Origin of the sequence: Stutzerimonas stutzeri (assembly GCF_018138085.1) — a bacterium.
Lineage (GTDB): Bacteria > Pseudomonadota > Gammaproteobacteria > Pseudomonadales > Pseudomonadaceae > Stutzerimonas > Stutzerimonas stutzeri_AI.
The window spans coordinates 561,734-619,063 of record NZ_CP073105.1; the positions used below are offsets into that span (position 1 = coordinate 561,734).

A 57,330-nucleotide genomic window follows, 5' to 3' on the forward strand; every position below is an offset into this window, starting at 1 on the left:
GCGGTCGTAGGCGCGGATCAGCTCGAAGGTCCATTCCGAGCCGGTGGAAATGGGCTGTCGTTTCATGCTGCGTACCTCAGCTAGCCATGCGCCGCTGGAAGAGTTCGCGGAACACCGGATAGATGTCCCCCGCGGTCACCAGCTGTTGCTGGGCGAACGAGTCACCGAAGGCTTCGGCCACCTGGTTGTATTCGTACCACAGCGCCTGGTGTTCGCGAGGGGTGATTTCAACGTAGGTGAAATACTGGACGAACGGCATGATCTGGTTGATCAGGATGTCCCGGCAGATCGGCGAGTCATCGTTCCAGTTGTCGCCGTCCGAAGCCTGCGCCGCATAGATGTTCCATTCATTGACCGGGTAACGCTCGGCCATGATCTCCTGCATCATCTTCAGCGCGCTGGAGACGATGGTGCCGCCGGTTTCCCGCGAGTAGAAGAACTCCTCTTCATCGACTTCCTTGGCGCTGGTGTGGTGACGGATGAACACCACGTCGATCTTGTCGTAGTTCCGCTTGAGGAATAGGTAGAGCAGGATGAAGAAACGCTTGGCGATGTCCTTGGTGGCCTGGGTCATCGAGCCGGACACGTCCATCAGGCAGAACATCACGGCCTTGGAGCTGGGGTTGGGATGCTTGACCAGCAGGTTGTACTTGAGGTCGAAGGTGTCGAGAAAAGGGACGCGGTGAATGCGTGCGCTGAGCCGCTCGATTTCCTCTTCGGCGGCCTGGATATCGGTGAAGTTGGCGGGCTCCTCGAGCTTCAGCCGTGCCAGTTCTGCCTTCACCTCGCGCAGCTTGGCGCGACTGCTGCCTGACAGTGCGATGCGGCGTGCATGGGCCGAGCGTAGCGTACGGACGATGTTGATGCGCGACGGGTTGCCTTCGTTGCTGATGCCGGCGCGGACGGTCTTGAAGGTGTCGGTGCCGGTCAGGTGGCGTTTGACCAGGTTGGGTAGCTCCAGATCCTCGAACATGAAGTCGAGAAATTCCTCCTGGGTGATCTGGAAGACGAAGTCGTCCATGCCTTCACCGCTATTGCTGGCCTTGCCGGATCCCTGGCCTCCGCCACCGCCCTGCGGCCGCGGAATACGCTCACCGGCGACGAACTCCTTGTTGCCCGGGTGGACGATTGTTTGCCTACCGCCGCGTCCGTGGTGCAGGATCGGCTCGTCGATATCGCGGCCAGGAATGCTGATCTGCTCGCCGTGCTCCATGTCGGTGATAGAGCGGCGGCCAACGGCTTCCTCCACAGCCTTCTTGATGTGTCCTCGGTAGCGTTGCAGGAATCGCTGGCGATTCACTGTGCTCTTGTTCTTGCCGTTCAGACGGCGGTCGATCACGTAACTCATACGAGCCCTCCGGGCTGAGGCTGGAGGCTGAAGGCTGGACGAGCGAGCCGCTTTCCCGTCCAGCCTACGGCCAATAGCCTTGAGCGGCTTTTGGGGTTACTGCGACTTACGTACCCGCAGATACCATTCCGAGAGCAGGCGTACCTGCTTCTCGGTGTAGCCGCGCTCGACCATGCGCACGACGAAATCGTTGTGCTTCTTCTGATCCTCCTTGCTGGCCTTGGCGTTGAAGCTGATGACCGGCAGCAGATCCTCGGTGTTGGAGAACATCTTCTTCTCGATCACCACGCGCAGCTTCTCGTAGCTGAGCCAGGACGGATTCTTGCCATTGTTGTTGGCGCGGGCCCGCAGCACGAAGTTGACGATCTCGTTGCGGAAATCCTTCGGGTTGCTGATGCCGGCCGGCTTCTCGATCTTTTCCAGTTCTTCGTTGAGCGCCGCGCGGTTGAGGATCTCGCCGGTTTCCGGGTCGCGGTACTCCTGATCCTGAATCCAGAAATCCGCATAGAGCACGTAGCGGTCGAAGATGTTCTGGCCGTACTCGCTGTAGGACTCGAGGTAGGCCGTCTGGATTTCCTTGCCGATGAAGTCGACGTAGCGCGGCGCCAGGTATTCCTTGATGAAGCGCAGGTAGCGCTCGCGCACCTCGGCAGGGAATTGCTCCTGCTCGATCTGCTGTTCCAGCACGTAGAGCAGGTGCACCGGGTTGGCGGCGATCTCGTGGGGGTCGAAGTTGAAGACCTTGGACAGGATCTTGAAGGCGAAGCGGGTCGAGAGCCCGTTCATGCCTTCGTCGACGCCGGCGGTGTCACGATATTCCTGGATCGACTTGGCCTTGGGGTCGGTGTCCTTGAGATTCTCGCCGTCGTAGACGCGCATCTTCGAGTAGATGTTGGAGTTCTCCGGCTCTTTCAGCCGGCTCAGCACCGAGAATTGCGCCAGCATCTTCAGCGTGTCGGGCGCGCAGTGCGCTTTGGACAGCGAGCTGTTGAACAGCAGCTTGTCGTAGATCTTGATCTCATCGGTAACGCGCAGGCAGTACGGCACCTTGACGATATAGATGCGGTCGATGAAGGCTTCGTTGTTCTTGTTGTTGCGGAAGGTGTGCCATTCCGATTCGTTGGAGTGAGCCAGCAGGATGCCGTTGTAGGGGATCGCGCCAAGGCCTTCGGTGCTGTTGTAGTTGCCTTCCTGGGTGGCGGTCAGCAGCGGATGCAGCACCTTGATCGGCGCCTTGAACATCTCGACGAATTCCATCATGCCCTGGTTGGCGCGGCACAGCGCACCCGAGTAGCTGTAGGCGTCGGCGTCGTTCTGCGGGAATTCCTCGAGCTTGCGAATATCGACCTTGCCCACCAGCGCCGAGATGTCCTGGTTGTTCTCGTCGCCTGGCTCGGTCTTGGCGATCGCGATCTGGTTGAGGATCGAGGGGTACAGCTTGACCACCCGGAACTGGCTGATATCGCCGCCGAACTCCTGCAGGCGCTTGGTGGCCCAGGGCGACATGATCGAATTCAGGTAGCGGCGCGGAATGCCGTAGTCCTCTTCGAGGATCTGCGCGTCCTCGGCCGGATTGAACAGACCCAGCGGCGACTCGAAAACGGGCGAGCCCTTGATCGCGTAGAAGGGGACTTTTTCCATGAGCTGCTTGAGCTTTTCAGCCAGGGACGACTTACCGCCGCCCACCGGGCCGAGGAGGTAGAGGATCTGCTTCTTCTCTTCCAGGCCCTGCGCTGCATGGCGGAAGTAGGACACGATCTGGTCGATGCAGTCCTCCATGCCGTGGAAGTCTTCGAAGGCGGGATAGCGACGGATCACCTTGTTGGAAAAGATCCGCGACAGCCGTGGATCGGTCGAGGTGTCGATCAGTTCGGGCTCACCGATTGCCATCAACAGGCGCTCGGCGGCAGTGGCGTAGGTGCCCCGGTCTTCCTTGCACAGGTCGAGGTACTCCTGAAGCGAGTACTCCTCCTGACGGGTTGCTTCGAATCGTTGCTGGAAATGGCTGAAAATGCTCATGACTTCACCTCGGACGATGCTCGGAGCCGGTGTTGTCATCAGGCATTCAGGTGCGGCCGACTTGTCGGCCCTGGAGTCCCCCCGAACACCTAATGGTCGAAAACCTGAGGCCCGGTAGCCGCTACACGGCTTTCATTTGTTTGGATGGCCTGAACTGAAGGATAGTTCGGATTCAGCAAATTCAAGGGAGCAGAGCCGCTTTTACCGCTGCGTTTCGTCGGATCGCAGGCGCAAGGCCGCGCCATTCGCGGCCTTCGGGGCTAGATATTTTTTACGCGGGATCGCCTTGCTCGACGTCCTGGGGAAAGGTCTGGCGCCACAGCTCGAAGCCGCCGTCGAGGCTGTAGACGTCGGAGAAGCCCTGGTTGATCAGGTAAGCCGCGGCGCTCTGGCTGGAATGCCCGTGATAGCAGGTGACGACGAGCGGATGATCGAGGTCGGCTGCGGCAATAAAATCCGGCAGCGAGTGATTGTCCAGATGTGTCGAACCCGCGATGTGGCCACTGGCGTAGCTCTGCGCATCGCGGATATCGACGAAGACTCCACCCGAATTGCGCAATGCCTGGGCCTGCTCGGGGGAAATGCGTTTGAAGTCAGTCATGGGGTGCCTCGCAGTCGCAGCGGTGCATCTCTCCGCTGTCGAGATTCATCAGGGTCATGGTGTTACCCCACACGCAACCGGTATCCAGTGCGTACACGTTGGGCTCGTCGCAATGGCCTTCCAGCGCCGCCCAGTGGCCGAAGATGATCTTGCAGCCGCGAGTCTTGCGATTGGGATGGCTGAACCAGGGCGCAAAGCCCGGTGGCGCCGAATCGAGCCCTTCCTTGGCTTGCAGGTCGAGCGTGCCGTCTGCCTTGCAGAAGCGCATGCGGGTGAGATAGTTGGTGATCAGGCGCAGGCGTGGCACGCCGTGCAATTCCTTGTCCCATTTGGCGGGTTGGTTGCCGTACATGCCGTCGAGAAAAGGCGTCAGCATGGCGTCATCGCTCAGCGCCTGCTCGACCTCTGCGGCGCGCCGCAGCGCCTTGGCCACTGTCCACTGCGGCGGGATGCCGGCATGGACCATGGTCGTCTCTCGTTCGCTGTCGTGATGGATCAGCTTCTGCAGACGCAGCCAGTCGATCAGCTCGGCCCGATCGGGCGCATCGAGGATGGGTTGAAGCGTGTCGGATTTCTTCAGACGTTCGATATTGTGCGCAACGGCCAGCAGGTGCAGGTCGTGGTTGCCCAGTACGGTGACCGCCGAGCTGCCCAGGTCACGCACGTAGCGCAGCGCCTCGAGCGATTGTGGGCCGCGGTTGACCAGGTCTCCGGCAAGCCACAGGCAGTCGCGGGAGGGACTGAAGTCGACTTGCTGCAGCAAGCACTGGAGAGGTTCGAGGCAACCTTGCAGGTCGCCGACGGCATAGGTAGTCAATGCAGCGCTCCGGGTACGGCCAGTCGGAAGGGCGCGATGATGGCGTCGAAACGGTGTCCGTCCTCGGCAAGCATCTGGTAGCTGCCCTGCATGGTCCCAACGCGGGAGGCCATCAGCGTGCCGCTGCTATAGACGTGGCGTTGGCCCGGCGCGATCACCGGTTGCTCGCCGACCACGCCGGCACCGCGAACTTCCTGCACCTGGCCGTCACCATCGGTAATGAGCCAGTGGCGGGACAACAGCTGGGCGGTGAGTTGGCCATTGTTTTCAATGGTTACTCTGTAGGCAAAGGCATAACGATTTTGTTCCGGTTGCGACTGGTCGGCCAGGTAGGTCGGGCTGACACTGACGTCGATCCGGTAGCGCAGGTCTTCGGGCATGGGGACTCCTGCTGGTCGCCCGCGCTCAGCCACGGGCGCAGCTGCGGGCGGAAAGTTGGTCTGACAATCTTACGAACGCAGCCAGGTCCAGCTGTTCCGGACGCAGGCTGCCATCGACCTGTGCGGCGGCGATGGCGTCGGCATCGAGCAGGCCCTTGAGCGTGTTGCGCAGCGTCTTGCGGCGCTGGTTGAAGGCCTGACGGACCACGGTCTCCAACTGGCGGTGATCGCGCGCCGGATGCGGCAGCACTTCATGGGGAACCAGGCGCACTATGGCCGACTCGACCTTGGGCGCTGGGTTGAACGCGCCTGGGCCGACGTTGAACAGGTGTTCGACGCGACAGTGGTACTGCACCATGATCGACAACCGGCCCCAGTCGCCGCCGCCAGGCTGTGCGGCGAGCCGCTCTACCACTTCCTTCTGCAGCATGAAATGCATGTCGCGGATCAGGGTGGCGTGCTCGAGCAGATGGAAGATCAGCGGGGTAGAGATGTTGTACGGCAGGTTGCCGACGATGCGCAGGCTGCGGGGCGTCTGACTCAGCTGGGCGAAATCGAACTTCAAGGCGTCGCCCTGGTTGAGCGCGAAGTTGTCCCGCTCGGCGAATTTCTGCTCAAGGATGGGGATGAGGTCCAGGTCGAGCTCGACTACGTCGAGGTGCGCGCCACTGTCGAGCAGCCCTTCGGTGAGCGCACCCTGACCCGGCCCGATCTCCACCATGCGCTCGCCCGGTTTGGCATGGATGGCACGCAGGATGCGATGAATCACGCCGGCATCGTGGAGGAAGTTCTGACCGAAACGCTTGCGCGCCCGGTGTTGGTACTCGGACATGGAGAGCTCCAGGGAGCAGCTTGAAGCCTGAAGCTTGAAGCTGGAAGCGAAAAAGGAGCGCATTTTAACAGGCTGGGCGAGAGGAAATACGACTACGGCGCTGGAGGCGGAAAAGGGCGCGGGGCGACCGTGTCGTTGGCACGAAAGCCAGTCGCCAAACTACTCCGGCTGCTGGCTGCTGGCTGCTGGCTGCTGGCTGCTGGCTTCCGGCTATCTAGCCATCTGGTACGCCGTTTCCAGCGCAACCTGCAGGCTGCCGGTGTCGACTTGGCCGGTGCCGGCGAGATCCAGCGCGGTGCCGTGATCGACGGAGGTGCGCACGATCGGCAAGCCCAGGGTCACGTTGACCGCCGCGCCGAAGCCTTTGTATTTCAGCACGGGGAGCCCCTGGTCGTGATACATCGCCAGCACCGCGTCACAGTTATCCAGGTGCTTGGGGGTGAACAGCGTATCGGCTGGCAACGGGCCGACGAGATCGATCCCTTCGTGCCGAAGCGCCTCGAGTGCCGGCTCGATGACCTCGATTTCCTCGCGGCCCAGGTGCCCGCCCTCGCCGGCATGGGGGTTGAGCCCGCAGACCAGGATGCGCGGTCGGGCAATGCCGAACTTGCTCACCAGATCGGTATGCAATATGCGCGTCACCCGCTGCAGCCGCTCGGCAGTGATGGCCGCGGCCACGTCCTTGAGCGGAAGGTGGGTGGTCACCAGGGCCACTCGCAGACCACGGGTGGCGAGCATCATCACCACCTGCTCGGTGCCGGTCAGCTCGGCAAGGAACTCGGTGTGTCCTGAGAAGGGGATGCCGGCCTCGTTGATCACGCCCTTGTGAACGGGGGCGGTGATCATCCCGGCGAAACTGCCATCCACGCAGCCGTTGCCGGCGCGTTGCAGGGTGGTGAGGACGTAGGGGGCGTTTGCCGCGGTGAGTTGGCCGCTCATGACGGGCGAGGCCAGTGGTGTGTCCCAGACATACAGGCTGCCGGCGGCCGCTGGCTGGTCCGGCCAACGGTCAGGGGTGACCTCGATCAGCGTGATGTCCAGCCCCAACTCGGCTGCGCGGGCGCGCATCAGCTCGATGCTGGCGATGGCGATCAGGGCGTGAGGCTGGCTGTCGCGCGCGAGCAACAGGCAGAGGTCGGGACCGATGCCGGCGGGCTCGCCGGGGGTCAGGGCGAAGCGTTTGGCGGTCATGTCGATCAGCCTTCCGGTCGATAAAAAAACGGGCCGGCCAAACTGGCAGGCCCGCGGGTAGCGTGCGCGATTGCGTCGGAATCAGATCTTGATCTCGACGTAGGCTTCGTCGCGAATCTGGCGCAGCCAGGTTTGCAGTTCTTCATCGTATTTACGGTTGCGTAGCAGCGTTTGCGCCTGCTGCTCACGTACCTCTTCGCTGGCGTCAGTGGCGCGGCGGCCGAGCACCTCGAGAATGTGCCAGCCATACGGAGTCTTGAACACTTCCGACAACTGGCCGTTGGGCGTGTTGGCCATGACCTCGCGGAATTCCGGTACCAGTGAGTTCGGATCGATCCAGTTGAGGTCGCCGCCATTGAGCGCCGAACCCGGGTCTTCGGAGAAGTTCTTCGCCAGCTCGGCGAAGCTTTCACCGGCGAGGATGCGGTCGCGCAGGCGCTGTACCAGGCGACGGCTTTCTTCGTCGCTGCGGATCTGGCTCGGCTTGATCAGGATGTGGCGAACGTGGACTTCTTCGCGTACCTGGTTGTCGCCGCCGCGCTTGTCCAGCACCTTGAGCAGGATGAAGCCTGGCGGCGTACGAACGGGCTGGGTGAAGTCCCCGACGTTCATGGTGCTGACTTCCGTGTCGAACGGTGGGGGCAGTTGCGCGGCCTTGCGCCAGCCCATGTCGCCGCCTTCCAGCGCGTTTTCGCTGGCCGAGCGCGATACCGCCAGCTTGGCGAAGTCCGCACCGTTCTGTAGCTGCTCGTAGGTGTCGCGGGCGATCTTCTCGGCCGCCTGGATGGCCGTCGAGTCGGCCGATTCGGGCACCGGGATCAGGATGTTGGCCAACCGATACTCTTCGGAAAGCTGCATCTTGCCGAGGTCGGAGGCGAGGAAATTCTCGACTTCCTGCTTCGATACCTGAATGCGCTCGCCAATGCGGCGCTGGCGCACGCGGCTGATGACCATCTCCCGGCGGATCTGCTCGCGCGCGGTATCCAGGCTCAGGCCGTCACGCTCGAGGGCGGCGCGGAATTGATCGAGGCTCATGTTGTTGCGCTGGGCAATGGTGGCCATCGCCTGGTTGAGTTCCTCGTCCGAGATGCGGATGCCCGAGCGCTCGCCGATCTGCAGTTGCAGGTTCTCGGTGATCAGGCGCTCCAGAACCTGCTGCTGCATCACGTCCCGTGGCGGCATTTCGGCACCGCGCTTTTCGATGGTCTGTTCGACCTCGCGAAGACGCTGGTCCAGCTGGCTTTGCATGATGACGTCGTTGTCGACGATGGCGACAATGCGATCCAAAGGCCGCACCTCGGCGGAGGCCGAGGCTACCAGGGTGGCGTTGCCTAACAGGAGCGCGCCCACCAGTAGCGGGCGCAGGTAATCAGAAAGCTTGATCTTCACGTTCACGGTAGCCTTGTATGCCTTCGTCGAGGAATGTCTCGGTGGTGCTGCCGAACACGCCGCCGAGTCCCTTGAGGACGATTTGCAGGAAGATGCCGTTGTCCGGCTCGTCATTCTGCGATGGGTTGAGACTGGTTTCGTCGTAGTCGATCCAGTAGCGATTGATCAGGCGCAGCTTCCAGCAGCAGTTGTCGTACTCGAAGCCGCCGAAGGCTTCCAGCGTACGGTTGCGGCTGTAGTCGTGCTGCCAGCGCGCAATCACGCTCCACTGCGGCAGAATCGGCCAGATGGTGGAGATGTCGTGCTGGTTGATCTTGTAGTAGTTCTTGATGTACTCCGGCGTACCTGGTGTGCCGTAGTCCCCGCCGTAGGTCCATAGACCGGTAGCCTGGTCGAATCGAACGGTATCGTTGCGATAGCGATAGCCGACATTGACGATCTTGTTCGGGTTGTCGGCCGGCTGGTAGTGCCACATGGCGCTGCCGGAGCGGGTGCTGTGGCTGTCCGGGTCCCAGTTGAAGGTGGAGGTAAAGCGCCAGTCCCGGTTGTAGCGGTACATGTACTCCAGCGCGTAGGGCGATACCGAAGAGGTCGCGTTGGCGCGCGTCCGGTAGTCGATGCCCCGAAGCTGGACCTTGCGGTCCTCGAAGTAGAATGCCTGGCCGATGCTCAGACGCTGGCGCTCGAACCCGTTCGGCTCGATCCAGCGATTGGTCACGCCGAGCGATATCTGATTGGCGTCACCAATGCGGTCCTTGCCGGAGAAGCGGTTTTCGCGCCACAGCGAGGAATAGCCGAACGAGCTTTCGCCAGTATCGAAGATTGGAATATCGTCCTGATCCTCTTCTGGCACGTAGAGATAGAACAGCCGTGGTTCGAGAGTCTGGCGATAATCCTTGCCGAACCACTGGGTGTCACGATCGAAATACAGGCCACTGTCGACGCTGAAGATCGGCACGCTGCGGTTTTGCGATTGGTCGAACGACTCATAGGCGGCCAGCGTCTGTCGGCCCCGGGCATCGAGGTCCAGATCGTACTGGGTGTAGGCGTACTTGAGCGACGGCTTGACGAAGCCCCAGGTCCAGTCGAGCGGCAGGCTGACGCCCGGCTCCAGATGCAGGCGCTCGCCTTCGGCACGGGCCAGGCCTCTCAGGCGGTCGTCGTACCAGCGATGCTCGGGCAGGCCGGTGTTGCCATCTTCATCCGTGAAGAATCCGTCACGCAGGCTGCGCTGGAAGTTGACGAACTCGGTGTTATAAGCAAAACGCAAGCCGCCCGGCTGGAAAGGCAACGCCCCGTTTAGGGTCAACTGCGGCAAGCGCTCGTAGGGCGTCACGTCAGTGACGGTTGCGCGCTCGTAGGCTTGCACGTTCAACCGGGCGGTGTAGCTGTCGCCGCGATAGGTCAGTGTGCCGCGCTGGTCGAGGTGATCCGGCTGGTCGATGCCCAGTTGGGTATCCAGATCCTGGAAGTAATAGGGGTCGCTGATGTCGGTGTAGTCGACTTCAGCCAGCCAGCGGCTGTCGAGGCCGGTACGGTGCTGCCAGCTGTACATCCAGCGCTGGTCTTCGTACTCGGATTGCAGCTTGCGATCGTCGTTGCTGTCGTCGAGGTAGGCGGCGCCGAACTGACCCTCGCTGCTACGCGTCAGGTAGCGGAACTCGCCTTCCATCAGCAGGCCGCGGTCGCTCATGTAGTTCGGGTACAGCGTGGCGTCGAAATTCGGCGCCAGGTTGAAATAGTAGGGTGTGACCAGCGATAGCCCGGTATCGCTCGACGAGCTGATGCTGGGGGCGAGGAAGCCTGACTGGCGACGGTCGTCGATCGGGAAGTGGATGTAGGGGGTGTAGAACACCGGCACACCCTTGACCCGCAGCGTCACGTTGGTCGCCGAGCCGAAGCCGGTCGCTGGGTTCAGGGTGACGTTGTTCCCCTGCAGGTACCAGTCGTTGTCGCCTGGCTCGCAGCGGGTGTAGGTCCCGTCCTTCAAGCGAATGATGGCGTCGTCGGTGCGCTTGGCATAGAGCGCACTGCCACGAACTTTGCCTTCGTGGACCACGTACTCGGCGTTCTCGACCTGGGCTTCACCGGTATCGAGGAAGAGCTCGGCGCGATCGCCGACCATCAGCGCGCCGCGGTCCCGCAGGCGCACATTGCCCTTCAGTTCGCCACGGTTCTCCAGCTGGTGCAGGCTGGCCTCGTCGGCCTCGGCCTGGATACTGCCCTGGCGCAGCACCACGTCACCGGCCAGCGTCGCGACTTCCTGCTGCTGTTCATAGCGTGTGGCTTTCGCCGACACATAGGTCGGCGCTTCGCTCATTGGCGTATTGTCGAACTGACCCGGGCGGCTCGGCTCGACATAGGTGCCGGCGCAGTACGGGCCGGTCTCGGCCAGCTGAGCATTGGTCAGCTGATCGCGCGGCACCCAGTCCAGATGGCTATAGTCGGCGCTACGCGATGCCAGCGCGCGACCCCTGCTTTCGTTAACCAGCTTGGTGGTGGCGGTTGGCGCCGCCTTGGCCTTGCTGGTGCGTGGCTGGGCAGCGCTGTCACTGGCAGCGCTACCGCGGTGCACGGGCCGGGGCGGCAGCTCGGGGCTGGCGGCGTCGGAGGCACAGCTCCAACCGCCGCCGGCACCGGGTTGGCAGGCGAATTGTTCGGCTGCGATCGCAACGGGCATCGCGACGGGCTGCAGTGCGAGCAGACCGCCGGTTACCAGTAGAGGGAATTTTTTACGAAAAGCGGGATGTTTGACTGCCATCTTGTTTTTTAGGTCCGTGCTTGCGGCGAGCCATCGGCCGGGCTGGGCCGCACGCCTCTCGATGGGCTGAAAAAGATGCTGGATAATAAAGCATGACCCGTCTATCGGCTAGCGCCGCGGAGAGCACTGATATGCCGCAACACGATCAACGCCTGCAGGACCTGAGTGCCTGGTTGGCGCCTCAATTGAGCGAGCTTTTTGCACGCCGTGGTTGGGGCAGCGTACCTGATGCACCACTGGTTCCGGCCAGCAGCGACGCCAGTTTCCGCCGCTACTTTCGCTGGGAAGCGCAGGGGCACAGCTTCATTCTGATGGACGCGCCACCGCCGCAGGAGAACTGCCGGCCGTTCGTCGCGGTGGCGTCGCTGCTGGCGAGCGCCGGCGTCAATGTGCCCGAGATCCTCGCTGAGGACCTGGACCGCGGCTTTTTGCTGCTGAACGATCTTGGGCGTCAGACCTACCTGGATGTGATCGACGAAACCAACGCCGATCGACTATTCGCCGATGCCATCCAGGCGCTACTGGCCTTTCAGAGGCGGCCTCTGCCGGCATCGCTGCCGAGCTATGACGAGGCATTGTTGCGTCGTGAGCTGCAATTGTTCCCCGAGTGGTATGTGCAGCGGCATCTGGGCCATCAGTTCAGCGCGGCCGAACTTCAGGTTTGGGAACGCACCTGCCGGCTGTTGATCGATTCGGCTCTGGAGCAACCGCGCGTGCTGGTGCATCGCGACTACATGCCGCGCAACCTGATGGTCAGCGAACCCAACCCGGGCGTACTGGACTTCCAGGATGCCGTCGTCGGCCCGGTGACCTACGACATTACCTCGCTGTTCAAGGACGCCTTTCTCAGTTGGCCCGAGGCACGGGTGCAAGGTTGGCTGCGTGGCTATTGGGACGCCGCGCACGCGGCGGCTATCCCTGTCCACGAAAGCTTTGACGAGTTCCAGCGCGCCAGCGACCTGATGGGCCTTCAGCGGCACCTGAAAGTCATCGGCATCTTCGCGCGTATCTGCCATCGTGACGGCAAACCCCGCTATCTGGCCGACGTGCCGCGGTTCTTCACCTACATCGAAACGGTGACGGCGCGCCGGCCCGAGCTGGCCGAGCTGAGTGCTCTGTTGCAAAGCCTTCCGCGCGAGCAGGTGCAGCCATGAAAGCGATGATTCTCGCTGCCGGTAAGGGCGAGCGCCTGCGCCCGCTGACCCTGCACACGCCCAAACCGCTGGTGCAGGTGGGTGGCGTGCCATTGATCGAATATCACGTGCGCGCATTGGCGCGTGCGGGCATCACTGAGCTGGTGGTCAATCATGCCTGGCTCGGTGAGCAGATCGAGGCGTACCTGGGGGCGGGCGATCGTTTCGGCGTCCATATCGACTACTCGGCCGAGGGCGAGCCGCTCGAGACGGGGGGCGGGATCTTCCGCGCGCTGCCACTGTTGGGCGATCAGCCTTTCATCGTGGTCAACGGCGATATCTGGACCGACTACGACTTCGCTTCGCTGACCCTGCCGCCAGCGTCGCTGGCGCACCTGGTCCTGGTGAACAATCCGCCCCATCACCCTGCGGGCGACTTCGTGCTGGCTGACGGCAAGGTCGTGGAAGGCAGCGCAGCGGCGACCTTTACCTACAGCGGCATCGCCGTGCTGCACCCGCGGCTGTTCCAGGGTTGCCCTGCCGGCGCCTTCAAGCTGGCACCGCTGTTACGCCAGGCCATGGCAGAAGGGGCGGTGAGCGGCGAGCACTACCGCGGGAACTGGGTCGATGTCGGCACCCACGAGCGGCTGGCCGAGGTCGAGGGCATCCTGGAGGCGCGTCGCTGAATGTTCTGGCCCATAACGCTATTGGGAGCGCTGATCGGCTGGTTGATCGCGAGCATCCCCGGGGCGCTGCTCGGCGCGCTGCTTGGTCAGGGCCTCGATCGGCGGCTCGGGCTGACGTTCTGGACCAGGCTGCGCGAGCGCATGAGCGGCGTAAAACCATCGCTACAAGGCGATGAGCTGTTGTTCTTCCTTCTTGGACGCCTGGCCAAGAGCAGCGGTCGTATCAGCGAAGCGCACATCCAGGCCGCACGCAGCGAGATGCAGCGCCGCCAACTCGCTCCAGATGCCCAGCGAGCGGCCATCGATGCCTTCTACCGCGGCAAGTCCAGTGGCGACGGCCTGCGTGATCCTCTCCAGCGCCTGCGTGGGCACCGTGAAGAAGCCAAGGCAGTGCTTCAGGCCTGCTGGCGGATGGCGCGCGCGCAGGGGCAGATCGATGCGCGCGAGCATGAATTGGTGATGCTCTGGGGTAAGTGGATGGGCTGGGATGCGGCTGCCATCGCTGCGCTGGATCCGCGCGGCGGACGCCGGCAGGGCGCGCCGAGCAACCTGGGTGGGGCTTACGAGCAGGCGTTGCGCTTGCTCGGGGTGCGTGCCGACAGCGATCCACAGGCGATCAAACGGGCCTACCGGCGGCTACTCAGCAAGCATCATCCAGACAAACAGGCCGGGGCGGGTGCGAACGCCGCTCAGGTGCGCGAGGCCACAGAGCGGACGCGCGAACTGCACAGCGCCTATAACCTGGTGCGCGAACGTCGAGGGTTTCGCTAGCACCGCTCGTTATGGCTTTTTCGCCAGCCAGCCACGAACGCGCCGCAGCAGCTGTTCTTCGTCGACCTGGCGATCTCCGGTCTGCGGTGGCAGTGCTACCTGGCCGTAGCTGGGGTGCCGGTTGCGTCGGCTGGCATTCAAACGATCCCGGGCAGCCGACAGGTTGCCAGGGCCTTCCTTGTAGTAGAAATCGCCGGTCGGCAGTTTGAGCGGCGCCACCAGCTGTGCGAGCGGCTCGTCCTGTCCGTCGGGTTGGCGCGGCTGGACCATGACCAGGCGCGTGACGCCCGGCGGCCCCTGTTGTTGCAGGAACTGCGCGCCCCAGTAGGCGCCGCTGCCGTGGCCGAGCAGCACGATGGCAGCCGGCTGCTTGCTGCGGGCGAAGGCCAGTGCCGCCTCGATGCGTTTGGCGACTCGCTCGGCCTGGGGGATCGGTGGGACGGGCGCTGTGGATGCGTCGGTGGCGTCGGGCTCGTCAGCCGGGTCGCCTGTCGTTTCAGGGGCTGCCGCGGTTGTTTCCGGTAGATAGCCAGCCTCGTTGGGGGTCGGCGCGTGCTCGGGTTGTGGGGTTTTGCTGTCGTCCTGCTCGGGCGCTGCAGGATCAGCGGCGGGTTCGGCGGGTTCGGCGGGTTCGGCCGTGACGGGCGCGGCGGGTACTCTGGCGTCCGGCAGGCTCAGGCTCAATGTGTGCCAGCCGTGATCGGGCAATCCACGCCGTAGCGGGCCGATGCCGCGCGGCCAATCCGCGCTTTCGCCCTCGCCGGGCAGCAGGATGACGACGCCTTTCGGATTTCCGTCATTGGCTGGCTGCCATAGCGCGACGAAGTCCTCGTCCGCGGCGTTCAGGTTCACGAATTCGCTGGCTGGCAACTGGCGTTTCAGTTCGGCGGCGATGGTGTCGCTGCGTGTGGCCGGCACCGGGTGTTCGGTTTGGACCGGTTCCGGCGCGGGCTCCGGCGTTGCGGGCTCGTCCGCCGCCAGGGCAGCATGCGTGGGCACTACCACGCAGAGCATGGCGAGATAGCTGAACAGTGGGCGATTACACAACATGGTCTTCCTCTCGGGCACCGACCTGGCCGTGACAACGCTGGCGCCGGCGGTGCAGATGCACTACAAAAGCGTTTCGGCCTGTCTGCCGATCTCGTGAGGCCTATGGTGTCATCTCTGCTGCGTGGCTGCCTGCTGCTGCTCCTGTTGGTTCATCTACCCGCGCATGCCTGGAACGTTCCGCTGAGCGATGCGCAACTGGCATGGCTGGGCGAGCACCGGCAATGGCGCGTCGGTGTGGTGATGACCTCGCCCTATGCCGAATATGACCAGCGCCAGCGACGGCTGTCCGGTTTCAACGTGCAGTTCATGGAGCGGCTCGCGGCCGGGCTCGGCGTCGAGCTGCAGTGGCATCGTTTCACCGATGACGCCGCGCTGGAAGAAGCCATGCGCGCCGATGAGATCGACCTCGCCCCGGGACTGCGCCAGACCCGCGAAGGGCTGCGCACCTGGCGATACAGCGATCCCTTTCTGCGCGTGCCGAGGCTGATCATCGGCGACGTCAACGGCCCGCGCGCGATCGATCTCGAACGCCTGGACAGCGACGACGTGATCGCCCTCGAAGGCCCCGGCCCGGTGGCCGACTACATGCACAGCAACTATCCGAGCCAGCCGGTGGTGGAGGTGCCCAGCCAATTCGAGGCACTGCGTCAGCTGGTCGAGGCACGGGTGCGCTTTGCCGTGGTCGACGAGCCGCTCTACGCTCGGCTGTCACAGCGCGCCGAATACGCCTCGCTGGATGTGGTCGGCGACCTTGGCAATCCGCAACTGCTGCGGATCGGCTCACGCCGCGACAGCCCGGTAATGAGTGCGGTGATTGACCAGGCTCTGCGCAGCTTCCCCGCGCAGCAGCTCGGCCAGCTCCAGGAACAGTGGTTGAAGTCGCGCAGCATCGATCAATCCCGACGCATCAGCCACTGGCGCAGCCTCAGCCTGTTGCTGGGCCTGTTGCTGCTGGCGACGATCACCGGGCTGGTCTGGCAGCGACGCCAGCAGGGGCTGCTCGAGGCGCGCCTGAAATCGGCACGACGGGACATCGAGCTGCGCGAGGCCGCCGAAGAGGCGCAGCGCCTCACCCAGTTCTGCCTCGACCACAGCACCGTCGGCATCCTCTGGCTGAATTGGGACAGCCACGTCCGCTACGCCAACCAGGCCGCCGAGGATCTGCTGGGGTATGCCTCGGACCAGCTGATCGATCAACCGTTGCAGGCACTGGACCCGGCCCTGGGCATGGATGACTGGCTGCAGCTCTGGCGAGATGCGCGCAGCGGTATCGACGATCACCAGGTACATGAACGCGACTGGCAGCGAGTCGATGGCAGCCGTTTTCCGGCGGCGATCACCCTGAGTTTCCTGCGCTTCGGCAGCAAGGAATACCTGGTGGTGTTCCTCGCCGATATCACCGAGCGGCGCCGTGCCAGCGCGGCGTTGCAGGAAAGCGAGGTACGGCTGAAGGCCATGGCCGGCAACGTGCCGGGGCTGGTGTTTCGCCTCGAGCGGCAGGCGCCTGGCGCGCCGGTGAGCATCGGCTACATCAGCGAAGCCAGCCAGAGGCTGGTCGGTTATTCGGCGGAGTTGCTGCTGCAACCGGGCCGCGGTATTCGCAGCCTGGTCCATCCCGATGATGAGCCGGGTTACTGGAGCAGCCAGCAGCAGGCGCTCGACAGCATGAGTGACTGGCACTGGCAGGGCCGCATCCTGACCCGTTCCGGCGAAATTCGCTGGGCCGATATCCGCGCCTCGGTCCGCGGGCAGTTGGCCGGGCGGCAGGTCTGGGACGGCATCGTCTGGGACATCACCGACAACAAGCGGATCGAGTTGGAGCTGGACGCCTCGCGTGCTCAACTGCGCAAGCTGGCGGCGCACGTCGAGACCGTGCGCGAGCAAGAAAAGGCGCACATCGCCCGCGAAGTGCACGATGAACTGGGCCAGATGTTGACGGTGCTGAAGCTGGAAATTTCCATGTGCGAGATCAGCTTCGCCGAGCTGGACCCGGGCCTGGCTGCGCGCCTGCAGAGCATGAAGCGGCTGATCGCTCAGCTGTTCCAGCAGGTCCGCGACGTGGCGACCGCCTTGCGTCCGCCGATCCTGGATGCCGGTATCGCGTCTGCCATCGACTGGCAGGCGCGGCGGTTCGAGGAGCGCACTGGCATCGCCTGCCTGGTCGAGGTACCCGAATGCCCACCGCAGCTGAGCAATGCCAAGGCCGTCGGCCTGTTTCGCATCCTCCAGGAAGCCTTGACCAACGTCATGCGCCACGCCAACGCCCAGACCGTGAGCCTGCGTCTGGAGCAGCGGGGGGGTGTGCTCAGCCTGAGCATCAGCGATGATGGCCAGGGCTTCGTCGTGCAGTCGGGGCGGCAGGGCTTGTCGTTTGGCCTGGTCGGCATGCAGGAGCGAGCGCAGATGCTCGGCGGTACGCTGGTGCTGGAGAGCCAGCCGGGTGAGGGCACCTTGATCCAGGTCTCCGTGCCGCTGGACGCACCGGCCCAGCAGACGCCACTGATCAGTACATTGGAGAGCTAGGCCATGATTCGGGTAATCGTCGCTGAAGACCACACCATCGTTCGTGAAGGCATCAAGCAACTGATCGGGCTGGCCAAGGACATGCAGGTGATCGGTGAGGCAGGCAACGGTCAGCAATTGCTCGACCAGTTGCGCCAGACCTCGTGCGATGTCGTCCTGCTGGACATCTCCATGCCCGGGGTCAGTGGCCTGGAAGCCATTCCACGGATCCGCGCGCTGAGCGATCCTCCGGCGATCCTGGTGTTGTCGATGCATGACGAGGCGCAGATGGCGGCGCGTGCGCTGAAGGTCGGTGCGGCTGGCTACGCCACCAAGGACAGCGATCCGGCGCTGTTGCTCACCGCGGTGCGCAAGGTGGCCGGGGGCGGGCGCTACATCGATCCCGAGCTGGCCGACCGGATGGTCTTCGAGGTTGGCCTGACCGACTCCCGCCCGCCCCATGCGCTATTGTCCGAACGCGAGTACTCGGTGTTCGAGCGGCTGGTTCATGGCGATTCGGTCAATGACATCGCCGCCAAGCTGGCGCTGAGCAGCAAGACCATCAGCACCCACAAGGCGCGCCTGATGCAGAAGCTGGTCGCCCATTCCGTCGCCGACCTGGTGCGCTACGCCATGGAGCACAAGCTCGTCTAAACCGGCTGGAACCACCGCCGCCGCGGCCCTCTGCCGTGCCATCTCGCACGCTGGCTGGCGGTCGCGTGCGGCGCTTGCGTATGCGTCAGTTGTAGGGCATTCCCTACAGACGCCTCTCCGTTTCGCTGAGTCCAATCACTCCGCTGCACCGATGTTCGCGGTCTCGCGGGGCTCCTAACCTGTGGTCACGGAACAACGGAACACAGGTGCGGCATGCTCGACTCTCAAGCGAACGATGTACTGGTCAGCTTTCGTGGCATTCAGAAGAGTTACGACGGCGAAGCGCTGATCGTCAAAGACCTCAATCTGGATATCCGCAAGGGCGAATTCCTCACCCTGCTCGGCCCGTCGGGCTCCGGAAAAACCACCAGTCTGATGATGCTCGCCGGCTTCGAGACGCCCACTGCCGGGGAGATCCTCCTGGCTGGTCGGTCGATCAACAAGTTGCCGCCACACAAGCGCGACATGGGCATGGTGTTCCAGAACTACGCCCTGTTTCCGCACATGACGGTGTCGGAAAACCTCGCCTTTCCGCTCAGCGTGCGCGGCATGCCCAAGGTCGATGTGAAGGAGCGGGTCAAGCGCGCGCTGTCGATGGTCCAGCTCGAAGGCTTCCGCAACCGCTACCCGGCGCAGCTCTCAGGTGGCCAGCAGCAGCGTGTCGCGCTGGCCCGCGCACTGGTGTTCGAGCCGCAACTGGTGCTGATGGACGAACCGCTGGGCGCGCTGGACAAGCAACTGCGCGAGCAGATGCAGATGGAGATCAAGCATCTGCACCAGAGCCTCGGCGTGACCGTGGTGTACGTCACCCACGACCAGGGCGAGGCGCTGACCATGTCCGATCGCGTCGCGGTGTTCCATCTGGGCGAGATCCAGCAGATCGACGAGCCGCGCGCGTTGTATGAGAAGCCCGCCAATACCTTCGTCGCCAATTTCCTCGGCGAAAACAATCGCCTGCCGGCGCGGCTGATCAGTCGCAACGGCGACAACTGCACCGTCGAACTCGGCCGTGGTGAACGGGTCGAGGCGCTGGCGGTCAAGGTCGGCGACCCCGGCGCACCGGTCAATCTGTCCATTCGCCCCGAGCGGGTTCGCTTGAATGGCGCCAGTGCCAGCTGCCCGAACCGTTTCACGGGGCGCGTCGCCGAGTTCGTCTATCTCGGCGATCACATCCGTATCCGCCTTGAGGTGTGCGGCATCAGTGACTTCTTCGTCAAGCAGCCGATCGCCGAATTCGATCCCGCTCTGGCGGTTGGCGATGTCGTGCCGATCGGCTGGCAGGTGGAGCACGTCCGTGCGCTGGATCCGCTGCAAGCGGCATAAGCAGGGACTACAACAAGAAGCTGTTTTCAACCGCATCATGGAGCGAACAACAATGCTGAACACTCTGAAACTGACCGCCCTGAGCATCGGCCTGATCTGCGCAGCCCAGGCCTCGGCGGAAAACCTCACGGCCGTGACCTTCGGCGGGGCGAACAAGCAGGCGCAGATCAAGGCTTTCAACGAGCCCTTCGAGGCGAAGACCGGCAACAAGATCATCGCCGGCGAATACAACGGCGAGATGGCCAAGGTGAAGGCCATGGTCGACACCAACAGCGTGTCCTGGCATCTGGTGGAGGTGGAGTCGCCGGAGCTGTCGCGTGGCTGTGACGAAGGGCTGTTCGAGGAGATCGACCCCTCGGTGGTGGGCAACCCGGACGACTTCGTCGAGGGCGCGGTACAACCCTGCGGCGTCGGCTTCTTCGTCTGGTCGACGGTGCTCGCCTACAACGCCGACAAGCTCGCCAGTGCTCCGAGCGGCTGGGCGGATTTCTGGGATACCGAGAAATTCCCCGGCAAGCGGGGCCTGCGCAAGGGTGCCAAGTACACCCTGGAATTCGCCCTGATGGCTGATGGCGTGGCGCCGAAGGACGTCTACAAGGTGCTGGCCACCAAGGAAGGCCAGGACCGCGCGTTCAAGAAACTCGACCAGATCAAGCCCAGCATCCAGTGGTGGGAAGCCGGGGCTCAGCCGCCGCAGTTCCTCGCCTCCGGTGACGTGGTCATGAGCAGCGCCTACAACGGCCGCATCGCCGCGGTGCAGGACGAAAGCAATCTGCAGATCGTCTGGGATGGCGGCATCTATGACTTCGACTCCTGGGCCATTCCGAAGGGCGCGAAGAACCAGAAGGAAGCGCTGGAGTTCGTCGGTTTCACCGTCCAGCCGCAGCAGCAGAAAACCTATTCGGAAAACATCGCCTACGGTCCGGCGAACAAGAAGGCGATCGATCTGCTGGACAAGAAAGTGCTGAAGAACATGCCCACCACGCCGGATAACATCGCCAACCAGGTGGCCATGAACGTGACCTTCTGGGCCGACTACGGCGAGCAACTGGAGCAGCGCTTCAACGCCTGGGCCGCGCGCTGAGCGAGCCTGCACCCTCGCATGGCCGGCTGGCACGCCGGCCATGCGCCGTCATCTGAACTATCGCGGAGTTCGCCATGGCTACTGCCGTCTCCCTGCCTGTCCCCGAGTTCGCCGAGCCCGACCTGAAACGTCGACTGGCGCGTGCCGAGCGCATGAACCGGCTCAAATCCAAGGCGTTGATCCTGCCGCTGCTTGTGTTCCTGCTGCTGACCTTCATCCTGCCGATCGCCTCGCTGCTGTGGCGCAGTGTCGAAAACCCCGAGGTGGTCGGCAGCCTGCCGCGTACCGTCGAGGCCATCGCAGCCTGGGACGGTCGCGGCCTGCCGGATGATGCGGTGTACCGTGCCCTGAGCGAGGACCTGGTTGAAGCCCGGCAGGCACAGACGATTGGCGATCTATCCAAGCGGCTGAACATGGAGCAGGCCGGCTACCGCAGCCTGCTGAACAAGACGGCCCGGGCGCTGCCGTTCAAGGCGCAGCCGCAATCCTACCGGGACGCGCTCGAGGCCCTCGATGAGCGCTGGGGCGATCCGGCCTACTGGCAGGTGATCCGCCGCAACGACAGCGCGATCACCCCCTATTACCTGCTGGCCGCGCTCGATCACCGTATCGATGACCTGGGCGAGCTGGCGCCGGTGTCGCCGGATCAGGCGGTGTATCTGGACATCTTCGCCCGGACCTTCTGGATGGGCCTGGTAATCACCGCAATCTGCCTGGTGCTGGCCTATCCGCTGGCGTACCTGCTGGCCAACCTGCCGGCACGCAAGAGCAACCTGCTGATGATCATGGTGCTGCTGCCGTTCTGGACCTCGATCCTGGTGCGCGTGGCGGCGTGGATCGTGTTGCTGCAATCGAGCGGGCTGATCAACGGTGCGCTGTTGAAGATGGGGATCATCGATCAGCCGCTGCAGCTGGTATTCAACCGCGCCGGTGTCTATATCGCCATGGTCCACATCCTGCTGCCGTTCATGATCCTGCCGATCTACAGCGTGATGAAGAGCATCTCGCCGAGCTACATGCGCGCGGCGATCTCGCTGGGCTGCCATCCCTTCGCCAGCTTCTGGCGGGTGTACTTCCCGCAGACCCTCGCGGGCGTGGGTGCCGGTTGCCTGCTGGTGTTCATCATTTCCATTGGCTACTACATCACGCCGGCGCTGCTCGGCAGCCCGAACGACCAGATGGTCAGCTACTTCGTCGCCTTCTACACCAACACCACCATCAACTGGGGCATGGCCACGGCGCTGGGCGGCTTGCTGCTGCTCGCGACCATGCTGCTGTACATCGTCTACAGCTGGCTCGTCGGCGCCAGCCGTCTGCGGCTGGGCTGAGATGACGGCGCCGCTGCGGCAACCACGGCCAACCTTTCGTATATCCGGGCAGGAGACCTTTCCATGCTGAGCCCTTACATGTCGCCCATCGAGCGCGTCTGGTTCTACACGTTGCGAATCATATGCGCGCTGGTGCTGCTGTTTCTGATCGTGCCGGTGCTGGTGATCGTGCCGCTGTCCTTCAACTCCGGCTCGTTCCTTGTCTACCCACTGCAAGGCGTGTCGCTGCGCTGGTACGAGGCACTGTTCAGTTCGGCTGACTGGATGCGCTCGCTGAAGAACTCGATGCTGATAGCGCCGGCTGCCACTGCGCTGGCGATGGTGTTCGGCACCCTTGCGGCGATAGGCCTGACCCGCGGCGAATTTCGCGGCAAGTCGCTGGTGATGACGTTGCTGATCTCGCCGATGGTGGTGCCGGTGGTGATCGTCGGCGTGGCCAGCTACCTGATCTTCGCGCCGTTGGGCATGGGCAACAGCTACCTGTCGCTGATCCTAGTGCATGCGGTGCTGGGCGTGCCCTTCGTGATCATCACGGTGTCGGCGACGCTGCAGGGCTTCAACCATAACCTGGTGCGAGCCGCCGCGAGCCTGGGTGCGTCACCGTTGACGACCTTCTTCCGGGTCACCCTGCCACTGATCGCGCCAGGTGTGATCAGTGGCGCGTTGTTTGCCTTCGCGACGTCCTTCGACGAAGTGGTGGTGACGCTGTTCCTCGCCGGCCCCGAGCAGATCACCCTGCCGCGGCAGATGTTCAGCGGCATTCGTGAAAACCTCAGCCCCACCATCGCCGCGGCGGCGACCCTGCTGATCGCGTTTTCGGTGGCGCTGCTGCTGACCCTGGAGTGGCTGCGCGGCCGCTCCGAAAAGATGCGCACTCAACAACCTGCCTGATCTGGATGCTTTCATGACCCTGTCTCTCGACCATCCCGGCCTGTTGCGCCAGCAGGCCTACCTCAACGGCGGCTGGTGCGATGCCGACGCAGGCGGCCGCACCGCCATCTTCAACCCCGCCACCGGCGAGCCCATCGGCGAGGTGCCCAACATGGGCCGCGCGGAAACCCGCCGCGCCATCGAGGCCGCGCAGTCAGCCCAGCCGGCCTGGCGCGCACTGACTGCCAAGGAGCGCGCCGCGTGCCTGCGCCGCTGGTATGAGCTGATGCTGGAGAACCGGGAAGACCTGGCGCGGATCATGACCGCCGAGCAGGGCAAGCCGCTGGTCGAGGCACAGGGTGAGGTGGCCTCCTCCGCGTCCTTTCTCGAATGGTTCGCGGAGGAGGGCAAGCGCCTTTATGGCGACGTGATTCCAGCCCACGCCGGCGACAAGCGCATCCTCGTGCAGAAGGAGCCGGTCGGCGTCACCGCGGCGATAACGCCCTGGAACTTCCCCAGCGCCATGATCACCCGCAAGGTCGGCCCGGCGCTTGCTGCCGGTTGCGCAATGGTGCTCAAACCGGCACCGCAGACGCCATTTTCCGCGCTGGCCCTGGCTGCGCTGGCCGAGCGTGCGGGCATCCCGGCGGGGCTGTTCAGCGTGATCACCGCCGATGCGGCAACCTCACGCGAGGTGGGCGCCGAGCTTTGCGAAAACCCTATCGTGCGCAAGCTGTCGTTCACCGGCTCGACAGCGGTCGGCATCCACCTGATGCAGCAGTGCGCGCCGACCTTGAAAAAGCTCTCGCTGGAGCTGGGCGGCAACGCACCCTTTATCGTCTTCGACGATGCCGACCTCGACGCGGCAGTGGAGGGCGCGATGATTTCCAAATACCGCAACGCCGGGCAAACCTGCGTCTGTGCCAACCGCATCTACGTGCAGGACGGTATCTACGAGGCGTTCGCCGACCGGCTCGTCGCCGCGGTTGCGAAGTTGAAAGTCGGCAATGGCATGGAGGAAGGCGTCACCACCGGTCCGCTGATCGACGCCGCGGCGGTGGCCAAGGTGCAGCGCCATCTGCAGGACGCGCTGGCCAAAGGCGCCACGCTGCTGGCGGGTGGCAAACCGCACGCCTTGGGTGGGACTTTCTTCGAACCCACGCTGCTGGGCGGCGTCACCGCCGAGATGGCCGTGGCGCGCGAGGAAACCTTCGGTCCGCTGGCGCCACTGTTTCGCTTCAGTAATGAGGTGGATGTGATCCGTCAGGCCAACGACACCGAGTTCGGTCTCGCCGCCTACTTCTATGCTCGTGATCTGGGCCGAGTGTTCCGCGTCGCCGAAGCCCTGGAATACGGCATGGTTGGCATCAACACCGGTGTGATTTCCACCGAGGTGGCGCCATTCGGCGGCATGAAGGCCTCCGGACTCGGTCGCGAGGGTTCGCGATACGGGCTGGACGAGTATGTGGAAATCAAATACCTGTGCGTGGGCGGCCTCTGAGCCATCCGGCATTTGGGCGTGCAAAATATTGCACGTGCTATTACTGTTATCCGAACGCCCGGTTGGCCCTGCAGTCGATCATCGTATGCTGCCGGCCCGGCTTCCAGGCGTTCATTCAGACCCGCGCCGACGATGAGCGGCTACCGAGGAGCTTATGAGCAAGACCAACGAATCCCTGATGCAACGCCGTGTCGCCGCCGTCCCTCGTGGTGTCGGCCAGATTCACCCGATCTTTGCCGATCACGCGAAGAACAGCAGCGTGGTCGACGTGGAAGGTCGCGAATTCATCGATTTCGCCGGCGGCATCGCTGTGCTGAATACCGGTCACCTGCACCCGAAGATCATCAAGGCGGTGGAAGATCAGTTGCACAAGCTGACCCACACCTGCTTCCAGGTACTGGCGTACGAGCCTTATGTCGAGCTGTGCGAGAAGATCAACGCGCGGGTGCCGGGCGATTTCGCCAAGAAGACCTTGCTGGTCACCACCGGCTCCGAGGCCGTTGAAAACGCGGTGAAGATTGCCCGCGCCGCCACCGGCCGCGCCGGCGTGATCGCCTTCACCGGTGCCTATCACGGTCGCACCATGATGACCCTCGGCCTGACCGGCAAGGTTGCGCCCTATTCGGCCGGCATGGGCCTGATGCCGGGCGGCATCTTCCGCGCGCTGTATCCCTGCGCGATCCATGGTGTCAGCGTCGACGAGTCGATCGCCAGCATCGAGCGCATCTTCAAGAACGACGCCGAGCCGCGTGATATCGCCGCGATCATCATCGAGCCGGTGCAGGGCGAGGGCGGCTTCAACGTCGCGCCGAAGGAGTTCATGGTCCGTTTGCGCGCGCTCTGCGATCAGCACGGCATTCTGTTGATCGCCGACGAGGTGCAGACCGGCGCCGGGCGCACCGGCACCTTCTTCGCCATGGAGCAGATGGGCGTGGTCGCCGACCTGACCACCTTCGCCAAATCCGTCGGCGGTGGCTTCCCGATCGCCGGGGTGTGCGGCAAGGCCGAGATCATGGATTCCATCGCCCCCGGCGGGCTGGGCGGCACCTATGCGGGCAATCCGCTGTCTTGCGCGGCGGCGCTGGCCGTGATGGAAATCTTCGAGGAGGAAAAGCTGCTCGACCGTTGCAAGGCGGTGGCCGAGAAGCTCACCAGCGGCCTCAAGGCGATCCAGGCCAAGCACAAGGAGATCGGCGAGGTGCGCGGGCTCGGCGCGATGATCGCCATCGAGCTGTTCGAGGACGGCGATCATGCGCGGCCGGCTGCCGCGCTTACCTCGCAGATTGTTGCCAGGGCGCGGGAGAAGGGGCTGATCCTGCTCTCCTGCGGCACCTACTACAACGTGCTGCGCGTGCTGGTGCCGCTGACTGCGGAGGACGAGCTGCTCGACCGCGGTCTGGCCATCATCGGCGAATGCTTTGATGAACTGACCTGATCCACCCGCGCGCGTCAGACATTCGTGATGGATGTCCGGCGCGCCGCAACTCCGACCCTCGGGTACAATGCGCGGCATTCCGCCGTGCTACCCGAGGTCGTCATGCAGCCGTTCGCCATCGCTCCCTCCATCCTCTCCGCCAATTTCGCCCGCCTGGGCGAGGAAGTGGACAACGTGCTCGCCGCCGGTGCGGACATCGTCCATTTCGACGTGATGGACAACCACTACGTGCCCAACCTGACCATCGGCCCGATGGTCTGCTCGGCGTTGCGCAAGCATGGCGTCACCGCCCCGATCGACGTGCACCTGATGGTTCGTCCGGTGGACCGCATGATCGGTGACTTTCTCGAAGCCGGCGCCAGCTACATCACCTTCCACCCAGAGGCTTCGGATCACATCGATCGCTCTCTGCAGCTGATCAAGGACGGCGGAGCCAAGGCTGGCCTGGTGTTCAACCCGGCGACGCCGCTGGACGTGCTCAAGTACGTGATGGACAAGGTCGACATGGTCCTGCTGATGAGCGTGAACCCCGGCTTCGGCGGGCAGAAGTTCATCCCCGGTACCCTGGACAAGCTGCGCGAAGCGCGTGCGCTGATCGATGCCAGCGGCCGCGAGATCCGGCTGGAGATCGACGGTGGCGTCAATCCGAACAACATCCGCGAGATCGCTGCCGCTGGCGCCGACACCTTCGTCGCCGGCTCGGCCATCTTCAATCAGCCGGACTACAAGGCGGTGATCGACCAGATGCGCGCCGAACTGGCGCAGGCTCGCCCATGACGCGTCTGGAACAGCTGTTCGACGGCAGGCTGCCGGGCCTGGTTATGTTCGACCTGGACGGCACCCTGATGGATTCGGTACCGGACCTGGCCGCCGCAGTGGACAAGATGTTGATGCTGCTCGGCCGGAAGCCCGCCGGCATCGAGCGGGTACGCGACTGGGTCGGCAATGGCTCGCGGGTGCTGGTGCGGCGCGCCCTGGCTGGCGGCCTCCAACATGAGGGCGTTGCGAACGAGCTGGCCGACGAGGCGCTGGCGCTGTTCATGCAGGCCTATTCCGGCGGTCACGCGCGGACAACGGTCTACCCCGGCGTGCACGACTGCCTGGACTGGTTGCGTGAGCGCGACATCAAGCTGGCGATCATCACCAACAAGCCGGCGCAGTTCATCGAACCATTGCTGGAGGAGAAGGGGCTGGCCGGCTATTTCCAGTGGCTTGTCGGGGGCGATACCTTGCCGCAGCAGAAGCCCGATCCGGCGGCTTTGTTTTATGTAATGGACAAGGCGGAGGTGGCTCCGGCCGCCGCGCTGTTCATTGGCGACTCGCGCAACGACGTGCGCGCCGCCAAGGCGGCTGGCGTCCCCTGCGTGGCGCTGAGCTATGGCTACAACCATGGGGAGCCGATCGTTAACGAAGCACCCGCGCTGGTGCTCGACGACCTGCGCGAGCTGGTTGCTTCGGTTCCGGGGCTGCGCTAGTGTGGCCCCTGTTCCGTAACCCGCCTGGACGAGATCAGATCGTGGTGGTCACCCGCAAACAATGGACGAATGTCATCAAGGCCCTGGCCCGTTGGCGCTGGCGCGCCTGACTCTTCCTGCCGGCTCTGCCCGGTACGTTTGCACAGCTTGACCTTAAGCAGTTCCCCTCCGACCACGAGGCTGACATGACCCGCGAAGAATTCCTGCGTTTGGCCGCCAAAGGCCACAACCGCATTCCCCTGTCGTTCGAAACCATCGCCGACTTCGATACGCCTCTGACGCTCTATCTCAAGCTCGCCGACGCGCCCAATTCCTACCTGCTCGAGTCTGTGCAGGGCGGGGAGAAGTGGGGGCGTTATTCGATCATCGGCCTACCGTGCCGCACTGTGTTGCGCGTCCAGGATCACCGCATCAGCGTGGCCACCGACGGCATCGAGACCGAGGCCTGCGAGGTCGAGGATCCGCTGGCCTTCGTCGAGTCGTTCCAGCAGCGCTACCGCGTTGCGCCGGTCGACGGTCTGCCGCGCTTCAACGGAGGGCTGGTGGGTTACTTCGGCTACGACAGCGTGCGCTATGTCGAGCGCAAGCTGGCGAGCTGCCCGAACCCCGATCCGCTGGGCACGCCGGATATTTTGCTGATGGTCTCGGACGCGGTGGTGGTGTTCGACAATCTGGCCGGCAAGCTGCACTGTATCGTGCTGGTCGATCCGGCGCAGCCAGATGCCTTTGATGCGGGGCAGGCAAAACTGCAGGCCCTGCGCGAAAAACTGCGGCAGTCGATCACGCCGCGTCTGGGCCTGGATTTCGAAAGCGGCGCCGGCCACGAGCCAACGTTCCGTTCGAGCTTCAGTCGTGGAGACTACGAACAGGCCGTCAACCGCATCAAGGACTACATCCTCGCTGGCGATTGCATGCAGGTGGTGATCTCCCAGCGCATGTCGATCCCGTTCAAGGCGGCGCCGATCGACCTCTATCGCGCGCTGCGCTGCTTTAACCCGACTCCCTACATGTACTTCTTCAACTTCGGCGATTTCCATGTGGTGGGCTCGTCGCCGGAAGTGCTGGTGCGGGTCGAAGAAGGCCTGGTCACGGTCCGGCCCATCGCCGGCACCCGCCCACGCGGCGCCAACGAGGAAGCGGACCTGGCGCTGGAAAAGGATCTGCTCAGCGACGCCAAGGAGCTGGCCGAGCACCTGATGCTGATCGACCTGGGCCGCAACGACGTCGGCCGCGTGGCCGAGAACGGCTCGGTGCGGCTGACCGAAAAGATGGTCATTGAGCGCTACTCCAACGTCATGCACATCGTTTCCAACGTCACGGGCCAGCTCAAGGCGCCGCTGACCGCAATGGATGCACTGCGCGCGATCCTGCCGGCCGGCACCCTGTCAGGCGCGCCGAAGATCCGTGCCATGGAAATCATCGACGAGCTGGAGCCGGTGAAACGCGGCGTTTACGGCGGCGCGGTCGGCTACCTGGCCTGGAACGGCAACATGGACACCGCGATCGCCATCCGTACCGCGGTGATCAAGGACGGCGAGCTGCATGTGCAGGCCGGCGCCGGGATCGTCGCCGACTCGCAGCCGGCGCTGGAATGGGAAGAGACGCTCAACAAGCGTCGCGCCATGTTCCGTGCGGTAGCCCTGGCGGAGAAGGGCGCGGACTGATCGCTTGTGCCTAGGCAGACAGTCCTGGGAAATTGCGACTAAAGTCCGTATGGATTGTATGGTAATGGCATCTAGCTATCCTTATAGTCGCAGGTAGCCGAGCTAGAGCGCTCGGCTACCCAACCCTAGCCGGTCGCACCAGCCGATGCCGTTACTGCCCAGCCATCCTTCGCGCGCCAATTCGCACAGCTTGCCGCTGGTATGGATGCTGGTCGCCGCCCTGGCCGGGCTGCTGGTTCTCGTCTATCTGTTGTCGAATCTGGCGGACTTCAACGGCAGCCCGGTGTGGTTCCCGTTGCCGCTGCACATCGTCGCCGAAACTTTCTCGATCGCGGTTGCGGCATTGGTGTTCGCCGTGGCCTGGCATGCCCAGCAACCGCGGCCGCTGTCGAACCCCTGGCTGGCGTGCGCGTTTCTGGCCATCGCCCTGTTGGACCTGGCTCATATGCTGTCCTACAAGGGCATGCCGGCTGTGGTGACGCCGGCTTCGCCGGAAAAGGCCATCGCATTCTGGCTGGTATCGCGTCTTGTGCTCGCCTTGACGCTGCTCGCGGTGGCCTGGCGGGTATGCCATCGGCTCGGGGCCTTGCCCCGGCCCGTGCTGCTGTTCTCAACGCTTGGTCTGGTCGCGCTGGTCGTCTACCTGCAGCTTTTCCGGCCGCAGCTATGGCCGCGGACCTTCATCGAAGGGCAGGGTCTGACCCGCTTCAAGATTCTCGCTGAATGGCTGATCATCGCTTTGCTCGTCCTGGCGGCGTGGCCGTTCTGGCGGGCCCGGGAGCGCGACGAAACAGGCTACTTCGACGGCATGCTGGCCGCGACACTGGTGTCGATTCTCGCCGAGCTGTGCTTTACCGCCTACGCCAATGTGAACAGCTTCTACAGCCTGCTGGGGCATGCCTACAAGATCATTTCCTACGGCTTCATCTATCAGGTGGTGTTCGTCTCGAGCGTGCGCGCGCCCTACGAGCGGCTGGCGATCGAAATGACCGAGCGAGTTGCGGCGCAGAAACGTGCCGACTACATGGCTCACTTCGACGGCCTGACGGGGCTGCCCAATCTGAGCCTGCTCGAAGATCGGACGCGCCAGGCTCTGGCCGCCGCGCTTAAGCTCAAGGGGGCCGTGGCGGTGCTCTACGTCGATCTCGACCATTTCAAGATGGTCAACGACTCGTTCGGCCGTGCTTTCGGCGACCAGGTCCTGTGCACCATGGCGACCAGGCTGCAGCAGGCCCTGCCCGATGGTGCGGTGCTGGCCCGCGGAGGCGGCGATGAGTTTGTCGTGCTCCTGGCGGACCTTGCCGACGCCGAAGCTGCATCGGCTGTTATCCAGTTCGTGCTCGACACCTTGGCTGAACCCTGCGTCATTCAACGCCAGGAAGTGGTGATGTCCACCAGCATCGGCGTGGCCGTCGGTCCAGGGGACGGCATGGACTTCCCCTGCCTGCTGCGCAACGCCGAGATGGCCATGTACAAGGCCAAGGAGGCCGGGCGACGCACCTGGTGTTATTACAACGCTGCGCTCGATGCCGAGATGCGCGGGCGGCTATACCTGATCAACGGGCTGCGGGTCGCGATCGAGCGTGACGAGCTGTTTCTGGACTACCAACTGCAAGTGGATCTGGTCAGTGGCGAGGTGGTGGGCGCCGAAGCGTTGGTGCGCTGGCAACATCCGCAATGGGGGCTGGTCGCGCCTGGGCAGTTCATTCCGGCAGCGGAGCAGAGCGGGCTGATCGTCGATATCGGCCAATGGATCATTCTCGAGGCGTGCCGGCAGGCCGCACGGTGGCGCGCCGAAGGGCTGTGCATCCCGCGCGTGGCGGTCAACGTCGCGGCGATACAACTGCACCAGGGTACGCTGGTGCGGACCGTTTCCAGCGCGCTCGAACAGACCGGGCTGCCGCCATCGGCACTGGAGCTCGAGTTGACCGAGTCCAGCCTGATCGAAAACACCGAGCAGGTGATGATCACGCTAGCGCGGCTGAAAGCGCTGGGCGTGACGCTGGCCATCGATGACTTCGGCACGGGTTATTCCTGCCTGGCCTACCTGCGCCGCTTGTCCGTGGATACGCTGAAAATTGATCGATCCTTCGTCAATGACCTGCTCACCGACGATGGCCATGCCATCGTCGCCGCCATCATCCACATGGCCGATTCGCTGGGCCTCAGCACGCTGGCCGAGGGCGTCGAAGACGAAGGTACTGCAGCGGAACTGCGCCGGTTGGGCTGCCGGCAGGCGCAGGGCTTCTTCTATGCGCGGCCGGCGCGTGCTCGCGCGCTGCCGGCCATCGTCGCGGCGCTGTCGCACGAGTCGAGCGCGGCCGGGTGGTAACGCGCCGGTTCCGCCCGGGTTGCGCTCTGGTATAGTCCGGTTGAATCGTGGCCTGGCATGGGCTACTTTGCGCCGTAAGCTCTGCGAGACCTATCCGTGAAATTCAGCAGCACACTCCTGATGCGCGTGTTCAAGGCCAATGCCCGCTGGCGTTGGCGCGTCTGATCCTTGCCGGCTCCACGCCGGAGTACCTAAGTTTGCCTGTCTCCACCGCCTCGCCGTGCCGCACGGCGCCGGCGCGACGTGTGATGACAGCGCCGGATCAGCTTCAAACCCTAGGGTGACGCCAAATGCTGCTAATGCTGGATAACTACGACTCCTTTACCTACAACGTGGTGCAATACCTCGGCGAGCTCGGTGCCGATGTTAGGGTCGTGCGCAACGATGAACTCAGCGTTGCCGAGATCGAGGCCCTGAACCCGGAGCGCATCGTCGTCTCGCCAGGCCCCTGCACGCCCAACGAGGCGGGCGTCTCGCTGGAACTGATTCGCCATTTCGCCGGCAAGCTGCCGATCCTCGGCGTTTGCCTTGGCCATCAAAGCATCGGCCAGGCCTTCGGTGGCGACGTAGTGCGTGCTCGCCAGGTCATGCACGGCAAGACCAGCCCGGTCTATCACCATGACCAGGGTGTGTTCTCGGGGCTGAACAACCCACTCACGGTGACGCGCTACCACTCACTGGTGGTCAAGCGCGAAACGCTGCCCGACTGCCTGGAAGTGACGGCCTGGACGCAGCACGAAGACGGAACCCTCGACGAAATCATGGGGTTGCGGCACAAGACCTTGAATATCGAGGGCGTGCAGTTCCACCCCGAATCAATCCTTACCGAGCAGGGACACGAGCTGTTCGCCAATTTTCTGAAGCAGACCGGAGGCGTGCGCTGATGGACATCAAGGAAGCCCTCAACCGCATCGTCGGCCAACTCGACCTGAGCACCGACGAGATGAAGGCGGTGATGCGCCAGATCATGACCGGCCAATGCACCGATGCGCAGGTGGGTGCGTTTCTCATGGGCATGCGCATGAAGAGCGAGACCATCGATGAGATCGTTGGCGCGGTGCAGGTCATGCGAGAACTCGCCGAACCGGTTCATTTCGATACTCATCGGCTGGTCGATACCTGCGGGACCGGTGGCGACGGGATGAACATCTTCAACGTGTCCACCGCCGCGGCGTTCGTCGTCGCGGCCGCCGGCGGCAAGGTGGCCAAGCACGGCAACCGGGCTGTCTCGGGCAAAAGCGGCAGTGCCGATCTGCTCGAGGCGGCCGGCGTCAATCTCGACCTCACCCCCGCCCAGGTGGCGCGCAGTGTGGATGCCGTGGGCGTCGGCTTCATGTTCGCACCGGCCCACCACGGCGCGATGAAGTATGCCGCCGGCCCTCGCCGCGAACTGGGGTTGCGCACGCTGTTCAATATCCTTGGACCCATGTCGAACCCGGCCGGGGTCAAGCATCAGGTGCTCGGCGTGTTCAGCAAGGAGCTTTGCCGGCCGATGGCCGAGGTGCTGTCGCGCCTCGGAAGCCAGCATGTGCTGGTCGTTCACGCCCAGGATGGGCTCGACGAGATCAGCCTGGCGGCACCGACCCACGTGGCCGAGTTGAACAAGGGCGAGATCAGCGAATACCGCGTCCAGCCGGAAGACTTCGGCATAAAAAGCCAGAGCCTGATCGGGCTCAACGTCGAGGACGCGCAAGGCTCGCTGGCCTTGATTCGCGACGCGCTGGGGCGGCGCAAGACCGAGAACGGTCAAAAGGCCGCAGACATGATCGTGCTCAACGCTGGCGCTGCGTTATATGCGGCCGACGTGGCCAGTAGTCTCAAGCAAGGCGTCGAGATCGCCCATGACGCACTGCATACGGGCCTGGCGCGCGACAAGTTCGAAGAGCTGGTGTCCTTCACCGTGGTGTTCAAGCAGGAGCAAGCGCAATGAGCGTGCCGACGGTTCTGGAAAAAATCATCACGCGCAAGCGCGAGGAGGTGGCCGAGCGTCGTGCTCGAGTCGGCCTCGCCGAGCTGGAAGCAGCGGCGGCTGCGGCAGATCCGGTCCGCGGTTTTGCACGGCGCTTGCAGGAGCAGGCTGGACACAAGCAGCCCGCGGTGATCGCCGAGATCAAGAAGGCCTCACCGAGCAAAGGCGTGCTGCGCGAAGACTTCGTGCCAGCGGACATCGCCAAGAGCTACGAGGCGGGTGGGGCGACCTGCCTGTCGGTGCTGACCGACATCGATTTCTTTCAAGGTGCCGACGAATATCTGCAGCAGGCGCGCGCCGCCTGCAAATTGCCGGTGATCCGCAAGGATTTCATGGTCGATCCCTACCAGGTGATCGAGGCGAGGGCGCTGGGCGCCGATTGCATTCTGCTGATCGTCGCGGCGCTGGAAGACGGGCAGATGGCTGAGCTGGCCGAGGTGGCCAAGGCCCAGGGCCTCGATGTGCTGGTGGAAGTACATGACGGGGCGGAGCTGGAGCGAGCGTTACGCCTGGATACGCCCTTGGTCGGCGTCAACAATCGTAATCTGCACACCTTCGAGCTGAGCCTGGAGACCACGCTCGACCTGCTTCCGCGCATCCCGCGCGACCGTCTAGTCGTCACCGAAAGTGGGATCCTGCATCGCGCCGATGTCGAGCTCATGGAAATCAACGAGGTGCATGCGTTTCTGGTCGGCGAAGCCTTCATGCGTGCCGAGCAGCCCGGCGTCGAGTTGCAGCGGCTGTTCTTCCCTGGCCGCAACCGACCGCGGTTGGCGAGCGATCCGGACTGATTGAAGCTAAAGGCTGGTGATCGCAGCCATGGCAGCATCGCTGCGCTGGGCCTGAAAAAATCAGCAAAAAAGCGCGTGTGTACCGAGCGTAACTGCACTTTTTTGCTGATTTTGCTTGGCTTGGCGGCCGCTCATTACAGTCTGGTGAGCTGCACCTCTCGCGTTGTCGATGCTGACGCAGCCGTCAACGCGTACCGAACACCACCATGGTTTTCCCTTTGACATGTACCAGGCCCTGCGACTCCAGGCTCTTGAGTACACGCCCGACCATTTCCCTCGAACAGCCGACGATGCGACCGATTTCCTGACGGGTGATCTTGATCTGCATGCCATCGGGATGGGTCATTGCGTCGGGCTGTTTGCAGAGGTCGAGCAGAGTGCGGGCCACGCGGCCGGTCACGTCGAGAAACGCCAGGTCGCCAACCTTACGGGTGGTATTGCGCAGGCGTTCGGCCATCTGGCTACCCAGTGCGTACAGGATGTCGGGATCCTGCTGGGTCAGTTCACGAAACTTCGCGTAGCTCAGTTCGGCGACTTCGCACTCCGTCTTGGCGCGAACCCAGGCACTGCGCTCTTTCTCCATGCCTTCTTTTTCGAACAGACCCATCTCCCCGAAGAAGTCTCCCGAATTGAGGTAGGCGATGATCATCTCGCGACCGTCATCGTCCTCGATCAGGATGGTGACCGAGCCTTTGACTATGAAGAAGAGCGTTTCGCAGCGATCGCCTGCGTAGATGATGGTGCTCTTGGCGGTATAGCGTCGTCGGTGGCAATGCGCGAGGAGTTTGTCGATGTTCTTGATCTTGGGCGTGAGTGTAATAGCAACCATGCTTTAGTCCCGGAAGATGTGTCCAATTAGAGGCAGGTTCTTATTATGTATGACTGAGTTCTGTTATCAGGCTGAGGGAGCTTAACAGACAGGTCTCGATCAACAACAAAACTGCGACACGAAATCAACTTTCATACATTCATTTCGTCGGATTGCCGACTCCAGTCGTGACCGGAGGTCATGCTAAGCTTCGCTCCTTTTCAACCGGAGTCTATCGATGAAAGCGCGCATTCAGTGGGCTGGCGAAGCGATGTTTCTTGGTGAATCGGGAAGCGGCCATGTCGTGGTCATGGACGGTCCGCCGGAGAACGGAGGGCGCAATCTCGGTGTTCGCCCAATGGAAATGCTGCTGTTGGGGCTCGGTGGTTGCAGTAACTTCGATGTGGTAAGCATTCTGAAGAAGTCACGGCAGGCGGTGGAAAGCTGCGAGGCGTTCCTCGAAGCTGAGCGCGCCGACGAAGATCCCAAGGTGTTCACCAAGATCCACCTGCGTTTCGTCGTCAAAGGTCGCGGTTTGAAGGAAGCGCAGGTCAAGCGCGCCGTTGAGCTTTCAGCTGAGAAATACTGCTCTGCGTCGATCATGCTCGGACGCGCCGGTGTGGAAATCAGCCACGCCTATGAGATCGTCGAACTGGGCTGAGCCGTCAGTGTCAGGTTGCGGTGCTCGATGCCGTCGCGACGGCATCGAGCTGATGCCGGTCGATGAAAATTGAGGCCGCTGGCACTGGAACAGCAGGCCGTCAATCTGCATAATGCGCGCCCCGTTTTTCAACGGGGCGTTTCGTTAGAACACACAGCCACGGTCGCAATTGCGAAGAGGTGTATACGGTCCTACGCAGATACAGCGGTATCTGACGGGCATGCTCAATCACGCGGTGCGCCGCATCGAAGAGAGTCTCCAATGGTGAAAAGCAAACTCAAGCTCCACGGGTTCAATAACCTGACGAAGTCCTTGAGCTTCAATATCTACGACATCTGCTATGCCGAAACCCAGGAAGACCAGCAGGCGTATGTGCAGTACATCGACGAACAGTATGACGCGAAGCGGCTGACGCAGATTCTGACCGATGTAGTCGACATCATTGGCGCGAATATTCTCAATATCGCGCGGCAGGATTACGAGCCGCAGGGTGCGAGTGTCACCATTCTCATCTCGGAGCAGCCGGTTACGCCGACTGACAGCCAGATCGAGGAATCGCCTGGTCCGTTGCCGGATACTATCCTGGCGCACCTGGACAAGAGCCACATTACCGTTCATACCTACCCGGAGATTCATCCCGTCGAAGGGATCGCGACGTTCCGCGTGGATATCGACGTATCGACGTGCGGCGTTATTTCGCCACTAAAGGCACTCAACTATCTAATCCATCAGTTTGATTCGGATATCGTGACGGTCGACTATCGCGTTCGCGGCTTCACTCGCGATGTTGAAGGCAAAAAGCACTTCATCGATCATGAGATCAATTCGATTCAGAACTATCTCTCCGAGGACACTCGCGCGGCCTATCAGATGACCGATGTGAATGTTTATCAGGAGAACTTGTTCCACACCAAGATGCTGCTCAAGAACTTCGAGCTGGAGAACTACCTGTTCGGAGACGCCACCAGCAATCTGTCTGCGGAACAGCGCGAGCAGGTGGAGGATCGCCTCCGACATGAAATGCTGGAGATTTTCTATGCCCGCAATATGCCGGGCTAAGTAAACAAAAGGGCGCCTCTCCGGCGCCCTTTTTGTATTCGCTCGATCTGCTCGACCCGCCCGTTAGATCCGATAGGTGGTCTTGGTCATCACCTTGGCCATCAGGCTCATGCCGAACTTGATCGGTGCCGGAAAGCGTAGGCCGCCCGCATCCAGCGCCGCGGTGGAGTGCTGCGCTTCGTCCTCGCGCATCTGCTCGAGAATCGCACGTGACTTCTCATCGGCTGCCGGAATCTGCTCGAGGTGCTCATCCAGGTGCTTGCAAACCTGGTCTTCAGTTGCCGCGACGAAGCCCAGGCTGATGCGGTCGCTGATCAGGCCGGCGGATGCGCCGATGCCGAACGACAAACCATAGAACAGCGGATTGAACACGCTGGTATGGCTACCTAACTGGTGGATCCGCTGTTCGCACCAGGCCAGATGATCGATCTCCTCGTCGGCCGCGCGCTCCATCGCCTCGCGCACGTTCGGCAGCCGTGCCGTCAAGGCCTGTCCCTGATACAGCGCCTGGGCGCAAACCTCTCCGGTGTGGTTGACGCGCATCAGCCCGGCTACGTGGCGCGCTTCGCTGTCGCTCAGTTCTGTCTCGTTCTTCAATACCGCAGGTGTCGGTCGATGGGGCTGGCCGCTGAAGGGGAGCAGCGTTCTAAGCGCCGCATCGGCTTGCATCAGCAGACGGTCGGCGGGTGAGTATTCGCGTTGGTTGGGCATGTCGCCTCCAGATGTTTCGGAGCAGCCGTGATTGAATGTGCGCGCCTCGGGTGGCTGCGGTCAGCCTGGAGGCCAATGCATCTGGCGCTGGCCGAGCACATGCATGTGTATGTGATAGACCGTCTGGCCACCCAGGTCGTTGCAGTTCATGACGACCCGGAAGCCTTCCTGGCAGCCTTGCTGCTCCGCCAGGCGTTGCGCGGTAAAGAGAATGTGGCCGGCAAGCAGCTTGTCATCCGCCTCGCTCAAATCATGCAGTGTTGCGATGTGCTTCTTTGGGATGACCAGAAAATGCACAGGCGCCTGGGGCGCGATGTCATTGAATGCGATGACCTGGTCGTCCTCGTATATCTTTTGCGCAGGGATGTCCCCGGCCACGATCTTGCAGAACAGACAATCCATGGCGTTTCTCCAGCAAGTGGAACGATTGGGCAGTGTAACAGGCCATTTTGAGCCTGGTCAGCCTGCGCGGGGAGGTAGCGAATGAAGAACGATATCCGTGATGGCGTAGGTGTCCGAAACAAGATGCTGACTAGGGGCGGGCGAATCCTTGGGCGAGCGACGGGTGCTGGGAAACGCTGACCGGCCGCCAATCGCGGCCTGGCTTTACGTCCGTGACGGAGGGCTCGGGTGGACAAGGTGTGTAGCTGGGCTTCGGGCCGCACGGTGCTGGCCCGATCCGGGTTGGCATAACAGTGTGCGTCGTATCAGCTTTGCTGATAAGCCGGCAGGGCGATAGCGGCCAGGATGCCGATGACGGGGACGAGCAGCCAGAGCGCCGCGAGGATTCTCACGGCCCGACTGTTCGGCGGTTGCGGCGGGCCGAAGCGGTTCGGGCCGTCATTGCCTGGCATCAACAGTATCGCCAGTGAAAAGAGGTTGCCGACTATCGGTACCAGATTAAGCAGCATGAGCCAGCCAGACCACCCGATATCGTGCAGGCGCTGTACGCAGATTTGCATGCTGACGAACAGAAATCCCAAGCAGAGAACGCCAGTGAGTATGGAGCCGAGTACTGCAGAGACAGCGAACGCCACGCTTGCGACCAGAAGCAGTCCAAGTGCGGCAGCCATCAATGACATGGACCAGGCCAGGTAGCGCAAGCGGCTAATCCTGCCCTGAATGGTAAAAACCTTGAGCTCGCCGTACTCCGGTGCTGGCTCCCCGATCTGCGCACGAGGTGGGGCGTAGGGTTGCGCAGCCGCGTGAATTTCGCTCTGCTTTGACGCTTCGGCCTGTTGCGCCTGGCGTGCCAAATATTTCTGGATAACGATGCCGCAGCTTCCGCACTGGATGGCGGTCGGCTGGGAGTGTCCGCACTTCGGGCACTCCATCTGATCAGCTGTCGCTGACGTCTGTGGCGGCGCGTCGTCAATGAGGCTCAGCGCCATCCCGTTTTTTGCTTCCGGCTCCTTGCGCGCCCGCGCTCCGGCTCGGAGCAGCACCTGTAGGTATCGGTCGGCTTCGGCGGCGCTCAAATCGCGCTTGATATTGACCGGGGCGTGACTGAAGAGGCGTTCGACCTTGGCGGCATCACTCTTGAACAGCCTTGCCAGATTGCTCCTGACGGTGTCGGCTGGAATACCCGGTACAAGCTCGCCATCGAAGACGATTCTGTATAGGTCGGCGCTCATGCAACATCCTTGTTCCCGGGGGATTCGCTAAAGCCTAAAGCGGCGCCGTAGAGCCAACAAGTTACAGCTGAGAGGCAGGGCTGGGCTTTATCTGAAATGGGAGGCGCGTCACGGTCGCCGTGGCCAGCGCTGCGAGAGCTGAGTCGCTTGCCCCAGGGCCGCTCGGTATTCGTGATCCAGGCGTGTGATCAGTTCTTCGGCGCTCGGTAGATCATGTATCTCTCCCACGCCTTGGCCAGCGGACCAGACGGTCTTCCAGGCCTTGGCCTCATCGTTGACGGGTTTGAGTTTCTCACCGTAGTTCATCTGGCCAGTGCTCTTCAGGCGTTCCTCGTCGAAGCCGGCCTGTTGCAGGCTTTGCCTCAGAAAGCTCGCTGGCACGCCTGACACGGCGGCGGTGTGGACGATATCCTCCGCATGGGCCTGCAGCAGCATCTGTTTGTATGCGTCTGGGGCTTGGCTGTCGCGGGTGGCAATGAAGCGCGTCCCCATGTAGGCGAGGTCCGCCCCTAGTAGCTGGGCTGCGAGTATTTCGTGGCCATGGTTGAGGCAGCCCGATAGCAGCAGTATCTTGTCGAAGAACTGGCGAATCTCGGCGATAAGGGCAAATGGACTCCAGGTGCCGGCGTGGCCCCCGGCTCCGGCCGCAACCGCAATCAGACCGTCGACGCCGGCTTCGGCGGCCTTTTCCGCGTGGCGGCGAGTGGTGACGTCGTGAAAGACCAGGCCACCATAGCTATGCACGGCGTCCACCACCTCTTTCACCGCGCCGAGGCTGGTGATCACGATCGGGACGCGCTGCTGCACACAGATTTCGAGGTCAGCCTGCAGGCGGGGGTTGCTGTGGTGCACGATCAGATTGACGGCGTATGGCGCGGGCTCGTGCATGCCGGAGAGTTGCTGATCTATCTCCTGCAGCCAGTCACGAAACCCGCTGCTCTCTCGTTGATTGAGTGCCGGAAAGCTGCCAACCACGCCGCTGCGGCAACACGCGGTGACGAGCGCCGGGTTGGATACCAGAAACATGGGTGCGGCAACCAAAGGAAGGCGCAGGCGTTGTTCGAGGAGGGGCGGCAGCGACATGGAAGAATCCTTGATCAGCTTCAGAACGGTTTGACGACCACCAGAATGACGATGGCCAGCAACAGCAACACCGGGAATTCGTTGAACCAGCGGTAGAACACGTGGCTGCGGGTGTTTTCATTGCGCGCGAAGCGCTTCAGCTGAGCACCGCATACATGGTGGTAACCGATCAGCACCACGACCAGGGCGAGTTTGGCGTGCAGCCAGCCGCCGTTGCTGAACAGCGCGGGGTTCAGGGCGATCATGCCTATTCCGAAAACCAGCGTGGCGATCATCGAGGGCATCATGATGCCGCGGTAGAGCTTGCGCTCCATGACCTGGAATCGCTCGCGGCTGACTGCGTCCTCGCTCATGGCGTGATACACGAACAGCCGCGGCAAATAGAACAGCCCGGCGAACCAGCAGACGATCGCAACGATATGCAGGGCTTTCAGCCAGAAATAGAGCATTCGACGGTTCCTTGGTTTCGATGTCGAGGTCGATAGTAGTGGCTGCGAGGTCCGCGCGCCATCTAGGTGGTTGGTCCTGGGCGCAGGCGCCTTTATCATCTCGGTTCTTAATTGTTCCAGCGCGCGAGGCAGCTCATGGTCAAGGTCGGAATCGTTGGCGGTACAGGCTATACCGGGGTCGAACTGCTGCGCCTGTTGGCTCAGCACCCCCAGGCCGAGGTGGCCGTGATCACGTCCCGTTCGGAGGATGGGATGAAGGTCACCGACATGTTTCCCAACCTCCGCGGACACTACGACGAGCTGACGTTCAGCGTTCCGGATACCGCGACGCTGGGCGCTTGCGATGTGGTCTTCTTCGCGACTCCCCATGGTGTTGCCCATGCACTGGCCGCTGAGCTGCTGGATGCCGGAACCCGGGTCATCGACCTGTCCGCCGATTTTCGTTTGCAGGACGCCGACGAGTGGGCCAAGTGGTACGGCCAGCCGCACGGTGCGCCGGCCCTCCTGCCGGAAGCCGTCTATGGTCTGCCGGAGGTCAATCGTGAGCGGATCAGGAGCGCCCGGCTGATTGCCGTTCCTGGTTGCTACCCGACCGCGACCCAGCTTGGCTACCTGCCGCTGCTTGAAAACGGCCTGGCCGATACCTCACGACTGATCGCCGACTGCAAGTCAGGCGTCAGTGGCGCCGGTCGGGCGGCGAAGATTGGGTCGCTGTTCACCGAGGCGGGCGAGAGCATGATGGCTTATGCGGTCAAGGGCCATCGCCACCTGCCTGAAATCAGCCAGGGGCTGCGCCGTGCCGCAGGAGGAGACGTCGGACTGACCTTCGTTCCGCACCTGACGCCGATGATTCGCGGCATCCATGCCACGCTGTATGCGACCGTCACTGACACATCTGTAGATTTGCAGACGCTCTACGAGCAGCGCTACGCCAATGAGCCGTTCGTCGATGTCATGCCGGCAGGCAGCCATCCGGAAACGCGCAGTGTGCGCGGTGCCAACATGTGCCGTATAGCGGTGCACCGTCCGCAAGGTGGCGATCTGGTCGTCGTGCTCTCGGTTATCGACAACCTGGTCAAAGGTGCGTCCGGACAGGCTTTGCAGAACATGAACATCGCCTTCGGCCTGGACGAACGGCTCGGCCTGAGCAACGCAGCGCTGCTACCGTAAGGATGGCTCGGTCTGTTGCCTGGAAGTGGCTTTGTACCCAGGCGACCGTTGATGACGGAATAGTTGACCGATTTTGTAGGAGAAGCCGATAATGCGACGTCAATGCAGTAATGGGCGCTCCCGCGCCAGGAGAACCAAATGAGTGTCGAATCCTTCACGCCCACCGCGATTCAGTTCAGTCAGGGTGCCGCGAGTAAGGTGAAGAGTCTGGTCGATGAAGAGGGCAATCCGCGCTTGAAGCTGCGCGTCTTCGTCACGGGCGGTGGCTGCTCTGGTTTCCAATACGGCTTTACCTTCGATGAGGATCTGGCTGAAGACGACACCATCATCGAGCGCGAGGGCGTGAGTCTGGTGGTTGATCCGATGAGCTACCAGTACTTGGCCGGCGCTGAGGTCGACTATCAGGAAGGTTTGGAAGGTTCGCGCTTCGTCATCAAGAATCCGAACGCCACCACGACGTGCGGCTGCGGTCAGTCGTTTTCGATCTAATCTGCTCGCTAGAAAAAACACCGTGCCTTGGCGCGGTGTTTTTCGTTGGGGCTGTCTGGATCGCAGCCTGACCTTTGAGCGTCAGGCCGGGTAGATTGCGCCCAAAACTCGAGCGCCACGCGCCCCGGTAACGCTTGGTCGGCTGGCGGCAATGCCTTCGAGGCAACAATGCGCCAGCCAGGCGAAGGCCATGGCTTCGATCCAGTCGGGCTCGATCCCGTAGTCCGCTGTGCTTTTCACCGTGCAAGAGGGCAGCAATGCCTGTAGCCGCTGCATCAATGCGTCGTTATGCGCGCCTCCTCCGCAGACCAATACGTCCTGCGTCTCGGGCTGGGCCGCCAATAGTGACTGGGTGATGCTGCGCGCGGTGAGTTCAAGAAGGGTGGCCTGGACGTCCTTGGGCGCCATATCTGGTAGTGCCGCGAGCTGAGTATCCAACCATGGCAGGTTGAACAGCTCCCGCCCAGTGCTTTTAGGCCCTTGGGTCGCGAAGAACGGGTCATCGAGGAGTCGGTCGAGCAGCCTTTGATCGACAGTGCCGGTGGCCGCCCATGCGCCGTTCCGGTCGTAAGAGTGGTCCTGGTGTCTATTGATCCAGGCGTCGAGCAGGACGTTGCCCGGGCCACAATCGAAGCCGCGGGTCTCTTGCTGCGGGTGAAGCAGGCTTACATTGCTGAACCCACCAATATTCAATACAGCCCGCGGGCGGTCTGGGTCGCCGAACACGGCTTCATGAAATGCCGGAACCAGGGGGGCGCCTTGTCCACCTGCCGCCATGTCGCGGCGTCGGAAGTCGGCAACCACGGTGATGGAGGTAAGCTCTGCCAGTAGCGCCGGTTGGCCGATCTGAATGGTAAAACCGCGCTGGGGCTCATGCCGAACGGTTTGCCCGTGGCTGCCAATGGCCCGGATAGGGGTGGCGTCGATCCGCGCCTTATGTAGCAATTGGTGCACACCGTAGCTCGCCTGCTCGGCCCAGGCCTGCTCCGCCACGGCGGCTCGGGCAAGTTCGTCGGGGCCCGAAGAGCACAGGCCGAGCAGGTCCTGCTTTAGCTGATCAGGCATTGGCTCGTAATGCGTGCCGAGCAGCTTCGTGCTATCGCCCTGCTCGATCAGAGCGAAGTCCAGCCCATCCAGGCTGGTGCCTGACATGACCCCGATGTAGAGCGGCACTACTCGCTCTTCATGGCCAGCATGGTCGAGCGTTCTTCATCCATGCGCGCCATTAGCGGTTTGCTCAATTGGAGGAAGCGTTGCTTCTCGTTCTTTGCAATCGGGTCGGCCATAGGAAGCTTCAGCCCGAGTGGATCGACGTGAACTCCATCGATCTGGAACTCGTAATGCAGGTGCGGGCCGGTGGACAGGCCAGTCGTGCCGATGTAGCCGATGATCTGGCCCTGCTTGACCGTTGCGCCATTGCTTATACCTTTCGCAAAACCTTGCATGTGTCCATAGAGCGTTCGGTAGTGGTTACCGTGCTGAATGACCACCGTGTTGCCGTAACCGCCCTTGCGGCCCGCCAGCAGGACTTTGCCGTCCCCAGCGCTCTTGATCGGTGTGCCGCGCGGTGCGGCATAGTCCACGCCTTTATGAGCGCGGATCTTGTTCAGGATGGGGTGTTTGCGACCGTTGGAAAAGCGGGAGCTGATGCGCGCGAAATCGACCGGCGTGCGGATGAAGGCCTTGCGCATGCTCTGACCGTCGGCAGTGTAGTAGCTGCTGTTGCCTTGCTTGTTCGTGTAGCGAACGGCGGTATAGGTCTTGCCTCGGTTGGTGAAGCGCGCCGCGAGAATGTTGCCGGTACCGACGGTTTCACCGTCGACCTTCTTTTTCTCGTATACCACTTCGAACGTGTCGCCTTTGCGAATATCCAGGGCGAAATCGATGTCGTACCCGAATACGTTCGCGAGATCCATCGTCAGGTTATGGCTGAGGCCGGCCCGCTTTGCAGCTAGAAACAGGCTGCTCTCGATACGGCCGTAGGCGTATGACGTCTCGATTTCCGGTTTAAGCTTTTCTTTCTTGAGTACGTAACCGGAATCGGAGCGTTGCAGGTGGATGCTTTCAAGCTTGCTCAGCGGGCTGCGAAGCTGCAACAGGTTGCCCTGTTCATCCAGTTCGAACTCGAGACGCTGACCGACCTTGAGGTTGGTCAGCTGTTTGGCGTCCTTACTGCTGGCGAGCACGTCATGTACGACGGAGGGCTGGAGTCCGACCTTGGCAAACACGGTCGAAAGCGTATCGCCATTAGCCACGACGACCTGCTTTACCGGTGATTCCTCCTCAGCGACCTCGGTAGGCTCGTTGGACTCTGGCGATGGCGAGGGTTGTTGCGCAGCGGCCTGGTCGATTTGAGCGAAAGGCGTTTGGTCGTCCTCGGCGGATAGCTCTGGCTCGGGTGCATCGGCGTTGAATTCGGCCGCAGAGTCGATGCGAAGGTCAAGAAAGGTTTTCTTGGCTTCGACTTCGCGGGAGGGGAACACAAGAAGTGCCAGGCTCAGAAGCGCAGCTACACCGCTTGCAGCCAGGAGATGGCTCTTCGGGTAGAGAGGTGCTTTCGATTTTGAATAGGTCATTAGAAGTCTGGAGATGTCTGGCGGTGTTTTGTACAGGAAAAATATCTGTCTAAAATATAACCAAAGCCTCGCTGAGGCAACCCTCGCGTTCTCTTGCGGCTTGCTGGTTTGCGTTCGGCACCGTTGAATTTTCTCGGCATTCTTGTAAGGTTGACCGCCTTTATTACCTGGTGTGGGGCCTTCAATGAAGTCGGTTCAAGAGCAGCTGTCAGTGATCAAGCGGGGCGCTGACGAAGTGCTTGTCGAGGCAGAGCTGATCACGAAGCTCGAGCGCGGGTTGCCGCTTCGAATCAAGGCCGGCTTCGACCCGACGGCGCCGGATCTTCATCTCGGTCATACCGTGCTTATAAATAAGCTGCGGCAATTCCAGGATCTGGGGCATCAGGTTGTCTTCCTTATAGGTGACTTCACGGGGATGATTGGCGATCCCAGTGGTAAAAGTGCAACGCGACCTCCGCTAACGCGCGATCAGGTGCTGGAGAACGCTGAGACCTATAAGAGCCAGGTATTCAAAATTCTTGATCCGACCAAGACCGAGGTTGCGTTCAACTCGTCGTGGATGGATCAGCTGACTCCTTCAGACTTCATACGGTTGGCTTCGCAATACACCGTCGCGCGCATGCTCGAGCGTGATGATTTCAGTAAGCGCTATTCGACTAATCAGCCGATAGCGATTCACGAATTTCTGTATCCGCTCGTCCAGGGTTATGACTCTGTTGCGCTGCGTGCGGATGTCGAACTCGGCGGTACGGACCAGAAATTCAATCTCTTGATGGGGCGTGAGCTTCAACGCTCCTACGGTCAGGAATCCCAATGCATCGTCACCATGCCCCTTCTCGAGGGGCTGGACGGTGTGAAAAAGATGTCCAAGTCGTTGGGGAACTACGTTGGGATACAGGAAGCGCCGGGTGTTATGTATAGCAAGCTAGTATCGATCCCGGATGCGCTCATGTGGCGTTACTTTGAGTTGCTGAGTTTCCGTGATATGGAGGAAATTAAAGGCTTCCAGGCGGATGTAGAGCGCGGCGCGAATCCTCGCGACGTCAAGATCAAGCTTGCTGAAGAGATCGTTGCTCGCTTCCATGGCGAAGAGGCCGCAGCGACAGCGCATCGCTCGGCCGGTAATAGAATGAAAGAAGGCGAGCTGCCTGAGGATATTCCGCAAATCCAGCTTCGCTCTGCCGAAGACATGCCGATCGCTGCGGTACTGAATCGAGCGGGCTTGGTCAAGAACGCGGCCGTTGCGCGCGACTTGCTGGCTTCCGGTGGGGTTCGGGTCGACGGTCAAGTAGTTGATCGTTCATTCATGTTCAAGCTTGGAAGCGCTCATGTTTGCCAGGCTGGAAAGAAAGCGTTCGGGCAAATTTCGCTTGAGGCTGAATAAAAGCCGAAACAACCGTTGACGGGAGAATCATAGCCCCTATAATGCGCACCTTCTCTGGCGCAGGCCTTAGGCGAAACCTCTTGTAAATCAAGAAGTTAGCGAAAATTAAGGGTTGCACGGACGGCGAATTCGAGTAGAATGCGCCGGGCTGGCAGGGCGGTGGTTGAGCGCTGTTGGCGGCTTCGGTCGGGTTGATCGGAGGCGGTAAAAGAGGTGGTTGACAGCGGTTTTGAACGCCGTATGATTCGCCTCCCGCTGACGAGAGACGCCAGGTTGATCGGAAGCGCAAGCGGTTGAGAAGAAAGAAAAACTTCTTCAAAAACAGCTTGACGAGACACAAGGCTGCTGTAGAATGCGCGGCCTCGGTTGAGACGAAAGACTTGATCGAAACGCTCTTTAACAACTGAATCAAGCAATTCGTGTGGGTGCTTGTGAGGTAAGACTGGTAGTCAGCAAGATTATCAGCATCACAAATACTCAACGAGAAATCATTGAGTGCTCATCTTCTAGGAGATGAGATTGCGATTGCTGAGCCAAGTTTAGGGTTTTCTCAAAACCCAAGCAGTATTGAACTGAAGAGTTTGATCATGGCTCAGATTGAACGCTGGCGGCAGGCCTAACACATGCAAGTCGAGCGGATGAGTGGAGCTTGCTCCATGATTCAGCGGCGGACGGGTGAGTAATGCCTAGGAATCTGCCTGGTAGTGGGGGACAACGTTTCGAAAGGAACGCTAATACCGCATACGTCCTACGGGAGAAAGCAGGGGACCTTCGGGCCTTGCGCTATCAGATGAGCCTAGGTCGGATTAGCTAGTTGGTGAGGTAATGGCTCACCAAGGCGACGATCCGTAACTGGTCTGAGAGGATGATCAGTCACACTGGAACTGAGACACGGTCCAGACTCCTACGGGAGGCAGCAGTGGGGAATATTGGACAATGGGCGAAAGCCTGATCCAGCCATGCCGCGTGTGTGAAGAAGGTCTTCGGATTGTAAAGCACTTTAAGTTGGGAGGAAGGGCAGTAAGTTAATACCTTGCTGTTTTGACGTTACCGACAGAATAAGCACCGGCTAACTTCGTGCCAGCAGCCGCGGTAATACGAAGGGTGCAAGCGTTAATCGGAATTACTGGGCGTAAAGCGCGCGTAGGTGGTTTGTTAAGTTGGATGTGAAAGCCCCGGGCTCAACCTGGGAACTGCATCCAAAACTGGCAAGCTAGAGTATGGCAGAGGGTGGTGGAATTTCCTGTGTAGCGGTGAAATGCGTAGATATAGGAAGGAACACCAGTGGCGAAGGCGACCACCTGGGCTAATACTGACACTGAGGTGCGAAAGCGTGGGGAGCAAACAGGATTAGATACCCTGGTAGTCCACGCCGTAAACGATGTCGACTAGCCGTTGGGATCCTTGAGATCTTAGTGGCGCAGCTAACGCATTAAGTCGACCGCCTGGGGAGTACGGCCGCAAGGTTAAAACTCAAATGAATTGACGGGGGCCCGCACAAGCGGTGGAGCATGTGGTTTAATTCGAAGCAACGCGAAGAACCTTACCAGGCCTTGACATGCAGAGAACTTTCCAGAGATGGATTGGTGCCTTCGGGAACTCTGACACAGGTGCTGCATGGCTGTCGTCAGCTCGTGTCGTGAGATGTTGGGTTAAGTCCCGTAACGAGCGCAACCCTTGTCCTTAGTTACCAGCACGTGATGGTGGGCACTCTAAGGAGACTGCCGGTGACAAACCGGAGGAAGGTGGGGATGACGTCAAGTCATCATGGCCCTTACGGCCTGGGCTACACACGTGCTACAATGGTCGGTACAAAGGGTTGCCAAGCCGCGAGGTGGAGCTAATCCCATAAAACCGATCGTAGTCCGGATCGCAGTCTGCAACTCGACTGCGTGAAGTCGGAATCGCTAGTAATCGTGAATCAGAATGTCACGGTGAATACGTTCCCGGGCCTTGTACACACCGCCCGTCACACCATGGGAGTGGGTTGCTCCAGAAGTAGCTAGTCTAACCTTCGGGGGGACGGTTACCACGGAGTGATTCATGACTGGGGTGAAGTCGTAACAAGGTAGCCGTAGGGGAACCTGCGGCTGGATCACCTCCTTAATCGAAGACTTCAGCTTCTTCATAAGTTCCCACACGAATTGCTTGATTCACTAGCGAAAAGCGATTGGGTTTCGACCCGAGAGAGACGATTGGGTCTGTAGCTCAGTTGGTTAGAGCGCACCCCTGATAAGGGTGAGGTCGGCAGTTCGAATCTGCCCAGACCCACCAATTGTCATGGGATGTGGCCGATCTGTAGATGGGGCCATAGCTCAGCTGGGAGAGCGCCTGCTTTGCACGCAGGAGGTCAGCGGTTCGATCCCGCTTGGCTCCACCATTAACTCGATAATCGCTGAAAGCACAGAAATGAATAGACTCTAGCGAGTGTATTGATTTCTGGTCTTTGCGCCAGTAACTGTTCTTTAAAAATTTGGGTATGTGATAGAAGTAGATTTGGGTAATCATTTTCACTGATGATTATTCGAGTCAAGGTAAAATTTGCGAGATGCTCGAGAGAGCACAATGCGGATTTTCGGCGAATGTCGTCTTCACGTTATAGACAGTAACCAGATTGCTTGGGGTTATATGGTCAAGTGAAGAAGCGCATACGGTGGATGCCTTGGCAGTCAGAGGCGATGAAAGACGTGGTAGCCTGCGAAAAGCTTCGGGGAGTCGGCAAACAGACTGTGATCCGGAGGTGTCTGAATGGGGGAACCCAGCCATCATAAGATGGTTATCACACATTGAATACATAGGTGTGTGAGGCGAACCAGGGGAACTGAAACATCTAAGTACCCTGAGGAAAAGAAATCAACCGAGATTCCCTTAGTAGTGGCGAGCGAACGGGGACTAGCCCTTAAGCTTCTTTGATTTTAGCGGAACGCTCTGGAAAGTGCGGCCATAGTGGGTGATAGCCCTGTACGCGAAAGGATCTTAGAAGTGAAATCGAGTAGGACGGAGCACGAGAAACTTTGTCTGAATATGGGGGGACCATCCTCCAAGGCTAAATACTACTGACTGACCGATAGTGAACCAGTACCGTGAGGGAAAGGCGAAAAGAACCCCGGAGAGGGGAGTGAAATAGAACCTGAAACCGTATGCGTACAAGCAGTGGGAGCCTACTTTGTTAGGTGACTGCGTACCTTTTGTATAATGGGTCAGCGACTTATTTTCAGTGGCGAGCTTAACCGAATAGGGGAGGCGTAGCGAAAGCGAGTCTTAATAGGGCGTCTAGTCGCTGGGAATAGACCCGAAACCGGGCGATCTATCCATGGGCAGGTTGAAGGTTGGGTAACACTAACTGGAGGACCGAACCGACTACCGTTGAAAAGTTAGCGGATGACCTGTGGATCGGAGTGAAAGGCTAATCAAGCTCGGAGATAGCTGGTTCTCCTCGAAAGCTATTTAGGTAGCGCCTCGTGTATCACTGCTGGGGGTAGAGCACTGTTTCGGCTAGGGGGTCATCCCGACTTACCAAACCGATGCAAACTCCGAATACCAGCAAGTGTCAGCACGGGAGACACACGGCGGGTGCTAACGTCCGTCGTGAAAAGGGAAACAACCCAGACCGTCAGCTAAGGTCCCAAAATCCTGGTTAAGTGGGAAACGATGTGGGAAGGCTTAGACAGCTAGGAGGTTGGCTTAGAAGCAGCCATCCTTTAAAGAAAGCGTAATAGCTCACTAGTCGAGTCGGCCTGCGCGGAAGATGTAACGGGGCTCAAACCAGGTACCGAAGCTACGGGTTCATCGCAAGATGAGCGGTAGAGGAGCGTTCTGTAAGCCTGTGAAGGTGAGTTGAGAAGCTTGCTGGAGGTATCAGAAGTGCGAATGCTGACATGAGTAACGACAATGCGAGTGAAAAACTCGCACGCCGAAAGACCAAGGGTTCCTGCGCAACGTTAATCGACGCAGGGTGAGTCGGTCCCTAAGGCGAGGCTGAAGAGCGTAGTCGATGGGAAACGGGTTAATATTCCCGTACTTCTAGTTACTGCGATGGGGGGACGGAGAAGGCTAGGCCAGCTTGGCGTTGGTTGTCCAAGTTTAAGGTGGTAGGCAGAGATCTTAGGTAAATCCGGGGTCTTAATGCCGAGAACTGATGACGATCCTTCTTTTAGAAGGAGAAGTGGTTGATGCCATGCTTCCAGGAAAAGCCTCTAAGCTTCAGGTAACTAGGAACCGTACCCCAAACCGACACAGGTGGTTGGGTAGAGAATACCAAGGCGCTTGAGAGAACTCGGGTGAAGGAACTAGGCAAAATGGCACCGTAACTTCGGGAGAAGGTGCGCCGGTGAGGGTGAAGGGTTTACCCCGTAAGCTCATGCCGGTCGAAGATACCAGGCCGCTGCGACTGTTTATTAAAAACACAGCACTCTGCAAACACGAAAGTGGACGTATAGGGTGTGACGCCTGCCCGGTGCCGGAAGGTTAATTGATGGGGTTAGCGCAAGCGAAGCTCTTGATCGAAGCCCCGGTAAACGGCGGCCGTAACTATAACGGTCCTAAGGTAGCGAAATTCCTTGTCGGGTAAGTTCCGACCTGCACGAATGGCGTAACGATGGCGGCGCTGTCTCCACCCGAGACTCAGTGAAATTGAAATCGCTGTGAAGATGCAGTGTATCCGCGGCTAGACGGAAAGACCCCGTGAACCTTTACTATAGCTTTGCACTGGACTTTGAATTTGCTTGTGTAGGATAGGTGGGAGGCTTTGAAGCGTGGACGCCAGTTCGCGTGGAGCCATCCTTGAAATACCACCCTGGCAACTTTGAGGTTCTAACTCTGGTCCGTTATCCGGATCGAGGACAGTGTATGGTGGGTAGTTTGACTGGGGCGGTCTCCTCCTAAAGAGTAACGGAGGAGTACGAAGGTGCGCTCAGACCGGTCGGAAATCGGTCGTAGAGTATAAAGGCAAAAGCGCGCTTGACTGCGAGACAGACACGTCGAGCAGGTACGAAAGTAGGTCTTAGTGATCCGGTGGTTCTGTATGGAAGGGCCATCGCTCAACGGATAAAAGGTACTCCGGGGATAACAGGCTGATACCGCCCAAGAGTTCATATCGACGGCGGTGTTTGGCACCTCGATGTCGGCTCATCACATCCTGGGGCTGAAGCCGGTCCCAAGGGTATGGCTGTTCGCCATTTAAAGTGGTACGCGAGCTGGGTTTAGAACGTCGTGAGACAGTTCGGTCCCTATCTGCCGTGGACGTTTGAGATTTGAGAGGGGCTGCTCCTAGTACGAGAGGACCGGAGTGGACGAACCTCTGGTGTTCCGGTTGTCACGCCAGTGGCATTGCCGGGTAGCTATGTTCGGAAGAGATAACCGCTGAAAGCATCTAAGCGGGAAACTTGCCTCAAGATGAGATCTCACTGGAGCCTTGAGCTCCCTGAAGGGCCGTCGAAGACTACGACGTTGATAGGTGGGGTGTGTAAGCGCTGTGAGGCGTTGAGCTAACCCATACTAATTGCCCGTGAGGCTTGACCATATAACACCCAAACAATTTGATGTTTGCGTGTCAGACGGTTGAAGTCGACAAACAAACCGAAAAGACGCATCGCTCGCAAAGCGAACCTAATACGCAACACCGCAATACTTCACATACCCAATTAGGGGAAGCGACTCAACACCGACTCCCCAACCGAATTGCTTGACGACCATAGAGCGTTGGAACCACCTGATCCCATCCCGAACTCAGAAGTGAAACGACGCATCGCCGATGGTAGTGTGGGGTCTCCCCATGTGAGAGTAGGTCATCGTCAAGCTTCTACACCAAACCCCCGATCATCAAAAGATGGTCGGGGGTTTGTCTTTGATCGCCTATAAATATCGCTCGGATTTAGATGTGCCGCTATCATGCCTGCGTGCTAGTTAGGGGAGCTTATGAATAACTTGCTGCGGTTGCTCGGCGACGGTCGATTTCATTCTGGCGAGGAGCTTGGTTTTGCATTGGGGGTTAGCCGGAGCGCAGTTTGGAAGTCCCTGCAGCGGCTCGAAAGCGAGTGTGGCGTTAGGCTATTCAAAGTCCCAGGGAAAGGTTATCGCCTTGCAGAACCTCTTTCGCTGCTGAGTCAAGCCGACTGCTCTGTTGCACTGGCCCGCTTCGGTTGGCGTTTCTGGCTCCGGGACACTGTCGATTCCACTAACGCCGAGGCTTTGCGCCTGCTGCAGTCCGGAATTACGGCTCCCTTCGTGGTGCTTGCTGAGAGCCAGACGAGCGGGCGCGGCCGTAGGGGGCGCTCATGGTCGAGCCCGCCTGCACAGAATCTCTATTACACCTTGGCGCTTAAGGTCTCTAGCGGGCCCCAAGGACTTTCTGGCCTAAGTCTGGTGGTTGGTCTAGCCGTTCTGGCAGCGCTGCGTAGGGCGGAAGTCAGTAATGCGGGCCTCAAATGGCCTAACGATATATATGCAGATGGTAAAAAAATCGCTGGAATCTTGTTGGAGCTGACAGGCGATCCTGCCGATGTCTGTCACGTTATTATCGGTATCGGAATAAACGTGAACATGACGTCCGATGCAGAGGAGATCGGTCAGCCCTGGACGTCCGTGAGGGCTCAGACGGGAGCGTTGGCGAACCGCAGCGAGCTAGCGAACCTGGTGAGCGAGTCACTGCATCATTATCTGGAGAGGCATGCTCTCGAGGGCTTTTCTTCACTGCGTGATGAGTGGCAAGCAAACAATCTTTGGCAGGGTAAACGCTGCACCTTAAGCACCGGAACCCAGCAGGTTAAAGGTCTAATGATTGGTATAGATGATCAGGGTGCGCTGCGTATGCAGGTCGATGGTCAAGGCGAGAAACGATTTAGTGGGGGAGAACTAAGCTTGAGGCTCGACCATGATTCTTGAGCTCGACTGCGGTAACAGCTTCGTCAAGTGGCGAGTAATCGGCGAGGCTCCTTGCTCGCCCGTTGCGGAGGGTGTTGCGACGCACGTGGATGACCTCGCTCAAGAGTTGTCCGGTCGTAACATTGGCGAAATCTCGCGTTGTCGATTGGTCAGCGTAAGAAGTGATGATGAAACCGCCGCGATAGTAAGCGGGCTTTCTGCGTTATTAAAGGTGGAGGTGGCGAAGGCCAGCTCGACGCATAATGTTGGCGGAGTGGTGAACGGTTATCGCGACCCGCAGCGTTTAGGTTTAGACCGCTGGTTGGCTGTTGTCGCAGCTTACAACCTATGCAAGGGCGCCTGTCTGGTTATCGATTTGGGTACGGCCATTACGGTTGATCTGGTCGCTCGTGATGGTAAGCATCTCGGCGGCTATATCGCGCCTGGAATCGCCCTTTTGCGGGGTCAATTGCTCGCTCACACCCGTCGCGTACGGTACGATTCTGCAGAGACGGCGCTTGCGTTGGATGATCTGTCTCCAGGTAGAAGTACCGCAGAGGCGGTCGAGAGGGGCTGTTTGCTGATGGCCCGCAGTTATGTCTCTAGCCAGATTACCCTCGCCCAAAATCCTCTGGGAGATGAGTTCGCTATTTATGTCACCGGTGGAGACGCCGCGCTCGTGGCAGATTATCCCTCGGTGAACTGCGTGCCGGATTTGGTTTTCAGAGGCCTGGCCATAGCCTGCCCATGAAGAGGTATCGATGCGCTGGCTTTTAATGCTTCTGGTATTGCTGAACCTGCTTCTTTACCTATATCAATTCAATCAGGCTGCGCCGGTTGAGCATGGTGGTGCTTCGCTTGCGGTGCCCGCTCGAGAAGGCGACATCAAGTTGTTGAGCGAGGCGAAGCCTTTGGCGCGTCGTGGTGGTGCTGAGTCTGTCGATAAGAGTTGTTTCTTTCTTGGTGGTTTCGATGAGGCGTCGATCGCTCACGCCCTTGAACAGCGCTTGCTTAGCTTGGATATCGACGTCCAGGTTGAGCCCATCGATGAGGCCGCGGGAATCGATTATTGGGTATATCTTCCCCCGCTTGTTTCGCGTCAAGCGTCATTGCGGCAACTGCGTGAGCTACAGTCGCGCAATATCGATAGCTATATAATTACCGTTGGAGATCTGGCGAACGGCATCTCCCTGGGAATATTTTCGCGCAAGGACTCGGCGGAAAGCGTTGTGGCTCGTCTGAAGGGCGTCGACTATACGGCGATGATCCGGGAGTTGCCACGTACTCATCGCCGCTATTGGGTGCGCATAGCGGGCGCAAGCCAGCAGCTTCTGACCGATGCACTGCTCGCCGAGTTCATGAGGGACTTCCCTGGACTCGAGCATCAACAAATACCCTGTTCAAGCATTGCAACTTCAGGACAATCTACATAGAATGGCGCCCGCTTGGCAGGCGGATGTATTTTCTCGCCAAGCGCTGTCTCTCAGCTGATCATCATGTTTTGATGAGAAAAGGCTTGACAGACAAGGGGTTGGCGATGAAAATGCCGCCTCGTTTTGGAGGGGTTCCCGAGCGGCCAAAGGGATCAGACTGTAAATCTGACGTCATCGACTTCGAAGGTTCGAATCCTTCCCCCTCCACCAGATTCTAGCGTAGGCCATAGGTTTCGCGGGTATAGTTTAGTGGTAGAACCTCAGCCTTCCAAGCTGATGATGCGGGTTCGATTCCCGCTACCCGCTCCAGGTTCTAGGTGTCTGCGCGATCAGATACGCTCATGTAGCTCAGTTGGTAGAGCACACCCTTGGTAAGGGTGAGGTCAGCGGTTCAAATCCGCTCATGAGCTCCAAACCCAAAGGCAGATATGTAAATATCTGCCTTTGTTTTAATGGTGGCGTGACTAGCTCAATTCAACGATGGGAGACGGTCTCGATGGCTAAAGAAAAATTCGAACGTAACAAACCGCACCTGAACGTCGGCACCATTGGTCACGTCGACCATGGCAAGACGACTCTGACTGCTGCGTTGACCAAGGTCTGTGCTGAGACCTGGGGCGGTTCTGCGCGTGATTTCTCGCAGATCGATAACGCGCCGGAAGAGAAGGCTCGTGGTATCACCATCAACACCTCTCACGTTGAATACGATTCCTCGATCCGTCATTACGCTCACGTTGACTGCCCGGGCCACGCTGACTACGTGAAGAACATGATCACCGGTGCTGCCCAAATGGACGGCGCGATCCTGGTTTGCTCGGCTGCCGACGGCCCCATGCCGCAGACTCGCGAGCACATCCTGCTGTCTCGCCAGGTTGGCGTTCCTTACATCGTTGTCTTCCTGAACAAGGCTGACATGGTGGACGACGCTGAGTTGCTGGAGCTGGTTGAGATGGAGGTGCGTGACCTGCTGTCGACCTACGACTTCCCAGGCGACGATACGCCAATCATCATTGGTTCCGCGCTGATGGCTCTGAACGGCCAGGACGATAACGAGATGGGCGTATCGGCTGTGCGTAAGCTGGTCGAGACTCTGGATAGCTATATTCCGGAGCCCGAGCGTGCCATCGACAAGCCGTTCCTGATGCCGATCGAGGACGTGTTCTCGATCTCCGGTCGCGGTACCGTTGTGACTGGTCGTGTAGAGCGCGGCATCGTCAAGGTTCAGGAAGAAATCGAGATCGTTGGTATTCGTGCCACGACCAAAACTACCTGCACCGGTGTCGAGATGTTCCGCAAGCTGCTCGACGAAGGTCGTGCGGGTGAGAACGTTGGCGTGCTGCTGCGTGGCACCAAGCGTGATGATGTCGAGCGTGGTCAGGTTCTGGCCAAGCCGGGCACCATTAAGCCGCACACCAAGTTCGAAGGCGAAGTCTACGTGCTGAGCAAGGAAGAAGGTGGTCGTCACACGCCGTTCTTCAAAGGCTACCGTCCGCAGTTCTACTTCCGTACTACTGACGTGACTGGTAACTGCGAGCTGCCGGAAGGCGTTGAAATGGTAATGCCGGGCGACAACATCAAGATGGTTGTCACCCTGATTGCTCCGATCGCCATGGAGGACGGTCTGCGTTTCGCGATTCGCGAAGGTGGTCGTACCGTTGGTGCTGGCGTGGTTGCAAAGATCATCGAATAATCGATTGATCTGATCCATTCGGGCCGGCATAATAGTCGGCCTGACTCTTGTTAGGCCAGTAGCTCAATTGGCAGAGCGGCGGTCTCCAAAACCGCAGGTTGGGGGTTCGATTCCCTCCTGGCCTGCCAACTTCAATATCGAATTTGGCAGTTTTTACAGGGTTCTAGCAGATGAATATCAAAGCAGAAGCCAAAGACACGCGCTTCGATCTGGTGAAGTGGCTTGTTGTGGCTGCTTTGGTGGTTGTGGCGGTGGTTGGTAATCAGTATTACTCCGCAGAGCCGATCCTGTATAGAGTCCTCGCGTTACTCGCTTTCGCTGTGGTTGCTGCTTTTGTGGCGCTGCAGACGTCAAAAGGTCGCTCCTTTTTTGTGTTGTTGAAAGAGGCGCGCGTCGAGATTCGCAAGGTCGTTTGGCCGACCCGTCAAGAAACCACTCAGACCACTTTGATTGTCGTGGCTGTTGTGCTGGTTATGGCGCTGCTGTTGTGGGGGCTCGATTCCCTGCTCGGTTGGCTGGTTTCCATGGTTGTAGGTTAAGGGTGTTCCGTGGCTAAGCGCTGGTATGTGGTTCATGCTTACTCGGGTTACGAGAAGCACGTCATGCGCTCGCTGATCGAGCGTATCAAGCTTGCCGGTATGGAAGATCATTTCGGCGAAATCCTGGTTCCCACTGAAGAAGTGGTCGAGATGCGTAACGGGCAGAAGCGCAAGAGTGAGCGCAAGTTCTTCCCGGGTTATGTGCTTGTCCAGATGGATATGGCCGAAGGTGCATGGCACCTGGTCAAGGATACGCCGCGCGTGATGGGCTTTATCGGTGGTACGGCTGATAAGCCGGCGCCGATTACCGATAAAGAAGCTGAAGCGATTCTTCGTCGTGTGGCGGATGGTAGCGACAAGCCGAAGCCTAAGACTCTGTTCGAGCCGGGTGAGGTTGTGCGCGTTGCTGACGGTCCTTTTGCAGATTTCAATGGCGTAGTCGAGGAAGTCAACTACGAGAAGAGCCGGATCCAGGTTGCGGTCCTTATCTTTGGTCGCTCGACGCCGGTAGAGTTGGAGTTCAGTCAGGTCGAGAAGGTCTAACTGAAGCAAGCATCCCTCACCCCGCAGCTACTGGCTGCGGGGTTTTGTCGTCACTGGGATATTCAAGTAAACAGGGGAGCCGCGAGGCGCTAGCACCCGGAACGGAGTAGTTATGGCTAAGAAGATTCAAGCTTATATCAAGCTTCAGGTAAAGGCCGGTCAGGCCAACCCGTCGCCGCCGGTTGGCCCTGCACTGGGTCAGCATGGTGTCAACATCATGGAATTCTGCAAGGCATTCAATGCCCGCACTCAAGGCCAGGAGGCCGGTCTGCCGACTCCGGTGATCATCACCGTTTACAGCGACCGTAGCTTCACCTTCGAGACCAAGAGTACG

The 57,330-nt window shown here is 60.6% G+C and carries 49 protein-coding genes, 6 tRNA genes and 3 rRNA genes (2 of these 58 only partly in view); 39 read left to right on the forward strand and 19 right to left on the reverse strand.

All coding sequences use genetic code 11. From position 1 onward, the window contains the following. The 10 genes from KCX70_RS02710 to KCX70_RS02755 form a co-directional block, all read right to left on the reverse strand. A protein-coding gene (locus KCX70_RS02710) for a SpoVR family protein (protein WP_212619217.1) crosses the window boundary here: on the reverse strand, positions 1–66 show its beginning. It extends 1,488 nt beyond the left edge of the window; 66 of the gene's 1,554 nt are visible here — the first part of the coding sequence; it begins with the start codon at positions 64–66; the stop codon falls past the left edge of the window. 10 nt (positions 67–76) lie between these two features. Then, complete coding sequence (locus KCX70_RS02715; protein WP_021207057.1) at positions 77–1,348, reverse strand: YeaH/YhbH family protein; 1,272 nt, start codon at positions 1,346–1,348, stop codon at positions 77–79. 96 nt (positions 1,349–1,444) lie between these two features. Beyond that, positions 1,445–3,367: a PrkA family serine protein kinase gene (locus tag KCX70_RS02720; protein WP_021207056.1), complete on the reverse strand. Its 1,923-nt coding sequence runs from the start codon at positions 3,365–3,367 to the stop codon at positions 1,445–1,447. Positions 3,368–3,638: 271 nt separating this feature from the next. Continuing rightward, positions 3,639–3,968, reverse strand: coding sequence for a thiosulfate sulfurtransferase GlpE (gene glpE, locus KCX70_RS02725; RefSeq protein WP_021207055.1), 330 nt, complete (start codon positions 3,966–3,968; stop codon positions 3,639–3,641). Further along, positions 3,961–4,785 carry a symmetrical bis(5'-nucleosyl)-tetraphosphatase gene (locus KCX70_RS02730; protein ID WP_212619218.1) on the reverse strand — a complete coding sequence of 275 codons (825 nt, stop codon included), beginning with the start codon at positions 4,783–4,785 and terminating at the stop codon, positions 3,961–3,963. The genes glpE and KCX70_RS02730 overlap by 8 nt, the downstream gene beginning before the upstream one ends. Beyond that, positions 4,782–5,165, reverse strand: coding sequence for a Co2+/Mg2+ efflux protein ApaG (apaG, locus tag KCX70_RS02735; protein WP_212619219.1), 384 nt, complete (start codon positions 5,163–5,165; stop codon positions 4,782–4,784). The genes KCX70_RS02730 and apaG overlap by 4 nt, the downstream gene beginning before the upstream one ends. A gap of 25 nt (positions 5,166–5,190) precedes the next feature. Further along, the gene (rsmA, locus tag KCX70_RS02740) at positions 5,191–5,997 is read right to left on the reverse strand and encodes a 16S rRNA (adenine(1518)-N(6)/adenine(1519)-N(6))-dimethyltransferase RsmA (RefSeq protein WP_102846468.1); all 807 of its coding nucleotides are present in this window, start codon (positions 5,995–5,997) and stop codon (positions 5,191–5,193) included. 210 nt (positions 5,998–6,207) lie between these two features. Beyond that, entirely contained in the window at positions 6,208–7,188 is a 981-nt protein-coding gene (pdxA, locus tag KCX70_RS02745) for a 4-hydroxythreonine-4-phosphate dehydrogenase PdxA (RefSeq protein WP_212619220.1), read from the reverse strand. Positions 7,189–7,269: 81 nt separating this feature from the next. Further along, complete coding sequence (locus KCX70_RS02750) at positions 7,270–8,577, reverse strand: peptidylprolyl isomerase (protein WP_031310803.1); 1,308 nt, start codon at positions 8,575–8,577, stop codon at positions 7,270–7,272. After that, positions 8,558–11,338, reverse strand: coding sequence for an LPS-assembly protein LptD (locus KCX70_RS02755; RefSeq protein WP_102846470.1), 2,781 nt, complete (start codon positions 11,336–11,338; stop codon positions 8,558–8,560). Before KCX70_RS02755 ends, KCX70_RS02750 begins: the two co-directional genes overlap by 20 nt. Before the next feature lie 131 nt (positions 11,339–11,469). Between KCX70_RS02755 and KCX70_RS02760 the strand changes: the two genes are divergently transcribed. The 3 genes from KCX70_RS02760 to KCX70_RS02770 are packed head-to-tail and all read left to right on the forward strand — an operon-like array spanning position 11,470 to position 13,928. After that, a complete protein-coding gene (locus KCX70_RS02760; protein WP_212619221.1) occupies positions 11,470–12,492 on the forward strand; it encodes an aminoglycoside phosphotransferase family protein in 1,023 nt (340 codons plus the stop codon). Then, positions 12,489–13,157 carry an N-acetylmuramate alpha-1-phosphate uridylyltransferase MurU gene (gene murU / locus KCX70_RS02765; RefSeq protein WP_212619222.1) on the forward strand — a complete coding sequence of 223 codons (669 nt, stop codon included), beginning with the start codon at positions 12,489–12,491 and terminating at the stop codon, positions 13,155–13,157. The genes KCX70_RS02760 and murU overlap by 4 nt, the downstream gene beginning before the upstream one ends. Continuing rightward, positions 13,158–13,928 (forward strand): DnaJ domain-containing protein, encoded by a 771-nt coding sequence (locus KCX70_RS02770; RefSeq protein ID WP_212619223.1) that lies wholly within the window; start codon positions 13,158–13,160, stop codon positions 13,926–13,928. A 9-nt stretch (positions 13,929–13,937) separates the two neighbouring features. Here the strand turns inward: KCX70_RS02770 and KCX70_RS02775 are convergent, their stop codons facing one another. Then, positions 13,938–14,978, reverse strand: a complete 1,041-nt coding sequence (locus KCX70_RS02775; protein ID WP_249121693.1) for an alpha/beta hydrolase family protein — start codon at positions 14,976–14,978, stop codon at positions 13,938–13,940. A gap of 102 nt (positions 14,979–15,080) precedes the next feature. Here KCX70_RS02775 and KCX70_RS02780 point away from each other — a divergent pair, with 102 nt between their 5' ends. The 15 genes from KCX70_RS02780 (at position 15,081) to trpC (ending at position 33,906) form a co-directional block, all read left to right on the forward strand. Then, entirely contained in the window at positions 15,081–17,501 is a 2,421-nt protein-coding gene (locus KCX70_RS02780; protein ID WP_212619224.1) for a PAS domain-containing sensor histidine kinase, read from the forward strand. Positions 17,502–17,504: 3 nt separating this feature from the next. After that, a complete protein-coding gene (locus KCX70_RS02785) occupies positions 17,505–18,134 on the forward strand; it encodes a response regulator (RefSeq protein WP_021207042.1) in 630 nt (209 codons plus the stop codon). A 213-nt stretch (positions 18,135–18,347) separates the two neighbouring features. Continuing rightward, entirely contained in the window at positions 18,348–19,457 is a 1,110-nt protein-coding gene (locus KCX70_RS02790; protein WP_212619225.1) for an ABC transporter ATP-binding protein, read from the forward strand. A 52-nt stretch (positions 19,458–19,509) separates the two neighbouring features. Then, positions 19,510–20,541 carry an ABC transporter substrate-binding protein gene (locus KCX70_RS02795; protein WP_392603317.1) on the forward strand — a complete coding sequence of 344 codons (1,032 nt, stop codon included), beginning with the start codon at positions 19,510–19,512 and terminating at the stop codon, positions 20,539–20,541. 74 nt (positions 20,542–20,615) lie between these two features. Next, positions 20,616–21,869, forward strand: a complete 1,254-nt coding sequence (locus KCX70_RS02800) for an ABC transporter permease (protein WP_021207039.1) — start codon at positions 20,616–20,618, stop codon at positions 21,867–21,869. A 63-nt stretch (positions 21,870–21,932) separates the two neighbouring features. After that, complete coding sequence (locus tag KCX70_RS02805) at positions 21,933–22,760, forward strand: ABC transporter permease (protein WP_212619227.1); 828 nt, start codon at positions 21,933–21,935, stop codon at positions 22,758–22,760. A 13-nt stretch (positions 22,761–22,773) separates the two neighbouring features. Further along, positions 22,774–24,240, forward strand: a complete 1,467-nt coding sequence (gabD, locus tag KCX70_RS02810; protein WP_212619228.1) for an NADP-dependent succinate-semialdehyde dehydrogenase — start codon at positions 22,774–22,776, stop codon at positions 24,238–24,240. A 154-nt stretch (positions 24,241–24,394) separates the two neighbouring features. Next, a complete protein-coding gene (gabT, locus tag KCX70_RS02815; protein WP_212619229.1) occupies positions 24,395–25,675 on the forward strand; it encodes a 4-aminobutyrate--2-oxoglutarate transaminase in 1,281 nt (426 codons plus the stop codon). Positions 25,676–25,777: 102 nt separating this feature from the next. Then, on the forward strand, positions 25,778–26,452 hold the full coding sequence (gene rpe, locus KCX70_RS02820; protein ID WP_021207035.1) for a ribulose-phosphate 3-epimerase: 675 nt from the start codon (positions 25,778–25,780) through the stop codon (positions 26,450–26,452). Then, positions 26,449–27,150: a phosphoglycolate phosphatase gene (locus tag KCX70_RS02825; RefSeq protein WP_249121694.1), complete on the forward strand. Its 702-nt coding sequence runs from the start codon at positions 26,449–26,451 to the stop codon at positions 27,148–27,150. The genes rpe and KCX70_RS02825 overlap by 4 nt, the downstream gene beginning before the upstream one ends. Positions 27,151–27,335: 185 nt before the next feature. Beyond that, positions 27,336–28,814, forward strand: a complete 1,479-nt coding sequence (trpE, locus tag KCX70_RS02830; protein WP_212619230.1) for an anthranilate synthase component I — start codon at positions 27,336–27,338, stop codon at positions 28,812–28,814. A 145-nt stretch (positions 28,815–28,959) separates the two neighbouring features. Further along, positions 28,960–31,146, forward strand: a complete 2,187-nt coding sequence (locus KCX70_RS02835; RefSeq protein ID WP_212619231.1) for a putative bifunctional diguanylate cyclase/phosphodiesterase — start codon at positions 28,960–28,962, stop codon at positions 31,144–31,146. 290 nt (positions 31,147–31,436) lie between these two features. Then, positions 31,437–32,030, forward strand: coding sequence for an aminodeoxychorismate/anthranilate synthase component II (locus KCX70_RS02840; RefSeq protein ID WP_102846481.1), 594 nt, complete (start codon positions 31,437–31,439; stop codon positions 32,028–32,030). Continuing rightward, complete coding sequence (gene trpD, locus KCX70_RS02845) at positions 32,030–33,076, forward strand: anthranilate phosphoribosyltransferase (protein WP_021207031.1); 1,047 nt, start codon at positions 32,030–32,032, stop codon at positions 33,074–33,076. The genes KCX70_RS02840 and trpD overlap by 1 nt, the downstream gene beginning before the upstream one ends. Then, the gene (trpC, locus tag KCX70_RS02850; RefSeq protein WP_212619232.1) at positions 33,073–33,906 is read left to right on the forward strand and encodes an indole-3-glycerol phosphate synthase TrpC; all 834 of its coding nucleotides are present in this window, start codon (positions 33,073–33,075) and stop codon (positions 33,904–33,906) included. The genes trpD and trpC overlap by 4 nt, the downstream gene beginning before the upstream one ends. A 184-nt stretch (positions 33,907–34,090) precedes the next feature. On the opposite strand, the gene crp is transcribed toward trpC, so the two are convergent. Further along, complete coding sequence (gene crp / locus KCX70_RS02855) at positions 34,091–34,735, reverse strand: cAMP-activated global transcriptional regulator CRP (protein WP_021207029.1); 645 nt, start codon at positions 34,733–34,735, stop codon at positions 34,091–34,093. Positions 34,736–34,952: 217 nt separating this feature from the next. Between crp and KCX70_RS02860 the strand changes: the two genes are divergently transcribed. Next, positions 34,953–35,375 carry an OsmC family protein gene (locus KCX70_RS02860; RefSeq protein ID WP_102846483.1) on the forward strand — a complete coding sequence of 141 codons (423 nt, stop codon included), beginning with the start codon at positions 34,953–34,955 and terminating at the stop codon, positions 35,373–35,375. 264 nt (positions 35,376–35,639) lie between these two features. Continuing rightward, entirely contained in the window at positions 35,640–36,434 is a 795-nt protein-coding gene (speD, locus tag KCX70_RS02865; RefSeq protein ID WP_212620280.1) for an adenosylmethionine decarboxylase, read from the forward strand. Positions 36,435–36,497: 63 nt separating this feature from the next. On the opposite strand, the gene coq7 is transcribed toward speD, so the two are convergent. The 5 genes from coq7 to hemJ form a co-directional block, all read right to left on the reverse strand. Beyond that, positions 36,498–37,145: a 2-polyprenyl-3-methyl-6-methoxy-1,4-benzoquinone monooxygenase gene (gene coq7 / locus KCX70_RS02870; protein ID WP_212619233.1), complete on the reverse strand. Its 648-nt coding sequence runs from the start codon at positions 37,143–37,145 to the stop codon at positions 36,498–36,500. Positions 37,146–37,205: 60 nt separating this feature from the next. Continuing rightward, on the reverse strand, positions 37,206–37,547 hold the full coding sequence (locus KCX70_RS02875; protein WP_021207024.1) for a histidine triad nucleotide-binding protein: 342 nt from the start codon (positions 37,545–37,547) through the stop codon (positions 37,206–37,208). 305 nt (positions 37,548–37,852) lie between these two features. Then, on the reverse strand, positions 37,853–38,779 hold the full coding sequence (locus KCX70_RS02880) for a DUF805 domain-containing protein (RefSeq protein ID WP_212619234.1): 927 nt from the start codon (positions 38,777–38,779) through the stop codon (positions 37,853–37,855). Positions 38,780–38,887: 108 nt separating this feature from the next. Continuing rightward, positions 38,888–39,862, reverse strand: coding sequence for an NAD(P)H-dependent flavin oxidoreductase (locus KCX70_RS02885; RefSeq protein ID WP_212619235.1), 975 nt, complete (start codon positions 39,860–39,862; stop codon positions 38,888–38,890). A gap of 20 nt (positions 39,863–39,882) precedes the next feature. Further along, the gene (gene hemJ / locus KCX70_RS02890) at positions 39,883–40,311 is read right to left on the reverse strand and encodes a protoporphyrinogen oxidase HemJ (RefSeq protein ID WP_212619236.1); all 429 of its coding nucleotides are present in this window, start codon (positions 40,309–40,311) and stop codon (positions 39,883–39,885) included. A 135-nt stretch (positions 40,312–40,446) separates the two neighbouring features. On the opposite strand from hemJ, the gene argC reads away from it, so the two are divergent. Both argC and erpA read left to right on the forward strand, forming a co-directional pair. Next, positions 40,447–41,481 (forward strand): N-acetyl-gamma-glutamyl-phosphate reductase, encoded by a 1,035-nt coding sequence (gene argC / locus KCX70_RS02895; protein WP_212619237.1) that lies wholly within the window; start codon positions 40,447–40,449, stop codon positions 41,479–41,481. Positions 41,482–41,619: 138 nt separating this feature from the next. After that, positions 41,620–41,970, forward strand: coding sequence for an iron-sulfur cluster insertion protein ErpA (erpA, locus tag KCX70_RS02900; protein WP_014851496.1), 351 nt, complete (start codon positions 41,620–41,622; stop codon positions 41,968–41,970). Positions 41,971–42,051: 81 nt separating this feature from the next. Here erpA and KCX70_RS02905 read toward each other — a convergent pair whose 3' ends face one another. Continuing rightward, positions 42,052–43,143, reverse strand: coding sequence for an anhydro-N-acetylmuramic acid kinase (locus KCX70_RS02905; protein WP_212619238.1), 1,092 nt, complete (start codon positions 43,141–43,143; stop codon positions 42,052–42,054). Next, positions 43,143–44,546, reverse strand: coding sequence for a peptidoglycan DD-metalloendopeptidase family protein (locus KCX70_RS02910; RefSeq protein ID WP_212619239.1), 1,404 nt, complete (start codon positions 44,544–44,546; stop codon positions 43,143–43,145). Before KCX70_RS02910 ends, KCX70_RS02905 begins: the two co-directional genes overlap by 1 nt. A gap of 184 nt (positions 44,547–44,730) precedes the next feature. On the opposite strand from KCX70_RS02910, the gene tyrS reads away from it, so the two are divergent. The 17 genes from tyrS to rplK form a co-directional block, all read left to right on the forward strand. Further along, complete coding sequence (gene tyrS / locus KCX70_RS02915) at positions 44,731–45,930, forward strand: tyrosine--tRNA ligase (protein ID WP_212619240.1); 1,200 nt, start codon at positions 44,731–44,733, stop codon at positions 45,928–45,930. A 569-nt stretch (positions 45,931–46,499) separates the two neighbouring features. Continuing rightward, positions 46,500–48,036: ribosomal RNA gene (locus tag KCX70_RS02920) — 16S ribosomal RNA — on the forward strand. Positions 48,037–48,127: 91 nt separating this feature from the next. Beyond that, positions 48,128–48,204 (forward strand) — tRNA-Ile (locus tag KCX70_RS02925). 30 nt (positions 48,205–48,234) lie between these two features. Continuing rightward, a tRNA-Ala gene (locus KCX70_RS02930) sits at positions 48,235–48,310 on the forward strand. Positions 48,311–48,560: 250 nt separating this feature from the next. Then, positions 48,561–51,451 (forward strand): 23S ribosomal RNA (locus KCX70_RS02935). 161 nt (positions 51,452–51,612) lie between these two features. Beyond that, positions 51,613–51,728: ribosomal RNA gene (gene rrf, locus KCX70_RS02940) — 5S ribosomal RNA — on the forward strand. The 16S, 23S and 5S rRNA genes sit together here with 2 tRNA genes alongside, the layout of an rRNA operon. Before the next feature lie 118 nt (positions 51,729–51,846). Continuing rightward, a complete protein-coding gene (birA, locus tag KCX70_RS02945) occupies positions 51,847–52,812 on the forward strand; it encodes a bifunctional biotin--[acetyl-CoA-carboxylase] ligase/biotin operon repressor BirA (protein WP_212619241.1) in 966 nt (321 codons plus the stop codon). Continuing rightward, a complete protein-coding gene (locus KCX70_RS02950; RefSeq protein ID WP_212619242.1) occupies positions 52,802–53,542 on the forward strand; it encodes a type III pantothenate kinase in 741 nt (246 codons plus the stop codon). The genes birA and KCX70_RS02950 overlap by 11 nt, the downstream gene beginning before the upstream one ends. 10 nt (positions 53,543–53,552) lie before the next feature. Then, complete coding sequence (locus KCX70_RS02955) at positions 53,553–54,224, forward strand: SPOR domain-containing protein (protein WP_102852775.1); 672 nt, start codon at positions 53,553–53,555, stop codon at positions 54,222–54,224. Between the two features lie 125 nt (positions 54,225–54,349). Further along, positions 54,350–54,434 (forward strand) — tRNA-Tyr (locus KCX70_RS02960). A 25-nt stretch (positions 54,435–54,459) separates the two neighbouring features. Next, a tRNA-Gly gene (locus tag KCX70_RS02965) sits at positions 54,460–54,533 on the forward strand. Between the two features lie 28 nt (positions 54,534–54,561). Next, a tRNA-Thr gene (locus tag KCX70_RS02970) sits at positions 54,562–54,637 on the forward strand. Between the two features lie 83 nt (positions 54,638–54,720). Then, positions 54,721–55,914, forward strand: a complete 1,194-nt coding sequence (tuf, locus tag KCX70_RS02975) for an elongation factor Tu (RefSeq protein WP_025240334.1) — start codon at positions 54,721–54,723, stop codon at positions 55,912–55,914. A 52-nt stretch (positions 55,915–55,966) separates the two neighbouring features. Then, positions 55,967–56,042 (forward strand) — tRNA-Trp (locus KCX70_RS02980). 42 nt (positions 56,043–56,084) lie between these two features. Then, the gene (gene secE / locus KCX70_RS02985; RefSeq protein ID WP_021209389.1) at positions 56,085–56,453 is read left to right on the forward strand and encodes a preprotein translocase subunit SecE; all 369 of its coding nucleotides are present in this window, start codon (positions 56,085–56,087) and stop codon (positions 56,451–56,453) included. 9 nt (positions 56,454–56,462) lie between these two features. Then, on the forward strand, positions 56,463–56,996 hold the full coding sequence (gene nusG / locus KCX70_RS02990; RefSeq protein ID WP_019342058.1) for a transcription termination/antitermination protein NusG: 534 nt from the start codon (positions 56,463–56,465) through the stop codon (positions 56,994–56,996). Between the two features lie 112 nt (positions 56,997–57,108). Next, positions 57,109–57,330: the 5' portion of a 50S ribosomal protein L11 gene (gene rplK, locus KCX70_RS02995; protein WP_021209388.1), read on the forward strand. 210 nt of this gene lie beyond the right edge of the window; 222 of the gene's 432 nt are visible here — the first part of the coding sequence; it begins with the start codon at positions 57,109–57,111; its stop codon lies off the right edge, out of view.

Coding starts and splice junctions, on each gene's coding strand:
- murU (WP_212619222.1), top strand. CDS start 12,489: ATGAAAGCGATGATTCTCGCTGCCGGTAAGGGCGAGCGCCTGCGCCCG.
- KCX70_RS02800 (WP_021207039.1), top strand. CDS start 20,616: ATGGCTACTGCCGTCTCCCTGCCTGTCCCCGAGTTCGCCGAGCCCGAC.
- argC (WP_212619237.1), top strand. CDS start 40,447: ATGGTCAAGGTCGGAATCGTTGGCGGTACAGGCTATACCGGGGTCGAA.
- KCX70_RS02910 (WP_212619239.1), bottom strand. CDS start 44,546: ATGACCTATTCAAAATCGAAAGCACCTCTCTACCCGAAGAGCCATCTC.
- KCX70_RS02835 (WP_212619231.1), top strand. CDS start 28,960: ATGCCGTTACTGCCCAGCCATCCTTCGCGCGCCAATTCGCACAGCTTG.
- pdxA (WP_212619220.1), bottom strand. CDS start 7,188: ATGACCGCCAAACGCTTCGCCCTGACCCCCGGCGAGCCCGCCGGCATC.
- crp (WP_021207029.1), bottom strand. CDS start 34,735: ATGGTTGCTATTACACTCACGCCCAAGATCAAGAACATCGACAAACTC.
- KCX70_RS02715 (WP_021207057.1), bottom strand. CDS start 1,348: ATGAGTTACGTGATCGACCGCCGTCTGAACGGCAAGAACAAGAGCACA.
- trpC (WP_212619232.1), top strand. CDS start 33,073: ATGAGCGTGCCGACGGTTCTGGAAAAAATCATCACGCGCAAGCGCGAG.
- erpA (WP_014851496.1), top strand. CDS start 41,620: ATGAGTGTCGAATCCTTCACGCCCACCGCGATTCAGTTCAGTCAGGGT.
- rsmA (WP_102846468.1), bottom strand. CDS start 5,997: ATGTCCGAGTACCAACACCGGGCGCGCAAGCGTTTCGGTCAGAACTTC.
- KCX70_RS02875 (WP_021207024.1), bottom strand. CDS start 37,547: ATGGATTGTCTGTTCTGCAAGATCGTGGCCGGGGACATCCCTGCGCAA.
- apaG (WP_212619219.1), bottom strand. CDS start 5,165: ATGCCCGAAGACCTGCGCTACCGGATCGACGTCAGTGTCAGCCCGACC.
- KCX70_RS02720 (WP_021207056.1), bottom strand. CDS start 3,367: ATGAGCATTTTCAGCCATTTCCAGCAACGATTCGAAGCAACCCGTCAG.
- KCX70_RS02860 (WP_102846483.1), top strand. CDS start 34,953: ATGAAAGCGCGCATTCAGTGGGCTGGCGAAGCGATGTTTCTTGGTGAA.
- KCX70_RS02955 (WP_102852775.1), top strand. CDS start 53,553: ATGCGCTGGCTTTTAATGCTTCTGGTATTGCTGAACCTGCTTCTTTAC.
- rpe (WP_021207035.1), top strand. CDS start 25,778: ATGCAGCCGTTCGCCATCGCTCCCTCCATCCTCTCCGCCAATTTCGCC.
- KCX70_RS02840 (WP_102846481.1), top strand. CDS start 31,437: ATGCTGCTAATGCTGGATAACTACGACTCCTTTACCTACAACGTGGTG.
- hemJ (WP_212619236.1), bottom strand. CDS start 40,311: ATGCTCTATTTCTGGCTGAAAGCCCTGCATATCGTTGCGATCGTCTGC.
- KCX70_RS02775 (WP_249121693.1), bottom strand. CDS start 14,978: ATGTTGTGTAATCGCCCACTGTTCAGCTATCTCGCCATGCTCTGCGTG.
- KCX70_RS02760 (WP_212619221.1), top strand. CDS start 11,470: ATGCCGCAACACGATCAACGCCTGCAGGACCTGAGTGCCTGGTTGGCG.
- KCX70_RS02805 (WP_212619227.1), top strand. CDS start 21,933: ATGCTGAGCCCTTACATGTCGCCCATCGAGCGCGTCTGGTTCTACACG.
- glpE (WP_021207055.1), bottom strand. CDS start 3,968: ATGACTGACTTCAAACGCATTTCCCCCGAGCAGGCCCAGGCATTGCGC.
- KCX70_RS02795 (WP_392603317.1), top strand. CDS start 19,510: ATGCTGAACACTCTGAAACTGACCGCCCTGAGCATCGGCCTGATCTGC.
- KCX70_RS02885 (WP_212619235.1), bottom strand. CDS start 39,862: ATGTCGCTGCCGCCCCTCCTCGAACAACGCCTGCGCCTTCCTTTGGTT.
- gabT (WP_212619229.1), top strand. CDS start 24,395: ATGAGCAAGACCAACGAATCCCTGATGCAACGCCGTGTCGCCGCCGTC.
- KCX70_RS02785 (WP_021207042.1), top strand. CDS start 17,505: ATGATTCGGGTAATCGTCGCTGAAGACCACACCATCGTTCGTGAAGGC.
- KCX70_RS02880 (WP_212619234.1), bottom strand. CDS start 38,779: ATGAGCGCCGACCTATACAGAATCGTCTTCGATGGCGAGCTTGTACCG.
- coq7 (WP_212619233.1), bottom strand. CDS start 37,145: ATGCCCAACCAACGCGAATACTCACCCGCCGACCGTCTGCTGATGCAA.
- KCX70_RS02790 (WP_212619225.1), top strand. CDS start 18,348: ATGCTCGACTCTCAAGCGAACGATGTACTGGTCAGCTTTCGTGGCATT.
- gabD (WP_212619228.1), top strand. CDS start 22,774: ATGACCCTGTCTCTCGACCATCCCGGCCTGTTGCGCCAGCAGGCCTAC.
- tyrS (WP_212619240.1), top strand. CDS start 44,731: ATGAAGTCGGTTCAAGAGCAGCTGTCAGTGATCAAGCGGGGCGCTGAC.
- KCX70_RS02950 (WP_212619242.1), top strand. CDS start 52,802: ATGATTCTTGAGCTCGACTGCGGTAACAGCTTCGTCAAGTGGCGAGTA.
- trpE (WP_212619230.1), top strand. CDS start 27,336: ATGACCCGCGAAGAATTCCTGCGTTTGGCCGCCAAAGGCCACAACCGC.
- KCX70_RS02825 (WP_249121694.1), top strand. CDS start 26,449: ATGACGCGTCTGGAACAGCTGTTCGACGGCAGGCTGCCGGGCCTGGTT.
- birA (WP_212619241.1), top strand. CDS start 51,847: ATGAATAACTTGCTGCGGTTGCTCGGCGACGGTCGATTTCATTCTGGC.
- trpD (WP_021207031.1), top strand. CDS start 32,030: ATGGACATCAAGGAAGCCCTCAACCGCATCGTCGGCCAACTCGACCTG.
- secE (WP_021209389.1), top strand. CDS start 56,085: ATGAATATCAAAGCAGAAGCCAAAGACACGCGCTTCGATCTGGTGAAG.
- KCX70_RS02770 (WP_212619223.1), top strand. CDS start 13,158: ATGTTCTGGCCCATAACGCTATTGGGAGCGCTGATCGGCTGGTTGATC.
- tuf (WP_025240334.1), top strand. CDS start 54,721: ATGGCTAAAGAAAAATTCGAACGTAACAAACCGCACCTGAACGTCGGC.
- KCX70_RS02755 (WP_102846470.1), bottom strand. CDS start 11,338: ATGGCAGTCAAACATCCCGCTTTTCGTAAAAAATTCCCTCTACTGGTA.
- KCX70_RS02780 (WP_212619224.1), top strand. CDS start 15,081: ATGGTGTCATCTCTGCTGCGTGGCTGCCTGCTGCTGCTCCTGTTGGTT.